This is a genomic window from Methylobacterium sp. P3_A11 (genome assembly GCF_056403155.1).
The window spans coordinates 1-55821 of record NZ_JBFUGA010000020.1; the positions used below are offsets into that span (position 1 = coordinate 1).

52 protein-coding genes (1 of these 52 only partly in view) are annotated in these 55821 nt (G+C 67.7%); 25 read left to right on the forward strand and 27 right to left on the reverse strand.

Annotation, left to right across the window (positions count from 1 at the left end):
- A partial coding sequence (locus AC1DXK_RS08945; protein ID WP_477297484.1) for a DUF4145 domain-containing protein occupies positions 1-519 on the forward strand: 519 nt, incomplete at its 5' end.
- Positions 520-630: 111 nt separating this feature from the next.
- Positions 631-2055, forward strand: a complete 1425-nt coding sequence (locus tag AC1DXK_RS08950) for a hypothetical protein (RefSeq protein WP_477297486.1) — start codon at positions 631-633, stop codon at positions 2053-2055.
- A 328-nt stretch (positions 2056-2383) separates the two neighbouring features.
- On the opposite strand, the gene AC1DXK_RS08955 is transcribed toward AC1DXK_RS08950, so the two are convergent.
- From AC1DXK_RS08955 to AC1DXK_RS08965, 3 genes are all read right to left on the reverse strand, one after another.
- Entirely contained in the window at positions 2384-2710 is a 327-nt protein-coding gene (locus tag AC1DXK_RS08955; protein ID WP_457104605.1) for a DUF6894 family protein, read from the reverse strand.
- Between the two features lie 216 nt (positions 2711-2926).
- Positions 2927-3982: an HD-GYP domain-containing protein gene (locus AC1DXK_RS08960; RefSeq protein ID WP_457104606.1), complete on the reverse strand. Its 1056-nt coding sequence runs from the start codon at positions 3980-3982 to the stop codon at positions 2927-2929.
- Between the two features lie 22 nt (positions 3983-4004).
- Positions 4005-4556, reverse strand: coding sequence for a protein phosphatase CheZ (locus AC1DXK_RS08965; protein WP_477297488.1), 552 nt, complete (start codon positions 4554-4556; stop codon positions 4005-4007).
- 338 nt (positions 4557-4894) lie between these two features.
- Between AC1DXK_RS08965 and AC1DXK_RS08970 the strand changes: the two genes are divergently transcribed.
- From AC1DXK_RS08970 to AC1DXK_RS08980, 3 genes are read left to right on the forward strand one after another with little or no spacing between them, the layout of a single operon-like run.
- A complete protein-coding gene (locus tag AC1DXK_RS08970; RefSeq protein ID WP_457104608.1) occupies positions 4895-5581 on the forward strand; it encodes a TadE/TadG family type IV pilus assembly protein in 687 nt (228 codons plus the stop codon).
- The gene (locus AC1DXK_RS08975; protein WP_457104609.1) at positions 5581-6195 is read left to right on the forward strand and encodes a TadE/TadG family type IV pilus assembly protein; all 615 of its coding nucleotides are present in this window, start codon (positions 5581-5583) and stop codon (positions 6193-6195) included. Before AC1DXK_RS08970 ends, AC1DXK_RS08975 begins: the two co-directional genes overlap by 1 nt.
- Before the next feature lie 17 nt (positions 6196-6212).
- On the forward strand, positions 6213-7526 hold the full coding sequence (locus AC1DXK_RS08980; RefSeq protein WP_457104610.1) for a TadE/TadG family type IV pilus assembly protein: 1314 nt from the start codon (positions 6213-6215) through the stop codon (positions 7524-7526).
- Between the two features lie 272 nt (positions 7527-7798).
- Here the strand turns inward: AC1DXK_RS08980 and AC1DXK_RS08985 are convergent, their stop codons facing one another.
- From AC1DXK_RS08985 to AC1DXK_RS09000, 4 genes are read right to left on the reverse strand one after another with little or no spacing between them, the layout of a single operon-like run.
- Entirely contained in the window at positions 7799-8956 is a 1158-nt protein-coding gene (locus AC1DXK_RS08985) for an MFS transporter (protein WP_457104611.1), read from the reverse strand.
- A gap of 49 nt (positions 8957-9005) precedes the next feature.
- Positions 9006-10301, reverse strand: coding sequence for an arsenic transporter (locus AC1DXK_RS08990; RefSeq protein WP_457104612.1), 1296 nt, complete (start codon positions 10299-10301; stop codon positions 9006-9008).
- 34 nt (positions 10302-10335) lie between these two features.
- Entirely contained in the window at positions 10336-10773 is a 438-nt protein-coding gene (arsC, locus tag AC1DXK_RS08995) for an arsenate reductase (glutaredoxin) (protein WP_457104613.1), read from the reverse strand.
- The gene (locus tag AC1DXK_RS09000) at positions 10766-11125 is read right to left on the reverse strand and encodes an ArsR/SmtB family transcription factor (RefSeq protein ID WP_457104614.1); all 360 of its coding nucleotides are present in this window, start codon (positions 11123-11125) and stop codon (positions 10766-10768) included. The genes arsC and AC1DXK_RS09000 overlap by 8 nt, the downstream gene beginning before the upstream one ends.
- 50 nt (positions 11126-11175) lie before the next feature.
- Between AC1DXK_RS09000 and arsH the strand changes: the two genes are divergently transcribed.
- Entirely contained in the window at positions 11176-11928 is a 753-nt protein-coding gene (arsH, locus tag AC1DXK_RS09005) for an arsenical resistance protein ArsH (protein ID WP_457104615.1), read from the forward strand.
- A gap of 11 nt (positions 11929-11939) precedes the next feature.
- Here the strand turns inward: arsH and AC1DXK_RS09010 are convergent, their stop codons facing one another.
- Entirely contained in the window at positions 11940-12260 is a 321-nt protein-coding gene (locus AC1DXK_RS09010) for a hypothetical protein (RefSeq protein WP_457104616.1), read from the reverse strand.
- Positions 12261-13036: 776 nt separating this feature from the next.
- Here AC1DXK_RS09010 and AC1DXK_RS09015 point away from each other — a divergent pair.
- Entirely contained in the window at positions 13037-15019 is a 1983-nt protein-coding gene (locus AC1DXK_RS09015; RefSeq protein ID WP_457104617.1) for an acyl CoA:acetate/3-ketoacid CoA transferase, read from the forward strand.
- A 55-nt stretch (positions 15020-15074) separates the two neighbouring features.
- Here AC1DXK_RS09015 and AC1DXK_RS09020 read toward each other — a convergent pair whose 3' ends face one another.
- Positions 15075-16484 (reverse strand): class I SAM-dependent methyltransferase, encoded by a 1410-nt coding sequence (locus AC1DXK_RS09020; protein ID WP_477297493.1) that lies wholly within the window; start codon positions 16482-16484, stop codon positions 15075-15077.
- A gap of 562 nt (positions 16485-17046) precedes the next feature.
- Between AC1DXK_RS09020 and mdcB the strand changes: the two genes are divergently transcribed.
- Both mdcB and AC1DXK_RS09030 read left to right on the forward strand, forming a co-directional pair.
- On the forward strand, positions 17047-17889 hold the full coding sequence (gene mdcB, locus AC1DXK_RS09025) for a triphosphoribosyl-dephospho-CoA synthase MdcB (RefSeq protein WP_457104704.1): 843 nt from the start codon (positions 17047-17049) through the stop codon (positions 17887-17889).
- Positions 17890-17978: 89 nt separating this feature from the next.
- Entirely contained in the window at positions 17979-18713 is a 735-nt protein-coding gene (locus AC1DXK_RS09030) for a DUF3750 domain-containing protein (protein ID WP_457104619.1), read from the forward strand.
- A gap of 195 nt (positions 18714-18908) precedes the next feature.
- On the opposite strand, the gene AC1DXK_RS09035 is transcribed toward AC1DXK_RS09030, so the two are convergent.
- Positions 18909-20015 carry a DUF2778 domain-containing protein gene (locus AC1DXK_RS09035; RefSeq protein WP_457104620.1) on the reverse strand — a complete coding sequence of 369 codons (1107 nt, stop codon included), beginning with the start codon at positions 20013-20015 and terminating at the stop codon, positions 18909-18911.
- Between AC1DXK_RS09035 and AC1DXK_RS09040 the strand changes: the two genes are divergently transcribed.
- Positions 20014-20241: a hypothetical protein gene (locus tag AC1DXK_RS09040; protein ID WP_457104621.1), complete on the forward strand. Its 228-nt coding sequence runs from the start codon at positions 20014-20016 to the stop codon at positions 20239-20241. The genes AC1DXK_RS09035 and AC1DXK_RS09040 overlap by 2 nt on opposite strands.
- 4 nt (positions 20242-20245) lie before the next feature.
- Here the strand turns inward: AC1DXK_RS09040 and AC1DXK_RS09045 are convergent, their stop codons facing one another.
- Complete coding sequence (locus AC1DXK_RS09045; RefSeq protein WP_457104622.1) at positions 20246-21040, reverse strand: lytic murein transglycosylase; 795 nt, start codon at positions 21038-21040, stop codon at positions 20246-20248.
- Positions 21041-21749: 709 nt separating this feature from the next.
- On the opposite strand from AC1DXK_RS09045, the gene AC1DXK_RS09050 reads away from it, so the two are divergent.
- Entirely contained in the window at positions 21750-22436 is a 687-nt protein-coding gene (locus AC1DXK_RS09050) for a class I SAM-dependent methyltransferase (RefSeq protein ID WP_477297496.1), read from the forward strand.
- 51 nt (positions 22437-22487) lie between these two features.
- On the forward strand, positions 22488-23099 hold the full coding sequence (locus AC1DXK_RS09055) for a hypothetical protein (RefSeq protein ID WP_457104624.1): 612 nt from the start codon (positions 22488-22490) through the stop codon (positions 23097-23099).
- Between the two features lie 38 nt (positions 23100-23137).
- Here AC1DXK_RS09055 and AC1DXK_RS09060 read toward each other — a convergent pair whose 3' ends face one another.
- Entirely contained in the window at positions 23138-24826 is a 1689-nt protein-coding gene (locus AC1DXK_RS09060) for an aminotransferase class III-fold pyridoxal phosphate-dependent enzyme (protein WP_457104625.1), read from the reverse strand.
- Between the two features lie 32 nt (positions 24827-24858).
- On the opposite strand from AC1DXK_RS09060, the gene asd reads away from it, so the two are divergent.
- From asd to AC1DXK_RS09075, 3 genes are all read left to right on the forward strand, one after another.
- On the forward strand, positions 24859-25770 hold the full coding sequence (asd, locus tag AC1DXK_RS09065; RefSeq protein ID WP_457104626.1) for an archaetidylserine decarboxylase: 912 nt from the start codon (positions 24859-24861) through the stop codon (positions 25768-25770).
- Between the two features lie 364 nt (positions 25771-26134).
- A complete protein-coding gene (mgtA, locus tag AC1DXK_RS09070; RefSeq protein ID WP_457104627.1) occupies positions 26135-28789 on the forward strand; it encodes a magnesium-translocating P-type ATPase in 2655 nt (884 codons plus the stop codon).
- Positions 28790-28809: 20 nt separating this feature from the next.
- Entirely contained in the window at positions 28810-30387 is a 1578-nt protein-coding gene (locus AC1DXK_RS09075; protein WP_457104628.1) for a bifunctional aminoglycoside phosphotransferase/ATP-binding protein, read from the forward strand.
- Positions 30388-30392: 5 nt separating this feature from the next.
- Here the strand turns inward: AC1DXK_RS09075 and AC1DXK_RS09080 are convergent, their stop codons facing one another.
- Positions 30393-31790 (reverse strand): bifunctional enoyl-CoA hydratase/phosphate acetyltransferase, encoded by a 1398-nt coding sequence (locus AC1DXK_RS09080; protein WP_457104629.1) that lies wholly within the window; start codon positions 31788-31790, stop codon positions 30393-30395.
- A gap of 12 nt (positions 31791-31802) precedes the next feature.
- Complete coding sequence (locus AC1DXK_RS09085; protein ID WP_457104630.1) at positions 31803-33659, reverse strand: PHA/PHB synthase family protein; 1857 nt, start codon at positions 33657-33659, stop codon at positions 31803-31805.
- 278 nt (positions 33660-33937) lie between these two features.
- On the opposite strand from AC1DXK_RS09085, the gene AC1DXK_RS09090 reads away from it, so the two are divergent.
- From AC1DXK_RS09090 to AC1DXK_RS09100, 3 genes are all read left to right on the forward strand, one after another.
- Positions 33938-34750 carry a universal stress protein gene (locus AC1DXK_RS09090; RefSeq protein ID WP_457104631.1) on the forward strand — a complete coding sequence of 271 codons (813 nt, stop codon included), beginning with the start codon at positions 33938-33940 and terminating at the stop codon, positions 34748-34750.
- The gene (locus AC1DXK_RS09095; RefSeq protein ID WP_457104632.1) at positions 34750-35076 is read left to right on the forward strand and encodes a c-type cytochrome; all 327 of its coding nucleotides are present in this window, start codon (positions 34750-34752) and stop codon (positions 35074-35076) included. Before AC1DXK_RS09090 ends, AC1DXK_RS09095 begins: the two co-directional genes overlap by 1 nt.
- Positions 35077-35141: 65 nt before the next feature.
- Entirely contained in the window at positions 35142-35453 is a 312-nt protein-coding gene (locus AC1DXK_RS09100; RefSeq protein WP_477297501.1) for a BLUF domain-containing protein, read from the forward strand.
- 364 nt (positions 35454-35817) lie between these two features.
- Here the strand turns inward: AC1DXK_RS09100 and AC1DXK_RS09105 are convergent, their stop codons facing one another.
- The 7 genes from AC1DXK_RS09105 to AC1DXK_RS09135 form a co-directional block, all read right to left on the reverse strand.
- Complete coding sequence (locus AC1DXK_RS09105; protein WP_457104633.1) at positions 35818-36678, reverse strand: universal stress protein; 861 nt, start codon at positions 36676-36678, stop codon at positions 35818-35820.
- Between the two features lie 206 nt (positions 36679-36884).
- The gene (locus AC1DXK_RS09110; RefSeq protein ID WP_457104634.1) at positions 36885-37406 is read right to left on the reverse strand and encodes a hypothetical protein; all 522 of its coding nucleotides are present in this window, start codon (positions 37404-37406) and stop codon (positions 36885-36887) included.
- Positions 37407-37610: 204 nt separating this feature from the next.
- Positions 37611-38006, reverse strand: a complete 396-nt coding sequence (locus AC1DXK_RS09115) for a response regulator transcription factor (RefSeq protein WP_457104635.1) — start codon at positions 38004-38006, stop codon at positions 37611-37613.
- 470 nt (positions 38007-38476) lie between these two features.
- A complete protein-coding gene (locus AC1DXK_RS09120) occupies positions 38477-39517 on the reverse strand; it encodes an ABC transporter ATP-binding protein (protein ID WP_457104636.1) in 1041 nt (346 codons plus the stop codon).
- 432 nt (positions 39518-39949) lie between these two features.
- Positions 39950-40279, reverse strand: coding sequence for a hypothetical protein (locus AC1DXK_RS09125; protein ID WP_457104637.1), 330 nt, complete (start codon positions 40277-40279; stop codon positions 39950-39952).
- Positions 40280-40591: 312 nt separating this feature from the next.
- Complete coding sequence (locus AC1DXK_RS09130; RefSeq protein ID WP_457104638.1) at positions 40592-41038, reverse strand: host attachment protein; 447 nt, start codon at positions 41036-41038, stop codon at positions 40592-40594.
- A 21-nt stretch (positions 41039-41059) separates the two neighbouring features.
- Positions 41060-41869, reverse strand: coding sequence for a universal stress protein (locus AC1DXK_RS09135; protein ID WP_477297505.1), 810 nt, complete (start codon positions 41867-41869; stop codon positions 41060-41062).
- Between the two features lie 599 nt (positions 41870-42468).
- Here AC1DXK_RS09135 and AC1DXK_RS09140 point away from each other — a divergent pair.
- The 3 genes from AC1DXK_RS09140 to AC1DXK_RS09150 all read left to right on the forward strand — a co-directional run bounded on the left by AC1DXK_RS09140 (position 42469) and on the right by AC1DXK_RS09150 (position 43501).
- Positions 42469-42708 (forward strand): biotin/lipoyl-containing protein, encoded by a 240-nt coding sequence (locus AC1DXK_RS09140; RefSeq protein ID WP_457104640.1) that lies wholly within the window; start codon positions 42469-42471, stop codon positions 42706-42708.
- A gap of 71 nt (positions 42709-42779) precedes the next feature.
- Positions 42780-43154 (forward strand): SPW repeat protein, encoded by a 375-nt coding sequence (locus tag AC1DXK_RS09145; protein WP_457104641.1) that lies wholly within the window; start codon positions 42780-42782, stop codon positions 43152-43154.
- Positions 43151-43501, forward strand: a complete 351-nt coding sequence (locus AC1DXK_RS09150; protein ID WP_457104642.1) for a c-type cytochrome — start codon at positions 43151-43153, stop codon at positions 43499-43501. The genes AC1DXK_RS09145 and AC1DXK_RS09150 overlap by 4 nt, the downstream gene beginning before the upstream one ends.
- A 19-nt stretch (positions 43502-43520) precedes the next feature.
- On the opposite strand, the gene gyrB is transcribed toward AC1DXK_RS09150, so the two are convergent.
- The 5 genes from gyrB to AC1DXK_RS09175 form a co-directional block, all read right to left on the reverse strand.
- Entirely contained in the window at positions 43521-45965 is a 2445-nt protein-coding gene (gene gyrB / locus AC1DXK_RS09155) for a DNA topoisomerase (ATP-hydrolyzing) subunit B (RefSeq protein ID WP_457104643.1), read from the reverse strand.
- Positions 45966-46144: 179 nt separating this feature from the next.
- On the reverse strand, positions 46145-47107 hold the full coding sequence (locus AC1DXK_RS09160) for an aldo/keto reductase (RefSeq protein WP_457104644.1): 963 nt from the start codon (positions 47105-47107) through the stop codon (positions 46145-46147).
- Between the two features lie 4 nt (positions 47108-47111).
- The gene (locus AC1DXK_RS09165) at positions 47112-47756 is read right to left on the reverse strand and encodes an MBL fold metallo-hydrolase (protein WP_457104645.1); all 645 of its coding nucleotides are present in this window, start codon (positions 47754-47756) and stop codon (positions 47112-47114) included.
- A gap of 89 nt (positions 47757-47845) precedes the next feature.
- Positions 47846-48229, reverse strand: a complete 384-nt coding sequence (locus tag AC1DXK_RS09170; RefSeq protein WP_457104646.1) for a hypothetical protein — start codon at positions 48227-48229, stop codon at positions 47846-47848.
- A 66-nt stretch (positions 48230-48295) separates the two neighbouring features.
- Positions 48296-49963 (reverse strand): alpha-amylase family protein, encoded by a 1668-nt coding sequence (locus AC1DXK_RS09175; protein ID WP_457104647.1) that lies wholly within the window; start codon positions 49961-49963, stop codon positions 48296-48298.
- A gap of 155 nt (positions 49964-50118) precedes the next feature.
- Between AC1DXK_RS09175 and AC1DXK_RS09180 the strand changes: the two genes are divergently transcribed.
- Positions 50119-53154, forward strand: coding sequence for a penicillin-binding protein 1A (locus AC1DXK_RS09180; protein WP_457104648.1), 3036 nt, complete (start codon positions 50119-50121; stop codon positions 53152-53154).
- Positions 53155-53182: 28 nt separating this feature from the next.
- Complete coding sequence (locus AC1DXK_RS09185; RefSeq protein WP_457104649.1) at positions 53183-54244, forward strand: hypothetical protein; 1062 nt, start codon at positions 53183-53185, stop codon at positions 54242-54244.
- A 19-nt stretch (positions 54245-54263) separates the two neighbouring features.
- Here AC1DXK_RS09185 and AC1DXK_RS09190 read toward each other — a convergent pair whose 3' ends face one another.
- On the reverse strand, positions 54264-54482 hold the full coding sequence (locus AC1DXK_RS09190; RefSeq protein WP_457104650.1) for a hypothetical protein: 219 nt from the start codon (positions 54480-54482) through the stop codon (positions 54264-54266).
- Positions 54483-54752: 270 nt separating this feature from the next.
- Between AC1DXK_RS09190 and AC1DXK_RS09195 the strand changes: the two genes are divergently transcribed.
- Together AC1DXK_RS09195 and AC1DXK_RS09200 are read left to right on the forward strand one after the other, a co-directional pair.
- The gene (locus AC1DXK_RS09195; protein ID WP_457104651.1) at positions 54753-55001 is read left to right on the forward strand and encodes a hypothetical protein; all 249 of its coding nucleotides are present in this window, start codon (positions 54753-54755) and stop codon (positions 54999-55001) included.
- Positions 55002-55199: 198 nt separating this feature from the next.
- Positions 55200-55821, forward strand: partial view of a hypothetical protein gene (locus AC1DXK_RS09200; RefSeq protein ID WP_477297510.1) — the 5' portion only. It continues 5 nt past the right edge of the window; 622 of the gene's 627 nt are visible here — the first part of the coding sequence; its start codon is at positions 55200-55202; its stop codon lies beyond the right edge, outside the window.

Sequence of the window (55821 nt, forward strand, 5' to 3'; positions counted from 1 at the left end):
ACTCCAATCAATGACACTCCAATCAATGACTATATTAATGTGCTTGGATATGTATCTGTTAAGGACATAATGCTTATCAGTCCGCCGGATCATCTTCCTGAGAACATACAAGCGATGTTTCGGGAAGGTGCGGCTTGTCGAGCAATCAAATGCTATAACGCCGCTGCTGCCATGTTTAGGCTGTGCCTTGATGCAACAACAAAAGAGTTGTTGCCGCCCATGTCGGATCAGGACGAGAAGGGTTTGAAACACGCCCGGAAGTTTCTCCACGCAAGATTAGAATGGCTGTTCGATCATCATAGGCTGCCAAGTAGCCTGAAAGACTTGGCCGAGTGTGTCCGCGAAGACGGCAATGACGGAGTTCATGATGGTAGTCTTATTGCGCAAGACGTTGACGACATCTGCGATTTCGTCGTGGAGATACTTGAGGCAGTATACACGGCTCCGAAGCGTTTAGAACTGGCGAAGGAACGGAGAGTGATACGGCGAGGTCAGGGATCGCAATTGCCTGACGAGTGAACATCCTCGGATAACTGTTATACCAATTAAGTGGTATCAATTGAAGCCCTAATTGCACCAACTAAGATAGACCGTGAAGCACGTCCGACCTATAACACTGGAAGTGTTCAAATGAGAAGATTTGAGGAAACCATATTTCACGAAGTTAATACAACCCCGTTCTCGTTAATGGACTCACCAGATCCCGGCGCAGTCGTCAAGTCATTTAAGTTAATGAGGCAAGATAACTACGACATCGTCCTTGAAGTGCGGTCGAAAGGCTACTCGCATTCAGAAATAGGACGAAGCCATCGTGCCGGGACGATAGCGGTCTCACAGGATATCATAAGACTCAGCTTGGAAGGGTATGCCGACTGTGTATTGCGCAACGTCATCCATCTCGGCCGACACGGAAGTGTTCAGCGGCAACACGAAGACGAGACGTTAGATAGATACTCATCTTATTCGGTTGAGATCAAATTCATTTTGGCCGATAAAACAAGGTATGTCGTCGAGTGGATAGATAACTTGGCTGACTATTTCATGTTCAACGAAAATCTCAATTACGAGGAACAGGAAAGTGTTGTTAATTCGTTGGTAAGTGGCAATTATCGATTGGATATGAAGCTAGGCGCGTCAGGATCTGGTGGATCGACGGCCCTTCATCTCAATATTGATGACATCAGTTTGTTCGTCGTTCCATCAATGTCTCGAGAGGATGGAAAGAAAAGACGAGGCATGATCGTCTACGACGGCGCATTCGATCTCGCTGTTAGAGATAAGATTCGAAATTGTCTGTCGTTTGCCCTAGGGCTGCCGGTCGTCATGAGGGGTTACACTGAATATGACGAAGACTGGCGTGCAACATTTATGAAGTCGATTGATCCAAATACCATTAGCGGAGCTGTCTTCGCTCTGCACCCGCAGCATCCATATCCCATTAATGAGCGACGCTACAAAAATATCATTGATACCGAGCGTGTGAATCATACGGTTCGGAGCCTATTTGCTCTGTATGACGACATCAAATTCAATGAGATATGTTGGACCTATTGGCATGCAAAGTGCTCACCGGCACACACTACTGCTGCAAGCTTCGGCGCGGTGTTGCAACAAATTCAGCGGAATGCGAAAGAATTGTTTCCGTCTATGAATTCTCGTCTCATTGGCGTTACTAATTGGGAGAAACTTAAGAGGAATTTACTTCGGCAGATCGATGGCATTGATGTCGGCGAGGCGGAGATGCGTATATTGAAGAACAAGATATCGAACTTGAATCAAACACCCTCGGATCTGATGTTTAACCGGTTTGTGGGGCTTCTAGGTCTTCAACTTGGCGATCCTGAACATGCCGCTTGGCGCGAAAGGAACAAGTCGGCGCACGGGGTATTGAGCCAAGACTATGTTTCAACCATACTGAACGGCAAGATCTTGGCGATCATGTGTAATAGGATGATAGCTGCCATAACAAAGTGCAGTGACGGTTACGTCGATTATTACAATTTCGAGTTCCCAGATCGTCCATTGGGCGAGTCGATACCGGCGCGGCAGCAGTGAGGACGCCTGTATGTCGGGCCGAAATAGGGGCACTGCACGTCATGGCCTGAGAGTTTTACAAAAACGAGCTAATTAACTGGCCAATGTAGCCAAGGTTTACGCCGTCCAGTCTCGTAAGTTATTGAAAACATTGTTATAACAAGGGCATCATAATCCTTGTGTCGGGGGTTCAAATCCCTCCCTCGCTACCATCGAATTCACCCGCCCAGTCCATGACTCGGCGGGTTTTTCATTGCGCCGCGCAGTTCGGGCGGCGCGCGACCGGCTGATGCCGGTTCGGTGAGATCGAGCGAGCTGCGGTCGGCCGCGATTACCGGACCACCTCGTGTCACCCGACCGGGCCTGCATCCAGCGACATCCGGAATCGCAGCCGCACCACCCCGGAATCGTCGCGAACGGCGGCGACGAAATCCTGCCGTCCGGGTCCGTCGGACAGACTCTGGGCAATCCGCATCATGATCTTCACCGCCTGGGACCGGGCCGATGCCAGATCAGGCAAGTCGTATCCCTCCCGGTCGCGGACGATGTCGGTTCCGTCGTGCAGATCGATGAGGAAGCGAGGCATGAGGCGGCGGCTCGGCGAGGCGGGTCCAACATCAACGCTACGCAGTTCCCGCGCCGGAATGCGTACTCCTTTTTCGGTACCGCGCGGCATCCGAGGGGGCGCTGCGTGGCGGTCACGGGCCAAGGGGGAGTGACGCCCTGCCGCGCCGTGACGCGAAGACCCTTCGTCACCGCAACTCGATCACGCGACCAACGCGGTCGCCGACACCGCGGATTCAGATCACCGCCGGACCGCGGAGGCTTCGGAGCCGCGTCGACGGATTGCGCATCCACGGCGGTTCAAACGCCGAGATCCGCTCCCCGGCCATCACACATGAGAGGAGAATGCGGCTACGACCGGTCTGAAGGCGCCGACGATCGCGGGGTCGAGCCGGCCCGCCATGCCCTCCAGAATCGCATAGGCCGCCTCGCTGTCCATGGGCGGCTTGTAGGGCCTCTGCTCGATCAGGGCCGCGTGAATGTCACAGACGGTGACGAGGCGGACGAGGTCGGGAATGTCGGGTGCCCTCAGTCGGTCCGGATAGCCGGAGCCATCGAGCATCTCGTGGTGGGAGCGGACGACGCGCAGCATCTGCGGCTCGAAGCCCTGATCGACGAGCATGCTGTGCCCCTTTTCCGGGTGTAGGCGCATCACCGCCAACTCGGTCTCGTCGAGCCGGCCGGGCTTGTTGAGGATCGCCGCCGGAATATGGATCTTGCCGACGTCGTGCAGAAGCGCCGCCTTGGTCAGGCGGTGACGCTCCTGCTCCCCGAGGCCGAGGCTCGCCGCGAAGGCCGCCGCCAGCCCGGCGACGAGGAGGCAGTGCTGGTGCGTGGCATCGTCGAACTGGCGCACCGCCCGGACCCAGTCCCTGATACCGGTATCCCGGATGGCGTCGTCGATGGCCTGGGTGCCGTTGTCGATGACCCCGGGCGTGATCGGCTGATCCGGGACGAAGACCGAGGCGTAGAAGCCGCGGACTTCGGCGGCCGTCCGCACGGCGCAGCTGGGCAACGGCGCTTCATCGGCCGGCGCCGGCGTGCGAGACATCCCGAGCGCGCTCCGCAGCAGATCCGTGTCGAACGGCGCGCTGAATGTGTGCGTCGCACCGAGCATCACCCCGAGCATCCGGGTCCGTGGGCTGTCGGTGTGCAGCAGGACGACCAGGGGGGCACCGCGGCGGTTCTGCAGCAGGAAACCGCGCAGGCGCCCGACGGTCGCGGCGCCGAGATCGAGGACGTCGGTGATCAGAACCGTCGCGGCGCCGGCCGACGCATCCGCGGCGAAAAGGTCGTGGATCTCGCAGGGTCGGTCACCGGAGAGGTCTTCCGCGAGGCGCCTGCTGCGCGCGGGATCGTCCGTGATCAGAAGTATCCGGCCCATCGACGCTTCTTCCGGGTCGCGCCTAGGGAAACATCGCGTCGACCGTATCCTGCGAGACGGTGGCCTCGCCCGGCAGGACAGGACCGTTCAAGAGGGCCGCCTCTCCGCTACGCTTGTGGGAACCGAGCTTCGCCGGCATGGGAGCCTCGCCGGGGCCGGACCAGAGGCGCAGCATCTCGCCGACCCGTTCCTCCACCAGCACGATGATTTTGACCACCTTGGAGATCCGCTGGCCGGTGAGATCCTGGAAGTTGCAGGCCTCGAAGATGGTCTGCATCTCGGCCTGGATCGCCTCCGCATCGGTCCGGGTGGCGGCGTCGTCGGACCGCTTGACGATTCCGCGAGCGAGGGACTCCACCGTCTCGGAAGCTGTCAGGATTGCGTTGGTGGCCTCTTCGGTGCCTTGCACCACCGCGTGAAGTTCGTCGCGGACGCGACAGGTTTCCTGTTCCTGCCGGAGATCGGCGATCTCCTCGCGGGTCCGGGCGATCGCCTCCGAAATCGAGACGAGCTGGCGCCGCAGGAGCCCGACACCCTCTTCAATGGAGACAGCTTGAGGCAGAGCGCGGGCCATGAAATGGATCGCCATTCCGTTTATTTCAGCAGAGGAAAATATCAGTAATGTATTAATCTGCGCTTAATGGGGCTTATCTCTCGAGGATTCGTCGACCATCTCCGTCCGGACTCTCAGAGACTCCGCTTCCTCGACGGCCTCTCGCCCTCAGTTTGCGCGATGTCGATCAATTGGCTTGGCCAACAGAAAGCGTTCGATTTTTTGGGCGCTGTCGCGGCCGTCGCGCCGACCCACAGCGCCGTCCGGGTGCAATTCAACCAATAATTGATGTTAAAGATTGTATTTCAATCCTACATGCGAGTCGAACGCGACGGACAGTCAACTTTGACTCGCCGTGCATGAAGAAAAGTAAGTTTTTGATGCTCTCCTGCATCGCGGAGCGCACAGATTTGAGCTGGAATGTGAGAACGGCACTTCGACCGGTGGTTGGCTGGCTCGACGCCCGCCACCATGCTGCGCGCCTCGCGCAGGCGCGCGACGGTGCGACGGCCGTGGAGTTCGCTTTGGTGGCGCTCCCGTTCTTTGCACTGGTCGGCGCGAGCCTCGAGAACGGGATCGTTTTCTGGGAGCAGGAAATCCTGCAGCAGGCCGTCGCCGACGCGAGCCGTCAGATTTACACAGGCTCTTTCCAGACCGCGAATGCCGGGACCACCGATCCTGCGACGTTGATGTCCCGTTTCCGGACGGCCATCTGCACGCAATCGAACGGCACGCCGCGCGTGACGATCTTCAACTGCGCCAACGTGCGCGTCAGCGTCACGCAGGCCGGCAGTTATGCCACCGCGACCACGGTCTCGCCGGTGGCGACCGATGCCAGCGGCACCAGCAACTGGAACGCCAATTTCGCCAGTTATTCCTGCGCCGGCGCCTCCGCCATCGTGGTGGTGCAGGCCGCCGTGGACATCCCGGTTTTCTTCCCGCTGCTCGGTGCGGCCACGCCGAGCCTGCCGAACCGGCGCCGGGTGATCCAGGCCGCGACGGTGTTCAAGGTGGAGCCCTACACCACCCAGTCCGTGTGCTCCTGATGGGTGAATGGCGGGGAGCCCTGGCGCGCTACCGACGCGACGAACGCGGGATCGCCGCGGTCGAGTTCGCCTTCGTGTTGCCGCTGCTCATCGTCCTCTACTTCGCCACCGCGGAACTTACCCGCATGGTCGACGCGAACCGCAAGCTGACGCTGTTCGCGCGGACGCTGAGCGATCTCTCGGGGCGCGCGGACAATCCGAATCCCTCCGCCGACAGCATGGCGACCATTGCCGGCGCCGCGACCGCAATCCTCCGTCCGCTGGATGCGTCGGGTCTTCAGATCGTCGTCAACGCCATGGGGGTCGAGTCGATCTCGGGCACGCTCTACGGGGGTGTCTGCTCTAGCTGGCCCCAGAATGCGGCGAAGCGTCCGGCGCAGCAGCTCAACGGAACCAACGGCCTCCCCCCGACGCCGGCAGTCTATCAGTACGACGGCGCACGCTACATCCTGGCCGAAGTCACGATGACCTACACGCCGATCATCGGCAGCGCCCTGTACAAGTGGATCTTCGGCACCCGCGGACTGACCTTCACACGGCAGGTCCCGTGGTCCGAGCGCACCGCGAGCGAAATCATCATGCCAGGCGGCGTGGCCTGCCCGGTCTTCAACTAGCGACCCAGGGGCGACAGGTGTCCGTTTTCCCAGACCGGGCCACCCGGTATCTCAGGCAGCTCACCCGGGCGTACGGGCAGGCCCGGTCCGGTCAGGTCGCGCTCACCTTCGCCCTGGTCACGATGCCGATCCTGTTCGCCACGGCGGCGGCCGTGGATTACGGCCGCCGCAATGCCGCGAAGGCGCAGCTCGACGCAGCCCTCGATGGCGCCGTCCTGGCCGTCATCTCGCAGAAGACGAACACGATTTCGACGACCAACCTCCAGAACATGGAGGCCCAGTTCCGAACCGAGGCCGCCAAGGTCCCGGGCGTCACGGTGACCTCGTTCTCGCCGGGATCGCCGGTGACCAATTCGACCACCCTCAGCGTGACGGCCAGCTACACGGCGACGGTGAAGACGACGCTCGCGTCGATGATGAGAATTCCCGCGATGAATATCAACGGAATTTCGTCAAGCGTCCGCAATATGTTTCAGTATATCAACTTTTATCTTCTGCTCGACAATTCGCCATCCATGGGGCTCGCGGCAACCGACACGGATGTCGCCAATATGAAGATCGCGACCGGCGGCTGCGCCTTCGCGTGCCACCAGCACACCTTCGATAGCAAGGGGAATATCACGGGCGACAGTCAGAGTGATTTCTACCATGTCGCGTTGAAGAACAACATCAAGCTCCGCATTCAGGTGTTGCGTGATGCCGTGTCGGCGCTCGTCGATCAGGCGAATGCGAGCATGTCGCTACCGCAGCAATTCCAGATGGAAATGTGGACCTTCAACGACTCGACCACACAGACCCGTCTTCAAGCGATGACGCCGACACTGAGCCAGATCAAAACTGCCGCTCCGAACATCGACATCGCATATGCATACTACAATCAGTCGGACAACCAGACAGATTTCGAGCGTGCCATCACGAAGATGAACAGCACGATCCCCGCCAGCGGGAACGGTATCACCGCAGCGACGCCGATCCGTTTCCTGTTTCTCGTAACCGATGGTGTCGAGGATACCGCGGGGAGCGTCACGAACCAAAGCGCCGGCTTCCAGTATCAGAGCAACCGATTCATCGGGCCGTTCAGCCCGTCGACGTGCAATGCGTTGAAGAGCAATAACGTCCGGATCGGGATTATTTATACGCAATACCTGCCGATCTACGACAACAGCTTCTACAACAGCTATGTCCGACCGTACGAGTCGAAGATCGGGCCCGCTCTGCAGTCTTGCGCGTCCGACGGCCTCTACTTCCCCGTGGCCTCGGGCGGCGACATCACCGCTGCCATGCTCAAGCTGTTCTCGACGGCGGTCGCGTCCGTCCGTCTCAGCAACTGATCGGTTCCCGGGCGCGGACGGCGAAGTTCAAAATAACGCTGTCTCTCGGTACGAGCGGTGCCATTCGCATTGCCACGACCGGGATTGCCGCTCCTCCAGAATGGAGCCTGCCACCTCGCCGTCGTCTCGAAAAACCGCGTGGCCGTGCCAACCCAGGACTCCGCCGTGGCGGTGAAGCCGGGTTCCCGATGCTGAGAACGTCGATCTACGACATTACGGCGGCGATGTTCACCACTCCGCGCCGCGCGGAGATCGCTGCCGGTCCCGCGCCGTTACCGCGTGCGCCAGAGGGCAGCGATCAGGCACAGGGCAGCCAGTGCCAGGGCGAACAGCAGCCACCACAGGGTTCCCGGACCGGCCTGGGTGAGCACCACCGCCCCGACCGGGGGCGCCAGAGCCTGGGCGACCAGGGCCGGCCGGGCGAGGCGGCCGATGATCAGCGGGTAGCGAAGGGGGCCGAACAGGGCGAGCGGCACCGTGCCCCGCGCGATCGAGTAGATCCCGTTACCCCCGGCATAAAGCACCAGCCAGAGCGCGACGCCCGGTAATCCCAGTGCCAGCAGCCATAATCCGAGGGCGATCAGGCTGAAGGCCGCCGTCAGGGTCCAGAGCGGGTGATGCCGCCCCTTCAGGGCCATTTCTGCGATGCGCGCGCTCACCTGCGCGGGTCCGATCAGCGCCCCATACGAGACCGACGCGGCGAGGGATACGCCCCGCGCCTGAAGCAGGGTGAGCAGATGGACCGAGACCTGGGACATGATCGCCCCGCCGAGGATCAGGACCCCGGCAAACACCAGGAACGCCCGCCGCTCCCGCACCGACAGGCGGCCGGCGCAGGAGGGCTGCCGCTCGTCGACCGGCGGCAGCGCCGGCGCGGGCGGGATCATCAGCAGCACCAGCGGAAGCGTCACGACGATGTGCAGGCCCGCATAGGTGAGGCACGCGCCCCGCCAGCCGACATGTGCCACGAGGAAGGCCGATAACGGCCAGCAAACGGTGCTGGCGAACCCGCCCCAGAGGGTCAGGGTCGTGATCGCCGGCCGGGCCGTCGCTCCATAAAGGCGGCCGAGGGTCGCGAATGCCGGATCGTACAACCCGCACCCCATGCCGGCCCCGAGGATCAGCCAGCCGGCAAGGTAGACCGGCAGGGACGGCGACAGGGCGAGCATCGTTAACCCGGCGGCCAGCAGCACGGCCGCCAGGGCCAGAATCGGCCGCCCGCCGCGCCGGTGGATCGCTGCGCCGACATGGGGCGAGGCGAGCGCCGCAACCAGGAGGCCGAACGCCAGTCCGCCCACCACCCAGGCGAGGGGCCATCCGGTGCTCTCGGCGATCGGTCCGGCCATCACCGCCGGCAGGTAGAACGAGGAGCCCCAGGCGAGGATCTCGACCACCCCGAGGGCGGCGATCACCGGCCAGCGGCGGGTCACGGGTGGCGCGGCGGATCCGGGGTGATCTTCGATGGCGGCCACGAGGAGCCTAGCGCGGGCCGAGCAGCGGCAGCCAGGTCGCCAACGCCAGCAAGGTTGTCAGGAGCACGGGCGGGGTGATGATCAGGCCGACCTTCATGTACTGGCCCCAGGTGATCGTCTGGCCTTTGCCCGCCAGGACGTGAAGCCAGAGCAGGGTGGCGAGGCTGCCGATGGGCGTGAATTTCGGTCCGAGGTCGCAGCCGATGACGTTGGCGTAGACCATGAGCTCGCGGGTCAACGGTGACAGGTCGGGGGCCTGCTGGATGGCGAGTGCCCCGATCAGCACGCTGGGCATGTTGTTCATGATCGACGACAGGAAGGCTGCGGCGAAGCCCGTGCCGACGGTGGCGATCCAAGGACCGTGGCCCGCGAGCCACGTTAGGCCCTGCGCCAGCGCGACGGTCAGGCCGGCATTCCGCAGCCCGTAGACCACCAGGTACATGCCGAGGCTGAACAGGACGATCTGCCAGGGAGCGCCGGCCAGCACCTTGCGAACGGGGATGACGCGGCTCCGTTTCGCCAGGGCCAGAAGGACCGCCGCACCCGCGCAGGTGACGATCGACACCGGCACGGCGAACGGTGCGGTGACGAGATACGCGAGCAGGAGAAGCAGCAGCAGCGGGAATGCCGCGCGGAAGACCCGTGGATCGCGGATCGCGCCGGCGGGGCTCTCCAGGGCCTCCGATGGGTAGGTCGCCGGGATGTCACGGCGGAAATACGCTCCCAGCACGACGAGCGTCGCCGCCAGGGAGACGAGGTTCACCGGCACCATGACCGCCGCGTATCTGCCGAACGTCACGTCGAAGAAGTTGGCCGAGACGATGTTGACCAGATTGGAGATGACCAGCGGCAGGGATGTCGAGTCCGCCACGAATCCGCAGGCGACGATGAAGGCCAGCGCGGCCGGCGGTTTGAAATCGAGCCGCAGCAGGATCGACAGCACGATCGGCGTGAGCAGCAAAGCCGCGCCGTCATTGGCGAACACCGCCGCGATCATCGCACCCAGGAGCACGATCAGCGGGAAGAGCCGTCGGCCGCGGCCCCTGCCCCATCGGGCGACGTGAAGCGCCGCCCAGTGGAAGAATCCGGCCTCGTCGAGGAGTAGCGAGATGATGATGAGGGCGACGAAGGTGAAGGTCGCGTCCCAGACGATGTGCCAGACGACCGGGATGTCGCCGAGCTGGATTACGCCGGCGGTGAGGGCCGCAGCCGCACCCGCCAGGGCGCTCCACCCGATGCCCAGACCCTTCGGCTGCCAGATGACGAAGACGAGGGTGACCAGGAAAATGGCGAGCGCGAGCATCCGGGCGTCTTGATCTCGTCGTTTGTCGTCACGCTCAGGCGGTCGCGACCCGGCGGCCCAGCACGTCCACCACCCGTTCCCCATCCTCCTTCACGAACTCGCCCTGCTGGGGCGGCAACAGGTCCAGAACCAGCTCGGAGGGCCGGCACAGGCGCACGCCCCGGGGCGTCACGACCAGGGGGCGGTTGAGCAGGACCGGATGCGCCGCGATCGCCTCGAACAGCTGCGTGTCCGTCAGGGTCGGGTCGCCGAGGTTCAGTTCGGCATAGGGCGTGCCCTTCTCCCGGAGCACGTCGCGTAGCGACAGGCCGGCGCGGGCGAGGAGCCGTTCCAGAAGCGCCCGCACCGGCGGGGTCTTCAGGTACTCGATGACGTGGGGCTCGATGCCGGCGTTGCGGATCATCGCCAGGGTGTTGCGGGACGTTCCGCAATCCGGGTTGTGGTAGATCACGACATCGAACGGATCAGACATGGGCGGTGTCTCCGGATGGGCAGAGGCTCGTGGCCAGGGTTTCGGCCGTGGGCGCGCAAACCTCCGGTCGTCCCTGGCAGCAATCGCGCATCAGGAAGGCGACAAGAGCCGAAAGCGTCGGATACGCGGCGCTGTAGATGATCGAGCGGCCGTCGCGGCGCGAACTGACCAGTCTCGCGCGACTCAGCTCCTTGAGGTGATGCGAGACGGTCGCAGCGGAGACTCCGACGACGTCAGCGAGGGAGCCGGAGGCCATCCCCTCCGGACCGGCGGTCACGAGCGCCCGCACGAGCCGCAGGCGGTGCTCCTGTGCGAGGGCCGCGAAGGCCGCCAGGGCTTGCGCGTCGTCCATTTCCATTTCAATCTTCAAATGACGATTTGAACGTAAGGGAAGGTCTCGTCTTGAGCAAGAGCCCGTCTCCAGCCCCGTCGGCCCGTGACGGGTTGCCGAACGTGAGCGCGGCCCATTTCGTGGCACCGACCCGTGTGCCCCTGCCGGCGGCCCAATTCCGGCATGCCCCCCGGTTCCTCGTTCTGTACGGGTCGCTCCGCGAGCGCTCGTTCAGCCGCTTCCTGGGCCACGAGGCTGCCCGCCTCCTCGAAGCCATGGGCGGCGAGGTCCGCATCTACGACGCCGACGGGCTGCCCCTGCCCGACGACACGACCGCAGACCACCCGAAAGTCCAGGAACTCCGCGGCCTGTCGGCGTGGTCGGAAGGTCAGGTCTGGGTGTCGCCCGAGCGGCACGGCACCCTGACCGGGGTGATGAAGAGCCAGATCGATTGGCTGCCTCTGTCCGAAGGGAGCCTGCGACCGACCCAGGGCCGGACCCTCGCGGTGATGCAGGTCTCGGGCGGCTCCCAGAGTTTCAATGCCGTGAATGCCCTGCGCGTGCTCGGCCGGTGGATGCGGATGATCACCATCCCGAACCAGTCTTCCGTGCCGATGGCCTACCGGGAGTTCGACGACGCAGGCAGGATGAAGCCGGGTCCGCTCTACGACAGGGTCGTGGATGTATGCGAGGAGCTCATGAAGTTCACGCTGCTGACCCGCGAGCGTTCCGATGACCTCGTCGATCGCTACAGCGAACGGAAAGAGCGCGATCCGGATCGGCTGCAGGCGGTGGCAGCGGATATCGGTTTCGCGAAGCGGTAGCCGTTCGGCCCCTACTGGAAGCGGCGCATTTCCGGAGCCAGTGACCGCCCCGCATCGAGCAGGGCGCGAACCTTCCGGGTTGCGTGCAGGAGAATATCCGGCCGCGCGTCGTCGTAGGAGGTCTCATCGACGAAGCTCTGCAGGGCCTCCGTGAGGCGGTCCTCGATCTCGTCCATCAGCGCCAGCCCGCCCGGACCTTCCCGCCGGAGATGCGCATCGGCCAGTGCCAGATACGCCGCGCTCGCCAGCAGGAAGGCGATCCCGTTCGCTTCCTGGGCGGCGTCGCAACTCCCGTCGCCACCATTCGTGCCGTCTGCGACGTCGTCGTCCATCGGCCTATGTACTCCCCATCCGCTGCCCCCGCTCTGCGGCGCGCGCAGCGCGAAGCAAAGTAGAGAAAAAGGGGTCGGTCCCGTGACCATTCGGGCATCCGGGTACGCTTTCGCGTCGTCAGCCGCCCGGATCGGCTTGGTCTTGAGCAGCGCGCCGGTCGCGCATCCTGCGGAGAGCGCGACGCCATGCGGACACCACTGCCTCCCGCCTCCGGGCGTCACCATCCCGGCTCCGATCGAGGGGCCGAGCGTCGCTGTCCGCGGTTGCGCGTCGGGCGTTGGGATCTTGGTTCATCGTTGCCTCCCTGTCGTGTCGAGACAGACAGACACCCGATCCGCTGACGCCGCGGTGAGCCCGCACACCTGGGCTGCGAAAAGCGCGTGCGGTCGGACACAAGCGGTCGCTTGGCTCCCGTGGAGGCGTTGCGGGCACGGGTCGGCCGTCGGAGAGCGCAGTCGCGGCGCGTAACGCTCTGCGGGCGCCGCGCCGTGTCTCGATCGGTTCGACCATTCGCGACCGAGCAATTTTTCTGATCGTGGACCGAAGAGTTTTTCAGCAGCGCGGTCCTACTTTTTCAGAGTATTGTCAGCAGCCGGCATCAGCCTCGTGCAATGCCGCAAATATTGATGCGGTGCAATATCGATTGTATGCAAAACTCAGCTGATCCCAGGGGCCGACATGTCCCGGCATCGACGGGGCGGCGCATGGCAAAGTCGGAGGCGGCGGGCGTGAAGGCCGGCCGCACGTCCCAATGCCGGGGAGGATCACAGGCTCCATGAGGAAGAACAAGGTCATCTCGGCGGAGGAGGCGATCGCGCTGATCCGTGAGAACGACGTGGTGACCACCACGGGGTTCGTCCAGAGCTGCATCCCGGAGGCCCTGCACGCCGCCCTCGAGAAGCGGTACGTCGAGACCGGATCGCCGCGTGGACTGACCCTGATCATGACGGCTGGCGCCGGGGACAGCAAAGGGCTCGGGACAGGCCGTCTGCATCACGACGGCCTGCTCACGCGGGTCATCGCCGCCAATTTCGGCCGTATGCCGAAGGTCGCCAAGGCGGCACAGGACAACCTGATCCGCGGATACAACCTTCCGCAGGGCGTCATTTCGCAGCTCTACCGGGCCTGCGCCGCCGGCCAGCCCGGGCTGTTCTCGAAGGTTGGCCTGAAGACCTACGTCGATCCGCGCCACGGCGGCGCGAAGGTCAACGAACTGACCACGGAGGACATCGTCAAGCTCGTCGAGGTCGATGGCGAGGAATGGCTCTTCTACACCGCCACCAAGATCGACGTGGCCTTCATCCGCGCCACCTCGGCCGATCCCTCGGGGAACCTCTCCTACGAGAAGGAGGCGCTGACCCTGGACTGTCTCGCGCAGGCCATGGCGGCCCGCAACAACGGCGGCATCGTCATCGCCCAGGTCGAGCGCATCGTCGATGACGGCTATCTCTTGCCGAAGGACGTGCGCGTGCCCGGCATCCTGGTGGACTGTGTCGTGGTCGCCGAGCCCGAGATGCACCGCATGAATTACGGCGTGATGCACGATGCGGCGCTTGCAGGGGAGATCCGGGTGCCGGTGACCGGCATCAAGCGGATGGCCCTCAACGAGCGCAAGATCATCGCCCGCCGCGCCGCCTTCGAGTTGCCGCCGAACGGCGTCGTCAATCTCGGCGTCGGCGCGCCGGAGGGCATCTCGTCTGTCGCCAACGAGGAGAAGATCACCCCCTACATCACCCTCACCACCGAGGCCGGGGCGGTCGGCGGCGTGCTGGCGTCCGGCTCGAGCTTCGGCGCTGCGACCAACGCCGATTGCATCATCGACCAGAACCAGATGTTCGACTTCTACGACGGCGGCGGTCTCGACATGACCTGCCTCGGCATGGCGGAATGCGATGCCGCCGGCAACGTCAACACCTCGAAGTTCGGCGGCAAGCTGAACGGCTGCGGCGGCTTCATCAACATTTCGCAGAATGCCCGCACGGTGGTGTTCGCCGGGACCTTCACGGCCGGCGGCCTCGAGATCGCGGTCAACGACGGTCAGATGCGGATCGTCACCGAGGGCAGAGCCCGCAAGTTCGTCGGCGCGGTGCAGCAGAACACCTTTTCAGGTCCCTACGCCGTCGAGCGCTCGCAGCCGGTCCTCTACGTCACCGAGCGCTGCGTGTTCCAGCTGACCGCGGACGGCCTGGAACTCATCGAGGTTGCGCCGGGGATCGACATCGAGCGCGACATCCTCGCCCACATGGATTTCGCGCCCGTCGTGCGCAATCCGGTGCCGATGGATTCCCGCATCTTCCGCGAAGAGCCGATGGAGCTGATCTCGGATCTGCTCAACCTCGATCTCAAGTCGCGCGTGAGCTACGATGGAGAGCGAAACATCCTCTTCATCAACCTCGAAGGCTGGTACTGCCGGGTGAAGGGCGACATGGACGAGCTGCGCATGACCATCGTCGAGGCGTGCCGGAAGGCGGGTCAGCGGGTCAATGCCGTGATCAACCACGACGGCTTCCGGCTCAACGAGAACTTGGTCGACGATTACGCCGGCATGGTCCAGTACGTGCAGGCGAATTACTACGCGACCACGACTCGCTACGCGACCAGCGCGTTCCTGCGCCTGAAGATGGAGGAAGCGCTCAACAGGCGCGGTGTGGCGCCGCACGTCTTCGAGCGGAAGGAGGAGGCGCAGGCCTTCGTCAGCAGCACCGAGGACAGGAAGGCGCGCAAGCGCATCTCGCCGGCGGTCGCCTCGGCGGCCTGAAGACGGGGCTCTTGCGGCGCCGCCAACCCGGGCGTGGTACGGGGTGCTGGCCGCCTCAGCAGTCAGGCAAGCCGAGGATCCGGCGCGACTCCTCGGCCAGGATCGCGTGACGGACCGATTCCGGGCCGCCATTCGGCGTGTCTTCGGCGGCCTGCGTGACGAGCGTCCTGAACCGTTTCCGATCCAGTCCGCGGCCGCGCAGGCTTTGGAGGGCGGCGTCCAGCACCGCCTTGACGGCGTGGGCGCGCTGGCGCTCGCGCTCGAGTTCGTCGGCAAGCTGTCGATCCCCGAGTTGGTCCGCGTCTCGTAATCCCTTCGAGAGAGGCTTTGCCACGGCGGAGAAACCCGCCTCCTCCGAGTGCACGCTTGGCTCTTTGCCCTCTGTGAGCACCTTCGTTCCCTCTTCCAGCAGGATCTGATGCTGGACCGCTGCCGAGGGGTGCGCCGGGACATTCCGGCTCGCCGCTCCGATCAGGCTCTTGAATCTGTCGCGATCCAAGCCGAAGCGGCCGATGCTCGATCGGAGGGCGCGAAGGACGGCGCGGAGGGCGTCGGTCCGATAGGCCGCCTCCAGGATCTGGTCCCGCAATCCGGCCGCCGAGGCCAATTGGAGAAACGCATCGTCCGGCAATTGCCGCTTTTGATCCGCCAGCTCGACGATCACCCGATGCATGAGGGTCGACCGCCGGCTGCGGGTCTGGTCCGGCGGAAGGCGCCGGGCTCCCTTGCGGAGCCAGACGAAGAATTCCGTCGCTTCCATTTCGAGGGAATCTTCGACGCGCAGGTCGAGATAGCCGAGCTGTGACAGCTCGAGGATCATGAGAGAGAAGCTCGACGGCACGAACACCCAGGCATGCGCATCGACGTAATCGGGCGCCTGCGCGGCAGCACGCCATTGCGCCTCGTCGGTGAGCGGGTTCACCGGAATCGCCGGGCGCCTGTCGGCACCCGACCAAGCTCCGGCGGATCCATCCTTGAGCGCCATGTTCAGGCCGTAGTCGATCTGCGTGCGAAGCGAGTGACGGTCCCGCTTCTCCAGGAAGGCCGCGATGGCGTCGGCCGTACCGGTAAGGCTGCGGAAGACGTCGAAACATTTGCGCTTGTCGGGCACCGCCAGGATCACGACGCCGTCCGGTCGCAACAGGGTTTCGGCGGCACGCAGGAACGAGACGATGTCGGGCGTGTGCTCGATGACGTGGCTGGCAATGAACGCATCGAAACTGCCGTGCCGGTCCACCGGAACGGCATCGGCGATCGACCCGCCCGTCCAGACGCAATCGACCGCCTCGATCCGGTCGATCGTCTGGTCATGGTACTTCCTGATCAGCTCTTCGCGGGGGGCGTGATCGATGACGAAGGTCTTCCAGCCGTCACGCTTGGGTGCAAGCGGACTGAAGCTCGGGCCGATCTCGACGATACGGGCGTCCTTGGACAGCGACCGGAGAAGTTGCTGCGCTCGGTTCATTCCATCTCGACTCCATGCACGTGCTTCGCGAATGCGATCACTGTCGGAACGAAGTGAAGTATTTAAAACTTTCAGTCGTCAAATTTGTAAATAAAAGCCGATCAATAATAAGTTCAAGCGGCGTCCGCCGGGCCGCCTGATCTGCGATTGCGCGAATGCCCGATCGTTCCCGAAGACGTTCGGATCCCGAAGCCAGGGTCCGCCTATTTCATGCACGAGTACGCGCCGTCGTTTGCGGCCGCAGCAATCGGCCTCCCCACGCGTCGGGATATCCGGGCGTGTTCAATCAAACTCAAATATGGTCTCCCTGAGGTGTCCGAGCATCGATAGGCCGATCGAAGTCGCGGCGCGCCCAACGATGCGCCATGGCGCCTGCCGCTGACGCCCCTCATCCCCGTTCGCGACGCCCCAGCCTGCCCCCGCCCACGCGGCACTGCTCCGGCACCTGTGGATCCGCAGCCGCCGTCCAGTATACGTCGGCCCCTCGACGCTGTCCCGGCATCGCCGGCCAAACCCAAGGCGAGGCCCCATCCTGCGCGACGATCCGATTTCCACTGCGTCGATTGCCGGGTCGGGCGGCGCCGAGACCTCCTGGGCCGAGCGTGTTGCGGATCTCGCCCACGCGGCGCTCATCGACGAACTGGAAACCTGGCCCAAGCCCGGTCTCGTCAGTCCGGTCGATTCTGGCAGTCACGATGACATGGACGCGGAGTCGCTCCGCCGCAGCGCGGCGGCGATCCGGCCGTTCTTCGCCGACCTGGTCGCGGCCGGCGGCCGGCGAGCGGAGATGGCGGAACTCCGCGCCATCGGAGTTCGGGCCGAGGCCGCGATGATGCGGGCGACCGACGGCGTGAACGCGCATCGCGGCGCCATCTTCTCCCTCGGCCTGATCTGCGCGGCTGCCGGCGTCCCCGGTGCTGGATGTGCCACCGCCGAGGCGCAGGCCGAACGCGTCGGCCAACTCTGGGGCGCGGCCATTGCCCAATCCCCGGCCTCGCCGGTGAGCCATGGCGGTCGCGCGGCGCGCCGGTTCGGTGTCGGGGGGGCCAGCGCCGAAGCGGCGGCCGGCTTCCCGACGATCCGCACGGTCGGACTGCCGGCGCTGCGGTATGGCCGCGCCTGTCTGCCTGAGGATCCCGAGGCGGCACGCGTGCATTGCTTCTTCGCTCTCCTGGCGGTCGTCGACGATACCAACCTCCTCCACCGCGGCGGGGCGCAAGGTCTCATCGGCGCGCGGGGGGAAGCGGCGTCGTTTCTCGAGTCCGGTGGGATCGCCGGGCCGGGCTGGCGGGACCGCGCGGCCGCGATCCATCACGCCTTCGTGGCCGCGCGCCTCAGTCCGGGCGGATGTGCCGATCTCCTCGCCGCAACGCTGCTTCTCGACGCGCTCGCCGTCGCGAGTTGAGGCCTGGGGGCCGGTCGGTTCGGCCGCATTCTCCTCGGCATACCGCATGCTTACATCCGGACCGTCTCCCCTCCGGATCTGGCCCACCCGTGACCCTGTTCAGGATCGCTGTCGTCGCGTTCGCCGTGCTGTTCCTTGTGCCGGTGGCGATTTCCGCTCTGCTCTACGCGACGCGCGCGCGCGGCGACTGGCGTCTCGCGGACCGCTCCAGCGTCGGTCTGCTGCCGCCGGCGGATGCCCATCCCGGGGCCGTGATGCGCGTCTTCTCGGCGCGGACCGTGAGTTGGCGCGGCATCGTGGCCACGCATAGCTGGATCGTCATCAAGGATCGCGACGCGCGCGCCTACAACCGGTTCGACTACACCGCTTGGGGCCAGCCGATCTGGGTCGACCGCTTCGTCCCGGACGGGCGGTGGTTCGGTAATGCGCCGACGATCGTGTTCGCGGCGGACGGGCCGGAGGCGGAAGCCATGCTCCCGCGGATCCGAGAGGCTGTGGCCGGGTACCGCTATGGTCGACCGGGCGACTATGTCGTCTGGCCCGGTCCGAACTCCAACACCTTCGTGGCCGCTGTCATGGCGGCGGTTCCGGAGATCCGGGCCAGCCTCCCGACGACAGCGATCGGCAAGGATTTTCCCTACGATGGCCGCTGGGTCGGCCGGACACCCTCGCGCACCGGCATCCGGTTCAATCTCGGTGGCTACGCCGGGCTCACGCTCGGCTGGGTCGAGGGCATCGAGCTGAACCTTCTCGGTGGCGTCGCGGGGATCGATCTGCGTCGACCGGCGATCAAGCTCCCGGCGCTCGGCCGCGTCGGACTCTGAGCGTCCCGGCGTGACCGGCAGCGCGCGATGCCAGTCACTTTGGCATCATGTGCAGGCCAGGGCACGAGGTCGTGGACAGGCTCCTTCGCCGTCGCGATGCTGCTGTTCAGCCCGGTGCTGCCAGTCAAGACCGGCTTCAGAACGGCCCGATCGATCTGCGACGTGCTGCTGCCTGTCGTCGCAAGCGGGACGGCGTCAGCCGCCGTTGCGGGCCATCCGGGTGGTCACGGTGCCGGCGGCAAGGCTCGGCAACGGGTCCTGGGTACCGCTCACGACCACGAGGCGCTGGACTTCGCCGCGGAGGTAGGCCTGAAGGAACCGGTCGTAGTCGCGGAACGATACGCAGCCGTTCGAATCACCCCGCGGACCCAGCATGTAGGTGTGCGCCAGTAGGCCGACGCGGCCGTAGACCGCCTCGTTGCCGCCGACCGGCGTGAGCCGGATCGCCCGGACGCCGTGGAACGGCTGCTCACGCTCGGTGAGGTCATAGGTGCCGGGCGGCGTCGGCCCGCGCATCCGCACGTTGACGAGGCGGGGATCGTCCAGGCCTTCGCCGAGGCCGGAATGCGCCTCCAGGCGCTCGCCGTTCGGCAGCGTCACGCTCTTGGCGGCGATGTTGTAGACGGCGATCCCGGCCGTGGCACTCGGCTCCCGGGCCGGCGCGAGCGGCGGTGAGATGCGCCGCTGCGGCGCCACGTCGGCGGGTCTGCTCTCCAGCGCCGTGTAGGCCAGGGCCGGCGCGTGCTCGATGCCGAAGAGCTTTTCCAGGAACGAGCGCTCGTCAGGCTTCGGCAGGGTCTGGGCCGCAGGCGGCACCTCGCGCCGCGCCATGCGCCGCTCCGACCGACGGCCAAGGCCGGCGCCAGCGGAGTTCCGGAATTCGGGCGGGCGCGGCATGGGCAGCGGGACGACCATCGGGACCCGCGGCGGCTCGGCGATCTGCGCGCCGGGCTCGGAATTGGTTTCCGGGGCGGCTTCGGGCGTGAGGGCGGGCGGTTCGATCTGGTTCCAGGCCCACCGCGACAGGGATCCACCGATCACCTCGGGCGCGGGTTCGCGATCCGGGATCCCGGTGGCGCTGGCCTCGGTGGCGGGCGCCTCGGCCGGCACCTCCGCGATCGGCGCCGGGGCCGGCATGTCCGGCCGGGCGATCACGGTCCCGGGGGACGGGATGCGATGCAGGGTGACAGCGCCGACGGCGGCCAGCCCGATGGCGCCGCTCATCACGATGAAGGGCGCCACCCAGGCGCGCCGCGCAGTGCGGATGTTGAGGCCGTCCGGCGATACGGATTCGACAGCCATGCGGATGCCCATGCTCCTCGTCTCGGAACGGGGCACGCCGACCGCCGGCCTCCGGATCATCAGGAGGAATCGCGACGGGCGGACCGGCCTCGCTCAAACGGAAACAGCGGGGTCGGGCCGGCTTTTCTGGGGCGATGCGATGGTCGATCTTGGACCGATCGAGACCATTTTTGGGCGGATCGCCATCGATCGATTGCAGTCTTCGTCGGCCAATCGATGCCGATGAGCGACTAATCGTTGTCGATCTGGCGTCCGAGCAGCGCGATTGCCTTCTCGTAAACCGGGGCGGCATTCCAGCCCTGGATCGCCGCGAAGTTAGGCTCGCCGGGCTGGTAGCCCGCGCCGGCGCGCCAGCCATGAGCCTTCAGGAAGTTGGCCGTGGACGACAGGGCGGCCCCGACGTTGTTGAGATCGCCGGTGCCGTAGGCGAGCACGTTCTTCGGCAGGAACTGCGTGTGGCCGACCTCGCCATGCGCCGCGCCACGGGTGTTCGCGGTCAGCAGACCGCGGTCGACGAGGGTCAGGGCCGCGTATAGCTGATCCGTGAAGTATTCGGAGCGGCGGCAATCGTAGGCGAGCGTGGCCACCGCGGACAGCGTGTTGACGTTGCCGCGCACGGCGCCGAACCCGGTCTCCATGCCCCAGATCGCCAGGAGCGGACCCGGCGGCACGCCGTAGCGCTGCTCGATCGACTCGAACAGGGCCGCGTTCTGCCGCTTCAAAGCGCGTCCCCGCGAGACGATGGTCGGGCCGCCGCGCTTGGCAAGGAACTGGTCCAGCGACAGCTTGAAGCTGTGCTGCCCCCGGTCCGCCGAGATGGTGGCGGTGGAGTAGGCGGTGGTCTGCAGCGCCGCGAGGCTGGTCGCACTGGCCCGGCCGCGCGCCTCCTCGGCGAACTGACGCTTCCACGCCTCGAAACCGCCTGCCGTGTTCCCGCATTGCGCGGCCTGCGCCTGCCCGGCGCTGAGGGCGATTCCGGCGATGGCCGCCACCGCGAAGGTCTGACGCAGCAAATTCTCGATCACGCGAAATACTCCTCCGGCGCGTCCTCGCGCCCTGTCCCGCTGGGGATACCGGGTCACAACTCGTCGATATCAGGGCGAGAAGATGTCGAAGCAGCGACCTTCAGGCTTCTCGCCCTCACAACATCGCGCATTCGCGGATCCACGACGAGACCGCAAGGGCATCGGGATGCGGGCATCGTGAACGGGGCATGATCGACCGGGTGCATGGCGCCGGCTGCGTGGTGTGGCAGCAAAGCAAAACCTGCACCCCTGATCGCGCGTCTCACCATCTTCCCAGAAGTTCTGCGCTGCAAATTGATGATTTGCCAACGAAACGAATACATCGATCGGGATGCAATGGACTTGTCACAACCTTGTCAAACGATCGACATAGCTTTGCCGGCGGAAAGATTTGTCCGGAGAGGCGGCGTGGGGTCGATGATGGTCCAGGCGGCTTGGTGCGCCCCGAGATCCCGCCTCTCGCACGCCCGCCTGTTTTGATCGGCCCGCGGCGCCCCACGATGCCAGCGATCGCACCGGCCGTCCCCCGGCCATCGCGGGTGGCGCGGGCAGGCCGGTCCCTGGAGACGGCCTCGGCCGGGCCGGGCCGCGACGGCCTCCCCTTCTCGCGGGACCCGGCCTGATCCGGGACGCCCGACCGAGACCCGCAGCCGGCGGCAGGAAGAATCCGCCGGCCTTCCGACCTTGCCGACAACGAGACAGGACACCCATGGCCATCGGAATGCACGACACCGGTCCGTCGCGCGCGGGCGCTCTCAGCGCCGATCTCGACCGCGACGGCGTCGCCAGGGCCTACGGCCGCTGGGCGCCGGTCTACGACCTCGTCTTCGGGCCGGTCTTTGCGCAGGGCCGGACCCTGGCGGCCGCGGCAGCGGAACGGATCGGCGRTCGGATCCTGGAGGTCGGCGTCGGCACCGGACTGTCCCTTCCGGCGTATCGACGCGCCCACAGCGTCGTCGGGATCGACATCTCGGCACCCATGCTGGAGAAGGCGCGCCAGCGCGTGGCGCGGATGCGCCTGCCCAACGTCGAGCGCCTCGCCGTCATGGATGCCGAGCACCTCGACTTCGCCGACGCCTCCTTCGACGTGGTCGTTGCCCAATACGTCGTCACGGCGGTCCCCAATCCAGAGACGGCCCTCGACGAATTTGCTCGCGTGCTGCGCCCCGGCGGCGAGATCGTCATCACGACGCGGATCGGTGCCGAGGCGGGCCTGCGTCGCACCGTGGAGCACGCCCTCGCGCCGGTGACGAGCCGCCTCGGCTGGCGGACAGAATTCGCCTGGAATCGCTATGCCGCCTGGGCCGCGGGGGCTCCCGTGGAGATCGTCGAGCGCCGGGCGCTGCCGCCCCTCGGCCACTTCTCCCTCCTGCGCCTGCGCAAGCGCGACGCCTGAGCGCGGATCACCGTCGACCAGCCCACAACCTTTCGATCGGGGAAGCACACCATGGCGAGCTTTCTGGAGGCGCTGCGCTTACAGCGCTGGGACGACCACCGGTACTATCACCACAACCGCGTCAATCAGAGTTTGCATGTTGTCAGCGCCATCAGCTTCCTGGTGGCCTACGCGCTGGCGTTCAAGGACCCGGCCACGGCGGCCCTGATCGGCTGGCTCGTGGCGATGACCTCCCGTCAGGCGGGCCACCTGTTCTTCGAGCCCAAGGGCTACGACCACGTCAACGACGCCACGCACGAGCACAAGGAAGAGATCAAGGTCGGCTACAACCTCCAGAGGAAGGTCGTGCTCCTGGCGATCTGGGCGCTGTCACCCCTGCCGCTCTACTTCGACCCGAGCCTGTTCGGGTTGATCTCGCCCCATCAGACGACCGCGGACCTGATCCGCAATGTCGGCTGGATCTGGCTGTGGCTGGCGCTCGCGGGCCTGCTGTTCCGGATGATCCAACTTTTCTTGCAGCGTGACCTGCAGACCGGCCTCGTCTGGGTCACCAAGATCCTCACGGATCCGTTCCACGACATCAAGCTCTACCACAGGGCGCCCCTGGCCCTCCTGCACGGCGAGCTGGTCGAGGAGCAGGAGCCGCACGAGCGGGGCGCCTGAGACCCGGGCCACGCGTGCCGGGCCGCCCTCCGCCCGGCTCAGCCCTGCTCAGGCGCGTGCAGGCCCAGGCGCGCGCCGAGCTTTCCGAGCCGGATGGCGGCGACCTCCCGCAGGATAGACCGGCGGATCGCCCTGTCGCTCGGCGCCCCTGCCTCCCACCAGCCGTCCGCCTGCATCGCCCGCGCCGCCGCCACGAAGCGTGCCGCTACGGCCTCGAAGGCCGCGTCGTCGTAGGCGAGGTTGAAGATCAGGCGTCCGGTCCCGACCCACGACAGAGCCAGCCCCTCCGCGCGCAGGTAGAATTGCAGCATCCAGTTGTAGCGCGACGGCTTGGTGTACAGGACCGTCCAGACCGTCGACATGGCGGCGACCCGCACCGGCAGGCCGGCCTCCGCCAGGAGAACGTTCAGGCGCCGCGCGCGTCCGTCCCAGGTCGCGTCGAGGCCGGCGTAGAGGGCGGTGACCGCTGGGCTGTCGAGCCGGTCCAGGAACGCGGCCATCGCGCCCATCACGTAGGGGTGGGCGTTGAAGGTCCCGCGGGCGAAGCAGATGTCGACCGGGCGGTCCTCGCGATAACGCCGCATCAGGTCGGCGCGTCCGCACAGGACGCCGACGGGCAGGCCGCCGCCGAGCGTTTTGCCGTAGGTGACCATGTCGGCGCGCAGGCCGAAATACGCCTGCGCCCCGCCCCGGGCGAGGCGGAAGCCGAGGAACACCTCGTCCAGGATCAGCACGATGCCGCGGGCGCTGCACACCGCCCGCAACGCCTGCAGCCAGCGGGTGTAGGCCGCACGGTCGAAGCTCGCCCTGCGGCCACTGTCGACCAGGGCGGAATCGGCCGGCGCCCCGGCATTGGGGTGCATCGCCTGAAGTGGGTTGACCAGCACGCAGGCGACGTCCCGGCGGTTCGCCAGGACCCTCAGGGTCCGTTCGGACATGTCGGCGAGGGTCAGCGTGTCGCGGGTGGGCACGGGATTGCCGATGCCGGGCTGAACCTCGCCCCACCAGCCGTGATAGGCGCCGCAGAGCCGGACGATCCGGCGGCGGCCGGTGTGGTAGCGGGCCAGCCGCACCGCCTGCATGACCGCCTCGGTGCCGGACATGTGGAACGAGACCTCGTCGAGGCCCGAGATCGCCCTGAGCCGGGTGACGTTGCCGGTGACGACCGGGTGCAGTGGCCCGAGCACCGGGCCGAGGGCCGAGACCCGCGCGCTCCCTTCCTCCAGGCAGGCGCGGTAGAAATCCACGCCGAACAGGTTCACCCCGTAGGAGCCGGCGAGGTCGTAGAAGACGTTGCCATCGAGATCCGTGATCGTCACGCCCTCTGCGGAGGCCGCGAAGGCGCCGGTGCCCAGATGCGCACGCACGTGCCGGGCGTACTGGAACGGCACCCGGTAGAGCCCGGTGAACTGGAGGTCCGAGAGCCCGTCGCGAACCGCCTCGGTCTCGGCCCGGGTCCGCGGGAAGCGCGTCCGGAACAGATCGGACAAGCGCGCGAATCCCGCCTCCCGCCGGAGGGCCACCGCCTCGTCCGGACCATCGGCGCGGAAGAACGCGTGCTCGGAATAGGCGTAGTGCGGGATCAGCCCGGCGACACGCCGCGCCATTCGGGCGTGGCCGGTCAGCGAGCGGTGTTTCGCCCGCGACAGTTGCAGGCGCTCCGCGGCCAGCGGCAGGGCGAGCGCTGCGGCGGCGGTGGCGGACAGGGTGATGAGGAGCGCGGACATCGTCCCGCGCCCTATCGGAGGCGGTTTGCGGCATGATGACGGTGTCCCGATCCCGGCTGCGGACTGTTCTGGCGCGGGTCGGCGCTCAGGAGAATCTCAACTTCCTGCTGACGAACCGACTGCCGCGCCGCCTCGCCACCCGGTTCATGGGCAGGTTCAGCCGGATCGAGCAGCCGCTGGTGCGCGACCTCTCGATCGCGACATGGCGGCTGTTCTGCGACGTCGACCTCCGCGACGCGCAGGTGACTCGCTTCCCCAGCCTGCACGCCGCCTTCGTCCGTGCCCTGTGCCCCGGCGCTCGGCCGATCGCGAGCGATCCCGCACTCCTCACGAGCCCCAGCGACGCCATCCTGGGCGCCCATGGCCGGATCGAGGCCGGGCGCCTGTTCCAGATCAAGGGCCTGTCCTACCGGCTCGGCGATCTCCTGGGCGGGGACGAGGAACTGGCGCATGATCACGAGGGAGGCTGCTACGCTACCCTGCGGCTGACCGCCGGGATGTATCACCGCTTCCACGCGCCCCATGACCTGCAGGTCGAATCGGTCCGGCACATCTGGGGCGACACCTGGAACGTGAACCCGATCGCGCTCAAGCGCGTAGAGGCGCTGTTCTGCCGCAACGAGCGCGCGGTCCTTCGGCTGCGTCTGGCGGCGGGCCACCATGCGGTCACCCTGGTGCCAGTGGCCGCGATCCTGGTGGCGGGCCTGCGTCTCGGCTTCCTGCCCGAGGGGGGTGCCCTGCGCGCGACCGGCGGCCGGACGCTGCCCTGCCGGGCGCGCCTCGCCAAGGGCGACGAGATGGGCTGGTTCGAGCATGGCTCGACCATCCTGGTTCTGGCGCCGGCGGGTTTCGCGCTCTGCCCGTCTCTCCACGAGGGCGCGCGCCTGCGCGTCGGCGAGCCCCTGATGCGCCTGCCCGATCCGTCCGGCTCGCCGATATTCTGACGGCGCGTGTCCCGGGCGGCTGCAACGCGGCCGGGAATACGATGACGCCGGCGCCTCTTTCCTCGGGCTTGCATCGAGAGGCCGCCGGTGATCGCCGCACCCCCCGTCGAACCGGAGTCCGAGCCTTCCAGCGTACCGTCCTGCGACGGCCCTCGGATGCGCGCCAAGCCCTGGGCCGAAATCCGGGTCCGGCTTTGACCCGGCCGATCTGAAGGGGGGCCGACGCCCTTGAGGTGGATCAAGGTGCCGGGGCTCGTCGCCGCACCAGAATGAACGGGGCGGCGAGGGCCGAACGGGTCGCGCTGGACCTTCGATGTCCTCGATCCCGCTGGCACCTGCCCGAGACCGACGACCGAGGCTCCCGATGATTGTCGCCCCCGCCGGCTCAGAGCCTGCCAAGTCGCCGGTGCCGCGCCACGGTTGGCGACCCGGTACGGGCCGGCGACGCGATCAGCCCCTCGTACCCAGGGCCGCGGATTTCTGGACCCGGACCCCGGCCGCCCTCGCATCGACGCTCGCCTGTGACCTCGGCGGCCTGTCATCCGACGAGGCCGCCCGCCGCCTCGCGCGCTACGGGACCAATGCCGACGCTCCGGCCGCCCTCGACAGCAGCCTGCGCGCCATCCTCCGGCGCCTTCTCGAGCCCCTTGCGCTGATCCTTCTGGTGGCGGCCTTGGTTTCAGGCCTATCCGGCGACTGGATCGGCGGCGCGATCATCGCGGTCATCCTGGCGCTGTCGATCGGGCTCGACACCGTACAGGAGGGGCACGCCCTCAAGGCCGCGGACGCCCTGCGCCGCTCGGTAGCCCTCAAGGCGGAGGTACGCCGGGACGGCGCCTTCACGACGATCCCGGTCGAAGGCGTGGTGCCGGGCGATCTCGTCCGGGTCCGGGCCGGCGACATCGTCCCAGCGGACGCCCTGATCGTCGAGAGCAACGCCTTCACGGCGGCGGAGGCGGCGCTCACCGGCGAGCCGTATCCCGTCGAGAAGGCGCCCGGCCTCGTCACGGCCACCGACCCCGCGGAAGCCTCCAACGCGCTGTTCCGCGGCGCGGTGGCACAGACCGGGGAAGCCGTCGCACTGGTCGCCGCCACCGGCCGGGCCACGATGTTCGGCGCCGCCGCCGCATCCCTCGAGGAGACCCAGAATGCGTCGCCGTTTCAGCGGGATCTGCGTGAGTTCGGTCTGGTGGTCGCCCGTCTGACGATCGCCCTCGTCATCGCCGTGCTGGCGCTGCGGGTGGCCTTCGGCCGGCCCCTCCTCGATTCGCTGCTGTTCGCCGTCGCGCTGGCGGTGGGACTCACCCCCGAACTCCTGCCGATGATCACAACGGTGACGCTGGCGCGGGGGGCGATGCGCATGGCCCAGCGGAAGGTCATCGTGAAGCGGCTCGCCGCGATCCACGACCTTGGCGCGATGACGATCCTGTGCACCGACAAGACCGGCACCCTGACCGCTGCGGAAATCGCGCTCAGCCGCAGTCTCGATGGAGCCGGCCACGACGATCCGCGGGCAGCCCGGCTCGCAGCCATCGCGGCCGATCTCGGCGGAGACCGCGGCTCCCTCGACGCCGCCCTCATCCGCGCAGTCCCAGAGGCGGCCGCCGGCTGGCATCTCGCTGGCCGGCGCGCCTTCGATTTCGCCCGGCGCACCGGCACCGTTCTGGCGGATGGCCCCGAAGGGCCGCTCCTGATCGTGAAGGGAGCACCGGAGGCGGTACTGGCTCTGTGCACGCGCCGACGCGATGGCGAAGGGTGCGTGACCATGACGGAGGCGGCGCGCGCGGAGGCGCTCGACCGCGTCCGTGCACTCGCCTGCGACGGCATGCGCAGCATCGCGGTGGCTTCACGCGACGGCTCGGTCGGCGCTGCGGCCATGGAGGAGACCGATCTGGTCCTGGAGGGCTTCAGTGCCTTCGCGGATCCGCCCAAGGCGACCGCGGCCGCGGCGGTGGCCCGCCTCGCGGCGGCGGGCGTACGCGTGAAGATCCTGTCCGGCGACGATCCGATCGTGGTGCACCGCCTCGCGGGCCTCGTCGGACTCGCCGATCAGACGACGCTGTCCGGGTCCGAACTCGCGGCGCTGAGTGACGAGGCCCTGGCCGTGCGCGTGCGCGCGGTCGACGCGTTCGGACGCCTCACGCCCGATCAGAAGGTGCGGGTGGTCCGCGCCCTGAAGGCCGACGGCGCGGTCGTGGGCTTCCTGGGCGACGGCATCAACGACGCCCCGGCCCTGCGGCAGGCCGATATCGGCCTGTCGGTGGAGGGCGCCACCGGCGTCGCGCAGGCGGCGGCCGACATGATCCTGCTGGCTCCCGATCTGGAAGTCGTGGCCGACGGCGTCGCGGAGGGGCGACGGACCTTCGCCAACATCCTGAAATACGTCCGCATGGGCGCGAGTTCGAACTTCGGCAACATGCTGTCCATGGCCGCCGCCTCGGTGGCCCTGCCGTTCCTGCCGATGCTCCCGACGCAGATCCTGCTCAACAACCTGCTCTACGACCTGTCCGAGGTCGGTATCCCCTTCGACGGGGTCAGGCCCGAGGCCACTGCCGAACCGCAGCTCTGGGACATGGGTCGCCTCGTCCGCTTCGCCTCGGTGATGGGACCATTGTCCTCCGTGTTCGATCTCCTGACTTTCGGATTGCTGCTGATTGTCTTCGGGGCCACGCCGGAGATTTTCCGTACGGCCTGGTTTCTCGAATCGATGGCAACGCAGATCCTCGTGATCTTCGTCATCCGCACGAGCAGTCGGCCTTGGCGCGATCGACCGGGCACCGCCCTCGCGGTCTCGTCGCTCGCCGCCCTCACGGTCGCCCTCGCGCTGCCGTTCACGCCGATGGGCGCCTGGTTCGGCTTCGTGCCGCCCCCTGCCCCGGTCCTCCTGGCGATCCTGGCGATCACGGTCACCTATCTGGCGCTGGCCGAACTGGTGAAGCCCTTCGTTCTCGGCACCCACGGCGCGTCCGGGCCGGGCTGGGTCCCGGTGCGGTGGCGGCACCGGTCCAGCCCGGCCTGATGTCGCAACGGACCGATCCGATGCCGCCCGAGGACCAGAACCCGATCGCGACGTTCCTGAGGCAGGCGCTGGCGGGTTCGGGGGCGGTCGAGACCATCTCGACCCACATCTCCCACCTCTTCCTGGCGGGCGATCGCGTGTTCAAGTTGAAGCGCGCCGTTCGCTTCCCCTATCTCGATTTCACGAGTCCGGAGCGGCGCCTCGCCGCCTGTGCGGCGGAAGTGGCGCTCAACCGCCGCACCGCGCCCACGCTCTACGTCGGAGCACGCCGGATCACCCGCGAACCGGACGGGGCGCTGGTCTTCGACGGGTCCGGGGACCTCGTGGATGCCGTCGTCGAGATGCGCCGCTTCCCCGACGCGGACCTGCTCGACGCGATGGCGCAGGATGGGCGTCTCAGGCCGAGCCACATTGACGATCTCGCGCAGGCGCTGGCGGCCTTCCACGCCGAGGCGGAGATCTGCCGCCCATGCGGCGGGGCCGACGCCATGGCGGCCGTGATCGACATGAACGATTCCGCGCTGCGGGCGACCGGTCTGGTCCCGGCCGAGGCGGCGCAGGGTCTCGCGGCGCGGTTCAAGGCCATCCTGGCGCGCCATGCCCCGCTGCTCGATGTCCGCCGCGCCGCCGGAAAGGTCCGCCGCTGCCACGGCGATCTCACCCTACGCAACATCTGCCTGTTCGAGGGCAAGCCGATGCCGTTCGACGGTGTCGAGTTCAGCGACACCATCGCGACGACCGACGTCCTCTACGACCTCGCCTTCCTGCTGATGGATCTCTGGCACCGCGAACGCCCCGACCTCGCGAACCTGCTGCTCAACCGTTACCTCGACGCGGCGGACGAGACCGATGGGATCGGCCTGCTGCCGTTCCTGATGGCCATCCGTGCCGTGATCCGCGCCCATGTGACGGCAGCCCAGTCGGAGGGTGCGGGGGGAGCGGAGGCCGCGGAAGCGCGGGCCTATCTCGACCTCGCGACGGATCTGCTCGCGGACGCTTCCCCCACCCTGCTGGCCGTGGGTGGCTTCAGCGGGTCGGGCAAATCCAGCGTCGCTGCGGCGGCCGCGCCCTGGATCGGGCCGGCCCCGGGCGCCCGCGTCCTGTCGAGCGACCGCATCCGCAAGCGTCTGCACGGGGTCGGCGCCCTCACCCGTCTGCCTGACTCCGCCTACGGCCCCGCCACGTCGGACCGGGTCTACGCGACCTTGCGCCACGAGGCCGGCCGCATCCTGGCTGCGGGCCACGGCGCCGTGGCGGACGCGGTGTTCGATCGTCCCGAGGAACGGGCGCGGATCGAGGCCGTCGCCCGGGACCGCGGCGCACCGTTCTACGGCTTCTGGCTGGAGGCGCCCGCCGCGACCCTCGCGCATCGTCTCGCCGTGCGCGAAGGTGATCCCTCAGACGCGACGGTTGCGGTCCTGGCCGCGCAGATCAGGCGGGGTTGCGGTCCGCTCGCGTCATGGCGCCGCCTCGCGGCCGACCGGCCGCTGGCGGTCCTGCGTGCGGAGATCCTGTCCTTCTGCAGGCCCCTCTGCGTGACGGCGAAGCCGACCTCAGCGGTCAGGCCGACGCCGGTCCGCCAGGAACCGTTCGACTGACCGCCTCACGGCGTCCCAGTGCGGTGCGCGAAGAGTTGCGCGAGGGCGCAGGAGGCCAACCGCGCCGCCGTGCTGTCGGAGCGGCTCGTCAGGATGACCGAGACGCGCGCGCCGAGCAGGAGACCCGCGGCGTCGGCGCCCGCGAGATGAATCAGCTGCTTGGCGAGCATGTTGCCCGACACGAGGTCCGGCACCACAAGGATGTCGGCATCGCCCGCGACCGGCGATACGAGGGCCTTGGCGTCAGCGGCGGCGCGGGAGATGGCGGTGTCGAAGGCCAGCGGCCCGTCGACCAGGCCGCCCGCGATCTGCCCGCGCTCGGCCATCTTGCAGAGGGCCGCCGCGTCGAGGGTCGAGCCGAGTTTGGTCGAGACCGTCTCGACGGCGGAGAGGATCGCGACCTTGGGCTGCGCGATGCCGAGCGCCCGGACGAGGTCGACGGCGTTCTGCACGATGTCGCGCTTCTGCTCCAGGCTCGGCGCGATGTTGACGGCGGCATCCGTCAGGAACAGCGGCTTGGGGTAGGTCGGCACGTCGAGAGCGTAGACGTGGCTCATGCGCCGCTCGGTCCGCAGGCCTGTCGCCCGGGACATGGCGGCCGCCAGGATCTCGTCGGTGTGGAGCGCCCCCTTCATCAAGGCTGCCACTTGCCCCGCGCGGGCGAGGGAAACCGCCTTCTCCGCCGCGGCGTGGCTGTGGGGCGCCTCGACGATCTCGATGCCGTTCAGGTCGACACCCGCCGCCTGCGCCGCGGACTCGATCTTCGGCCGCGGCCCCACGAGAACCGGCACGATCAGCCCGGCCTCCCGCGCGGCGCGCAGACCTTCGAGGGAGGCCACATCGCAGGGATGGACGACGGCCGTCCGTGCCGGGGCGAAGCGGCGCGCCGCCTCGATCAGGCGAGCCCAGTGCAGGCCCCGCTCGTGCAGGTGGACCTCCGGCAGCAGGACGCGCGGCCGACGCACCTTCTCGATGGGCGCCAGCACCTCGGCTTCGCCGGTGATGACCGCTTCGCCCTGCCCGTTCAGGCAGACGCAATCGAGGCGGACCCGGTGATCGGAGGCATCCTTCTCGCGCACGGTGACGCGCGCCGTCACGGTGTCGCCGATCCGGACCGGGCGCAGGAACTTCAGGGATTGCCCGAGATAGACCGTCCCAGGTCCCGGCAACTCCGTGCCGAGCACGGCGGAGATCAGGGATCCGCCCCAGAAGCCGTGTGCGATTAACCCGTGGAAACGGTCCGTCGCGGCATAGTCCCGGTCGAGATGGGCGGGGTTCACGTCGCCAGATGCCAGGGCGAGCAGGCTGATGTCCTGTGCCCGCAGGGTGCGGGCGAGACTGGCGGTGTCGCCCACCGCGATCTCTGAGAAGGTGCGGTTCTCGATGAAGCGGAGCGGTTCCATCGGGCCGTCCCCTCAGGCCTCCAGCACGTAGGCGCCGGGGGCATCCCCGAGCACCCCGTAGCCCGAGGCCGGCGCGCCCATCGCCGGCGGCGAGACGAGTGGACCCGACCGCTCGGCCAGCCACGCGGCCCAGGCCGGCCACCAGGAGCCAATGGCCTGCGGCGTCTGCGCGATCCAGGTGTCGGGATCCCGGTAACGCTCGCTCGCCCCCGTGGTCCGGATCCGGTAACGGCCGTGCGGCCGGCCGGGCGGCGCGACGATCCCGGCATTGTGTCCGCCGCTGGCGAGGACGAAGGTCACGTCGGTATCGGCGAGGGGGTGGATCTTGAACACCGATCGCCAGGGTGCGACGTGGTCGCGCTCGGTACCCACCGCGAAGATCGGGGCGCGGATGTCGGTGACCGAGACCGGCCGTCCCGCCGCCTCGAAACGCCCCTCCGCGAGATCGTTGCCGAGGAACAGGTTCCGCAGATATTCGGCGTGCATGCGCGCCGGCAGGCGGGTCGCGTCAGCGTTCCAGGCCATCAGGTCGGTCATCGTCTGCCGCCGTCCCAGGAGATAATCGCGGACGAGCCGGGACCAGATCAGGTCGTTCGAACGCAGGAGCTGAAAGGCGCCGGCCATCTGCCGGGCATCGAGGGTGCCCTGACTCCGCATCAGACTTTCCAGGAAGCTGATCTGGCTCTCGCCGATGAACAGCGTCAGCTCTCCGGCTTCGGTGAAGTCGAGCTGCGCGGCGAAGAGGCTGAGCGAAGCGAGGCGGGCGTCGCCGTCCCGGCTCATCGCGGCGGCCGCGATGGCGAGCAGCGTGCCGCCCAGGCAATACCCGGCCGCGTGGATCGGGTGGCCGGGAACGATGGCCGAGACGGCATCGAGGGCCGCCATCACGCCGAGCCGGCGATAATCGTCGAAGGAGACGTCCCGGTCCTCCGGACCGGGGTTGCGCCAGGAGATCATGAAGACGGTGTGGCCCCGGGCCGTGAGGTACCGGACCAGGGAGTTTTCGGGCGACAGGTCGAGGATGTAGAATTTCATGATCCAGGCCGGCACGATCAGCACCGGTTCCGGCCTGACCGCAGCCACGCTCGGCGCATACTGGATCAGCTCGATCAGCCGGTTGCGGAACACGACCTTGCCGGGCGAGACCGCCACCGCGCTGCCGACCGGGAAGGCGTCGGCACCCACCGGCCGCAGAGCTTGGGCCATGCGCACCGCGTCCTCGGCGGCGTTGAGCAGGCCCGTCACGAGGTTTCCGCCGCCGGTCCGCAAGGTCTCGCCCAGCACGACCGGGTTGGTCCAGAACAGGTTCGCGGGCGAGGCGGCATCCAGAAACTGACGCGCCACGAAGGCGACGAGGTTCTCGTGGGCGCGCGAAACGCCGGGCACGCCGGTCGTGGCGTTGTGCCACCATTGCTGGGTCAGCAGGAACGACTGGCAGGCGAGGCTGAACGGCCAGACCTGCCAGGCCGGATCGTCGAAGCGGTGATCTTGGGGCAGCGGATCGATGCACGGCGCCGCGTGGCCCTGCAGCACGGCGCTCCGGGCCGCGAACTGCGCGAGCCGCATCTGCTTCCGCAGGAGCTTCATGACGAGCGTCGCCTGCTTGCCCGGCGAGAAGGCCGCGTGGATCGCCCAGTCGAACCATGCCTCGGCCAGGGCCGCGGGCGAAAGGCCGGCTGTCATCCGGGCGACGGAGGCATGCACGCTCTGATCGATCGCACGCCGGACCGGCGCGAGATCGTCCTCCTCCTCGGGGGGATCGGACCGGGTGGCCGGGCCGCGGACCTCTGCGGCCGGGAGCAACCGCAACCCGGGCCGCGGCGGCTCGACGGCAACCCCGGCCGGGTCTCTCACTTCCGCGTCCAGCATGCACGATCTCCGGCAACGCCGTGCAGGTTACGGTGCGCGCTTTCCCGTGCCGGTGATCCAGATCAAGGAACCGTCCGAAAGCGCGATCGCCGTGCGGAGCCATCAGCGGCCGCAACGGCATACGCGGGTCGCGCGCGGTAACACCGGTCGGATGCGGTCGGACCCGCGCCCCTGGGCGACCGGGAGCGCTCCGCCTCCGCGTTGCGCTGGATCAAGGCGACGGAGCCTCACCGGGACGAGCATCGCTCCAACGGTCTCGACGGATCCCGGAGGCGGCCTTGGACTACGCGAATATCCTCGTTTCCGCCGATCTCGGCGAAGCCGCTCCGGACCGGATCAGGCTCGCCGCCGGACTCGCGCGACGCTTCGAGGCGACCTTGACGGGTGCGGCCGCCCACGAGGTCCCGGCCCCCATCCTGGTCCGCGACGTCTACGACGCCATCGAGCGGGAGGGACGGAACAAGGAGCAGATCCAGGCCATCCTCGATCAGGTGCACGCGTCCTTCGAGCGCTGCGCCGGCACCGGGATCCGCACCGACTGGCATTCGTGCTTCGCCGATTCCGTGACGCATCTCGTCGAGATGGCGCGCGCCGCGGACCTCGTGGTCGTCAGCCGACAGGGACCGGGCGACGAGGATCCGGGACCCCTGGGCGTATCCCCCGGACCCGTCGTGATGGAGGCCGGCCGGCCCGTCCTCGTCGTACCGCCACGGACCGCACACCTCGCGGCCGCCCGCATCGTCGTCGCCTGGAAGGATGGTCCGGAGGCCCGGCGTGCAGTGTTGGCCGCGCTGCCCTTTCTGCGCAAGGCGGACCAGGTCTGGGTCGCGACGGTCGGCGCGCACGCGCAGCAGGAGGGTGCAGAGGACGTGGCCGGCCACCTCGCCCGGCATGGCGCCCATGCCACCGCGCATCTGCTCCATACGGCAGACGACGACGGATCGGAGATCCTGCGCTTTGCCCTTCTTCAGGACGCGGATCTGATCGTCATGGGGGCCTACGGCCATTCCCGCGTGCGCGAATGGCTGTTCGGCGGCGTCACGCGCGACATCTTCGACCGCACACCCATCGCAAGCCTCATGAGTCACTGATGTTCACCAGGAACATCCTCATCGGCACGACTGCCGCGCTGTGCGGGCTCGCCATGCCCGCCACAGCGCAGGATGCCTCTCCGGCGCGCGGCCGTGCCATCGCGCGCGCGGTCTGCGCACGCTGTCACGCCGTCCAAGCGCACGGCGCGAGCCCGATGCGCGCGGCGCCCCCCTTCCGCACCCTCGCCGCGCGCTTCCCCATCGACGACCTCGCCGATGTCCTGATCGAAGGCGTGGCGCGGCGCCACCCCGCGATGCCCGACTTCCGGCTCGCGCCGGGTGACGCTGCCAACCTCACGGCCTACCTGAAGGCGCTGCGGCCATGATCGGCGGTCAGGTCGCGGCCGCCGGTGTCGCCACGATAGGACGGGCGACCGCGCGGAGGTGGAACATGGACGGTTCGCTGCTCTACGTCAGCCGCCGGACGTGTTCCGATGACGACGTTCGCAACATCGTCGAGACGTCCCTGTCGTGGAACGCACGCCTTCACATCACGGGTGCGCTCGTCGCGTCGCGGAATCGTTTCGCGCAGATCCTCGAAGGATCCCGCGCCGGTGTGGACGAACCGATGGAGGGCATCCGCCGCGACCCGCGGGGATTGACATGTTGTCGTACGAGAACGTCGCGCAGCGCCGGTTTCCCGAGCGGACGCTGGCCTCTTCCGGCGCGTCCAACGACGTCGACGGTGTGGTCGGATCGTTGACCGATCGATCAGCTCCTCGACCGCATCCGGCCGATGTGCGCCGCCTGATCCGTGCCATCGCGGAAGTCGCGCGGGCGCGGCTCTGATCGGTTGTGGTCACGAGGCGCGGCGTCCCCCGCTCGGGCCTGTCGTTCCACGCAGGTGCGGCCGGCCGCCAAGGTGCGCAACCGCGTTGTGTTCAGCGGGTCCGCAAGGTCGGACCGGTTCGCGGTACGGCGCAGGGCCGGGCGCGCCGCCACGATCGGCCGCCCCCGCAGCTGGGGTAAACGACGTCCGCCGCTACGGCAGGCGGCCCCTGCGCGTCAGGCTGACGGTCGCGACCGTCCGGCAGGAGCTGAGTCCGGGCATCGTGAGCGTCTGTCGCTCAGTGGGACAGGAACAGCGGCACCGGGCTGCTCCGCAGGAGCGCGCGGGTGACGCCACCGAACAGGAACTCCCGCGCCCGTGAATGCCGGTAGGCCCCCATGACGATCAGGTCGGCCTGGAAGAGGCCGGCCTGGGCGCGCAGCCGGTCCGCGACGCCTCCCGAATCGGGCAGGTCGTTGACGGTCACGTTCACGCCGTGCCGCGCGAGGTGGGGAGCGAACTCGGCGCCCGGCACCGAGGCCTCGATCTCCGACTCGTCGCCCACGACTACGATTTCGACGGTTTCGGCCGCGCGCAGAATCGGCATGGCATCGTTGGCGGCGCGTGCGGCCTGGGCGCTGCCATCCCAGGCGACGATAACCTTCCGCGCCTCGAAAGGGCCATGTCCGGTCGGCACGGCGATGACCGGGCGGCCGCTCAGCAACAGCGCCTTCTCGATCATCTCGTGGTCGATGTCGAACGATTGCGGTCCGGCATCCAGGACGACCAGGTCGTGCAGGCGTGCCCGGAGGGCCAACCGGCTGACGAGGTCGGGGTAAGACAAGCTTCCCGCCTCCGTCGTGCAGATCACGCCCGCCTGTTTCGCGTCCCCGGCGGTGCGATCCGCGAGGCCGCGTGCCAACGCGTCGAGACGGTGGTCGATCCTCGCGAAACCCTCGTCGTCGAAGTCGCCGAGCCAAGCATCATCGCCCGTGAAGCGCCATGAAGCCGACTGGACCGTCAGGTGCGCGCCTGCGGCCTTGGCAAGCGTCAGGCCATAGCCGAGCGCGGACGACGGCTCCGTGTGCTCGCCTTCGATGGCGACGCCGACGAGGACATCGCGGATGGCCCCCAATGGCGATGGGGCTAGCTGGGACATGGGTCGTCTCCCGTCTGGACCGGTCCCATGGTCGTGGCCATCCGAGGGGACAGCCTTGATCCATCTCAAGGGAGGCCCCGGGCGACCGCCGGCGGCTGAGACGACGCGATCGCAGGGTGCGCTCGCGATCGCGTACCCCTGCGCGCGATCCAGCCAAGGCCTGGCCGGACGCGCAGAGCCTGGCGCTCAGATGATTCGAAGCGCGCTCACGAGAGGGCGCGGGTGGGAACGCGAGGCGCACCGCATCCGCTTGTCGTCGTCATGGCGCAGCGATCGACCATGCCGGTCAGCGTCGCGATGCCGGTGGCGAGGGCAACACCGGCCCAGTTCGAATCGAAGCGCGGCAGCCACACCCTGGCGGCAAGCCTGCGGCGGTGGAGGCCCGCATCCGGCATCCGGCCATTCGCGTCACCCCTCACGTCTGCGCGGGACCCGGCCGCCGTCTCGGTTGCCCGACGTAGCACGCGGCGGACGTGGCGGCGGATCGAGGACTCGCAATCGGGTTGGCCACCGTTTGGCGAGGGTGCGGAAGAGGGGTTCAGGACCGGCACCGGTATATCCTCTTCGTCATTGCGGGCTGCGGACGCTCCGATGGGCGTGGGTGAAAGTGCAGTGTCGCCGAGCCGGACCATGATGCAGCACCCTCTTGAAGGTGCTGCGTCCTGACCGAGCCTCGCGACCGCCTCGACCTTGGCGCCGCGTTGGCCCAGAACCTTGACGTGGATCAAACGCGGCGGTCGACGCTGGTCCGGTGTCGGCGCGAAAAGCGCAGGACCGCTCGCGACAGATCAAGGCGCGCGTGCGACGACCCGATCAGGCTGGATGTTCAGCCGGAATGGGGTAAGCGCACGCAGTCCCCTCAGCGTGCGCCTGGGGCCGCTCCGCGTGAGCCGCCGCGCCCACGAGTCCCGCGGCGGGCTGGCCGAGGACCGTCAGGCACCGTATTGCGGAACACGGGTTGTCCGACCGCCTTTGCAGGCGAGCATGCCCAGGACGACCTCCCACGCCAGAGGCTTCTCGACCAGCGGCACGCCGGCCGCGCGGGCGCGCGCACGGATGCCGGGGTCGGGATGACCGGTGATCAGAACGACGGGGACGCGGACATCGAGTTGGCGCAGCCGGCCGAGCACCTCAAGGCCATCCATCCCCGGCATGACGTGGTCGAGGAGCACGAAAGCCGGCTCCGGCCCGGGAAACGCCGCCAGCAGTTCTCGACCGCCCGAGAAGGTCTCGACGCAGTGCCCCTCGCTCTCGAGGAGAAAGCGGGTGGAGTGCAAGACGGCGTGGTCGTCGTCCACCACGTAAATGGTCGGCTCGCTCGGTGACATGATGCAGGCCTGGAAACGTTGGTTTGGATCCTCCGACCCTTGAACATCGCCAGGTATGCTCCGGGCCGCCTTGACCTATCTCAACCGACGCTCGCCCGTCGGGAAACCGTGATCGCGCGCGTGGCGCCGACGACGATGCGGGCCTCGACGGGGGTGGCGTGTACCGCCGCCGGGTTCCGGATGACGGCCGGACCGCGGACGCTCTGTTGCCAGCCGGCGAACGCGGTGGCCTGAGGCCGATCGGGGCAGCGGCGTCGCTTTTATCGTCTTCCGCTGGCCCGATGCTGGCGCCAGCGCGTGCCATCGGCCGGCGCACGATGGGCGCGTCTCGAAGTGGCCGGCAGAACCCGGCAAGACACGCATACGCTCGGGCGGTGATGTACGTTCATTCGACAGGGCCGGCGGCATCGGCAACCGTATGCAGGCGGCGACGCCTCAGCCCAAGACGTCTCGCAGTTCGGTCCGGTGCTTCACGATCCGAGCGCCGGATCGGCGACCTCCGCAACGGGACTTCGTCTCGGGTGTCTCCGGGACAGCGTGTCGAGGGCCTGCCGGAGCAGGGCATACTTGGCCTGGGTGACGCGTAGCTCACGGAACCAGTCAATCAGACCCTTCCACGGGTCGTTGAGCTGTTTCAGACCGGCGACGACGGCGACGACGGTGCCGAGTTCCGTCGCGCCCTTCACGACGAGGTAGCCGCCGACGCCGAGGGTCAGTCCGATGCCGAGGTGATGCATCAGGTTCATCAGGAAATTCATCGAGAACTTCAGCTGAAAGATGCCCATGTTGAGCTGGAACACCCGGTCGATGCGCGCGGCCTGAAGCCTGGACGGCTTGAGATGGTGGTTGCCGATGATGCCGCCGCTGATGCGGCGCAAGGCGCCGGTCCTGGTGACGACGCGCTGGTTGATGGCCCGCTGCATCAGCGGCACGAAGATCATCTGAGGCGTGAAGACGGCGAGCGCCAGGAGCGCCATCAGCGGGTTGAGGTACAGCATGTACGCGAAGGTCCCGGCGACGATGCCGCCCTGCAGCACCGGTTCCGACACGCTGATCCCGACGAACGCGCCGACCGGCTCCGCCTCCGCCAGGATGAGCGAGACTTCGACGCCTTCGACTTCGGCACGATGTTCCGGGGCGAGGTATCCGAAATCCCCGAGCAGCATCTTGCGGAGGCGGCGGACGGCGCTCTCGCTGACATAGCTGCGGTAGACGTTGAGCCCGAGCTTCAGGGCGCCCATCGCCAGGGCGGCAACGATATACAGCATCGCGAGCGCGGCGATGGACCGGACGCTCCCGCCAGGAAAGGCCGCGTTGACGATCCGCCGCTGCAACTCGAGGGGCGCAAGATCGGCGACGAAGAGCACCATCGCGATCAGCACCAAGGTGGGCTGATGGGATCGGCTCGCATCGGTGATGAACGCCGCGAGTGTCGGCGGCGTCGTAATCCGATCGGGCATCAGCCCGATGCTGGATGCACCGGGCGCCGGGATCGCGGACGCGGACGTCATGAAGCCTCCATGACGCCGTCTATGTCCCCATCCGGCAACGGCCGGCATTGCTCCTGATCAACCGGGCCTGGGCCGTCCCTCGCCGATGGATGCGACGGCGTTGCGGTGACTGCGTGAACCAGTAACGGGCGCCCCCGGCGAGATCTTCAGCCCCGCTTAGTGGGGAAACACCGACCTTGTCGTCATGGGCGGCTAACTCCTCGTGGGCGATCACGGTCACAGCCGGCTGCGGGACTGGATCTGCGGTGGTGCGGCCCGGGATATGCCGCAGACCGCGCCCGTCTGCTGCCTGATAGTCCACTGAGGCGGGTCATGGTCGTGCACGCCGGAGGACCGTGTGCCTCGACGAGGCGTGGGCCACAGGGCCGGTGCAGCGATAGCCGGGAGAACTGCGTCTCGGCCCGCGGGCACGAATGCCCGGTCCAAGCCCGCTCAATCCGCCCGACCGCCGTCGAGAATGTGCAGGGCCTGGATCCGCCCCGTTTCGACGTACGGATGGTCCAGGCTGTCGAGCAGGTCCGCGATGATGTCGTCCAGTTCGGACGCCGCTGTGCCGTAGAGCTGGAATGCGCATTGCCGGCATGCGCGCTCACCCGAATCGATGGATCCGCCCATCGCGGCGATCTCGTCCCACCCTCTTTGGCGCAGGGCCAACGCGAGTTGGCGATACTGTGCCAGGATGTCGGCGCCAACCTTGGCAGCTGTGGCCTGGATCGCCGCTTCGCCCGCATCTGCGATGGATGGGATGTCTTTGCCTACCATCGTCATTCTCCAGGATGGATCCGAGCCGATTGCCGCCGCGCCCGCTGCCGGCCATCCGACGCGCGCCGATGGATCGGGCGGGAAGGAAGCGAATGGCGGGACACCGTCAGCGCACCAAGCCTGGGTCCTCGCCATATTCGAACGCCCTGTCTGACGAGCATGACCGACGACGTCGGGCCGCCGGGAGGCGAGGCGCCGGCTCGTGCCCCGGGAGGGCCGGAGCAAGTACCGGACGGAGCCAAGGAATCGCGCGTCGGCGCGGGCGCGACATTGACGTGGGTCAACAGCTCGAAGGGGCGCGTGCGACACGACTCAGGCCGCCCGAAGATGCCGCTGGATCTCGCTGACCGTATGCTTGGTGAGATCTTGGTCGATCTCCGCGATGACCGAGCGCCGGAGCCGTTCCGGCAGAGCGATTCGCAACTCCGCGAGCGTCCGTTGCGGTGCGACGACGACCAGGGCGGGGACCGGTTCGAGACGGTCCAATGCCTGCGCCACCTCATCGGTGAATCGGCGTTCGGCCAACTCGTGCCAGTCCGTCTGCTCGATGGCGCTCCGACGGTCGCCGAGCCTGACCCGGGGCGGCTTGTCCGTACCCTGGTCGCGCGTCGGGGGGTTCGGCGGCGCCTCGAAGACCCGTCGGACCTGTAGGTCCAGTTGCAACGGGTGACCTTCGTTGAGAAGCACCAGGACTTTGCGGCCGTCGGCCACGATGACGTAGCCGCCGTGTGGGATCATGAGGTTGCGCTTGCCGGCCATGTGATCCTCCCTGCCTGCCACTCAGTGGCTCATCAGGCAGCAAACTGGGGTTCGGGCGAGCAGGGTGCGGGTGACACCCCCGAAGGCCCACTCGCGCAGGCGACCATGGCCGTAGCCACCCGTGACGATGAGGTCGGCGCCGTGCTCGGCGGCCGCGTCGACGAGCGCCGCCGCGGCCGAGGTGCCATGCGCTTCCGTCCGTACTGGGGTGCTGCGGACGTCATGGGCCTGGAGGAACGCGACGACGTCCCGCGTCTCGGCGGAGCCCCCTCCCTCGTCGATGGCCACCACCACCGTCTGGATCGCTCGCTTCAGGAACGGCAGGGCATCCCGGACGGCGCGGCGCGCCTCGCGCGTATTCTTCCAGCCGATCGCCACCCGTTTCGCGTCGAGACGGCTGACCTTGGGCGGGACCACCAGCACCGGTCGACCGACGCGCATCAGGACATCCCCCGGGTCGACCGAGAGGCGCGAGTTTCCGTCACCCTCCCGACCGAGGACGACGAGGTCGGCGACGGCGACTTGCGACGTCAGAAAGGCCAGCGGGAAGTCGAGGTTCGAGCGCCATTCGGTCCGGCTGCGCCCGCCGGTCGCCTCCCGGAACGTCGCCTGGGCGCGTCTGAGATCGTCCAGGACGCTCTCCTGGATCGCCGGGATGCCGTACGCGCCTCCCGGCGTCGGGCCGACAGGGGCGCCCCCATAATCCGGCATCTCTGCCGCAATGCCGATCAGGCCGGCGTGAAAATCGTCAGCGAGATACGCGGCGAGGTGGATGCGATCGCGTGCAGACTCACCGAGGTCGACCGCGACCATGATGTTCGCGATGGTCATGGCAGCACTCCGATAGGCAGGGGCGGGCTATGAGGACTGCGGCGGTCCGGCTGCCCGCCGTCGGGTCAGCGTCAGTCAGCCGGTCCGCACCTCCACCGGCACTGCGACTGCGGGCACAGTCGCGGACCGGTCCAACGCCTGGATGGCACGCTGCGTCCGACAGATCCGTTCGATCCCACGCGGCGGTTCCCGGCTGCGGCGCCGATCTGAGCCGCATCGACGCTCGGCACGAATGCAAGGTCGGCGATGACGATCCGGTGGGTCAGCGTGTGGTTCATCGCGGTGCCGCTCGAAGGCGTCCCGTTCAAATCGGGTCGGGGCCGACGCTAGATCCGGCCAGCGGTTCGACATTGATCCAGCGCAAAGGCGCCGGCTGCCCGGTCTGCCGCGTCGGGTTCACGGGCGTTGGCCGTCCGCCGGCCGATGACGGGCATCCGGGCAAGGCGTGTGGCCCCGGTCCCGGCAGGATTACCCACGGGTGCGCCAACGGCCAGACACCGGACGGACGCGGCGCCGCGCACCGGCGCCATGCCTTGAGCCAGATCAAGGCGCCCTGACGCTCGTCGGCGTTCTTTTCCGATCTGCGAAGGGAGGCAACCATGGCTGACGTTCACGTGGCCGAGCAGCTCTGGTCCACGGGCATGCTGCCCGAGGGCATTCTTGAGCGGTGGCTGGTCGAAGACGGGGCTCTGGTCCGGACCGGCGACGCGGTGGCCGCCGTCCGAATCGGCGAGGCCCTCCACGACATCGTCTCGCCAGCGGGAGGCCGCCTTATGGTCCTGGCTGCGCCCCGCGACGTCGTCGATCCCGGATGCATCATCGCCGAGGTCCACGCCTGACGGCCAGATTGCGGCGGCACGCGCGATCCGGTCGCGGCGCAGAGCCGGACCGGGCAGACGGGAGGCAGATCATGGACCGAACAGACACGACCGTCGCTCGGCCGCCGACCTGGCGGACGGACGAGATCCTCCTCGGCATCCTTCAGCACACGGCCGGGATCGCGCTGGTCCTGACCGCCTGGGTGTTGGTCTTCACCGACCAGACGCGCGCGGCCGCCTCGGCCCTCCTGCCGGGCTTGCTGATCGTGGCGCTCTACGGCGCCAACCAGATCCATTTCCGGGCCGTGCTCGAACGGACAGTGTTGCTCGTTGGGGCATGGACCCTCGTCGCGCCGTGGGTGCTCGGATTCGCCGCGAACGACGGCGCAACCTGGGCGCACGTGGTTCTCGGCGGCGTGGCCATCGGATCCGCGGCGACGTGGCTGCGGATCGCGGGGCGGCCATGATGTTGCCGTCCCGCAGTGCCCGCGCGGCTGTCGTCGCCGGGCTCCTGGCCGCCGGGATCGGACCCGTGACCCGCGTTCACGCGGAGGACCGTCATGTCGGAGGCCGGACCGTGGCCGAGCAGCTCTGCAGCCAGTGCCATGTCATCGGCCGCGAGCCGCAAGCGGGCGAGTTCGCCGGGCCGGCCTTTCTCCGGGTCGCCAACATGACCTCGACGACTGCTTTGTCCCTGGACGTGTTCCTGCAGAGTCACCATCAGCGCATGCCGAGCCTGCGGCTCGACCGGCACGAGATGGATGCCGTCATCGACTACATCCTCAGTCTCAAGACCGTGCCGCCGAGCGACTGAGGAAGCGCCCCGCTCGGGTTTACACGTCGAGATTGGCGACGCTGAGCGCGTTTTCCTGGATGAATTCGCGCCGCGGCTCCACGACGTCGCCCATCAGCTTGACGAACAAGTCGTCCGCGTCGGTGACATCCTTGACCTTGACCTGCAACAACGAGCGCACGTCCCGGTCGAGGGTCGTCTCCCAGAGCTGCTGCGCGGTCATCTCGCCGAGGCCCTTGTAGCGCTGGAGCTGCAGGCCCTTCCGGCCGAAGGCCATCACCGCCTCGAACAACGCCACCGGCCCGTGGAGCACGGTCTCGTCGGATTTGCGCATGAGCGTGGCGGGCTCGCCGTAGATTTCCCGGAAGGCGTCGGCCCGCTCGGACAGGCGACGCGCCTCCTGCGAGGCGATCAGCCCGGCGTCCAGGTTCGCGACCTGACGGACTCCGCGCAGCGTCCGGCTCAGGCGGTAACCGCCCTCGAACGCTTCGCCCGACCACCCCTGCTCGATCTCGTCCGCGATGGCGTCGAGGCGGCGTGCGGTCGAGTCGGCCAGCACCTCGGCCTCACCCGGCCGGGAGGCCGCTTCGGCGTCCAGAGCCCCGGCCAGCACCGCCTGCTCGACGACGGCGCGATCGTAGCGGGTATGGAGACCCTGCAGGATGCTCCGGAAAGTCCGCGCCTCCTCGACCAGGCTCTTGAGCTGCGCTCCGGCGAATTCGGCCCCCGTGGAGAGGCGCAGGATCGCCCCGTCCGTGCCCTGGTCGATCAGGTAATCCTCGAGGGCGCGTTCGTCCTTAAGGTAGATCGCCCGGCGGCCGCGCTCGGCTTTGTAGAGCGGGGGCTGAGCGATGTAGAGATGGCCGCGATCAATGAGTTCCGGCATCTGCCTGAAGAAGAAGGTCAGCAACAGCGTTCGGATGTGCGAGCCGTCCACGTCCGCGTCGGTCATGATGATGATGCGGTGGTAGCGCAGCTTCTCCGGATTGAAGCCCTCGCGGTCCGTGGACGACCGTCCGATCCCGGCACCGAGGGCGGTGATCAGCGTGCCGATCTCCGCGGAGGACAGCATCCGGTCGGCGCGGACGCGCTCGACGTTCAGGATCTTGCCGCGCAGCGGCAGCACCGCCTGGAAGGCGCGGTCGCGGCCCTGCTTGGCCGAACCACCGGCGGAGTCGCCCTCCACCAGCAGGATCTCGCATTTGCTCGGATCGCGCTCCTGGCAGTCGGCGAGCTTGCCGGGCAGTGAGGCGATGTCGAGGGCGCCCTTGCGGGTGACGGTCTCGCGCGCCTTGCGGGCTGCCTCGCGGGCCGAGGCTGCCAGCACGACCTTGGCCATCACGGAGCGGGCCTGGCTCGGATTCTCTTCGAGCCAGGTCGACAGGCCCTCGCTGAGGACGTTCTCCACCGCCGGCCGCACCTCGGAGGAGACGAGCTTGTCCTTCGTCTGCGACGAGAATTTCGGATCGGGCACCTGCACGGAAATCACCGCCGTCAGGCCTTCCCGGCAATCCTCGCCGGTGAGCGACACCTTCTCCCTCTTGGAGACGCCGGAGGAATCCGCGTAGCCGGTGATCTGGCGGGTCAGGGCGGCGCGGAAGCCCGCCATGTGGGTGCCGCCGTCCCGCTGCGGGATGTTGTTCGTGAAGGGCAGGACCGTCTCGTTGAACGAGTCGTTCCACCAGAACGCCACTTCGACGCGGATGCCGTCGCGCTCCGCGCGGACCACCACCGGGCTCGTGATGCCGTCGATCGGTTTGCGCGAACGATCGAGGTAGCGGACGAATGCCTCGATGCCGCCCTCGTAGTACAGTTCCTCGCGCTTCTTCTCGGCGTGGCGCGCGTCGGTTAGGACGATGCGCACGCCGGAATTAAGGAAGGCAAGCTCGCGCAGGCGCTTCTCCAGCGTCCCGTAGTCGAACTCGATCATCGTGAAGGTGTCGGTCGACGGGAGGAAGGTGACTTCCGTCCCGCGGCGGCCGTTGCCGGGTGCGACGACTTCGAGGGGTGCCACGGCGTCGCCGTGGCGGAACTCCATCGCGTGCTCCTTGTCATTGCGCCAGATGCGCAACTTGAGGAACGACGACAGGGCGTTCACCACCGAGACGCCGACGCCGTGCAGGCCGCCGGACACCTTGTAGGAGTTCTGGTCGAACTTTCCGCCGGCGTGCAGCTGGGTCATGATGACCTCGGCCGCCGACACGCCCTCCTCCTTGTGTATGTCCACGGGAATGCCGCGCCCGTTATCCGAGACGGTGCAGGAGCCGTCGGCGTTGAGGGTGACGGTCACGAGGTCGGCGTGACCCGCCAGGGCCTCATCGATGGCGTTGTCCACGACCTCGTACACCATGTGGTGGAGGCCGGAGCCGTCGTCGGTATCGCCGATATACATGCCGGGCCGCTTGCGGACGGCGTCGAGGCCCTTCAACACGCGGATCGATTCCGCGCCGTAATCGGCGTGCTCGCTCTGGGGGGTGTCGGACATGAACTTCCTCGGGCAGGCGGGCCTTGACGCGACGGAGCGACTCGCGCCGTCGGGCGCCCACGCCTGCGCTCTCGCCTGATCCGCCTGATATAAGGGTTCCGCGTTGAGATTGCACGATTTTACGGGCTTGCGGCGTGCCCATCCCAACGCATTTGTGACGCCCGCCGCTTAACGCTGCGTTAGCCTTCGAGCCCGCCGGCGCTCGCCTCATCGAGACGGGCGACCGCGTCCCGCGGAAGGGTCAGGCGGACGGCGCCGAGCAGCTCGTCGAGCTGCGCCACCGAGGTCGCGCTCGCGATAGGTGCGGTGATGCCGGGACGGGCGATGATCCAGGCGAGCGCCACCTGCGCGGGATTCGCGCCCTGCGCCTGAGCGATCGAATCCAGTACGTCCAGCAGCGCGAGACCGCGCGGATTGAGGTACTTGGCGACGCGATTCTCGCGGGCGCGACCCGCAGCATCCCCGGCCGAGCGGTATTTGCCGGTGAGGAATCCGGCCGCGAGGGAGAAGTAGCCGATCACCCCGATCTGCTCGGCCCGGCAGAGGGGTTCCAGCTCAGCCTCGTAACCCCGCTCGGCGAGGCTGTAATCCGGCTGGAGGCATTCGTACCGCGGCAGGCCCGCGGCGGCTGCGGTCCGAAGCGCCTCCGTGAGCCGCGCGGCGGTGTAGTTGGAGGCGCCGATGGTGCGCACCTTGCCGGCAGCGATCAGGCGCTCGTGAGCCCGGAGAGTCTCCTCCAGGGGTACCTCGGAATCGTCGAGATGCGACTGGTACAGGTCGATCCGGTCGGTCCCGAGACGCCGCAGCGACGCCTCGCAAGCCCGCTCGATATGGCCCGCGGACAGGCCCTTTCCGGCCTCGCCCATGTCCATGCCGACCTTGGTCGCCAGCACGATCCGCTCCCGCATGCCGGGGCGGCTGGCAAGCCAGCGTCCGATCACCGTTTCGGATTCTCCGCCGACGTGGCCGGGCGCCCAGCGCGAATAGACGTCGGCGGTGTCGATGAAGTCGAAGCCACTGTCCACGAACCGATCGAGGATCGCGAAGGAGGTTGCCTCGTCGGCGGTCCATCCGAAGACGTTGCCGCCGAGACAGAACGGCGCGACCGTGAGGTCGGAGCGGCCGATTCGGCGCTTGTCCATGGTGTCAGTCCTGCAGGAAGGGGTTGGAGACGCGTTCCTCGCCGAGCGTGCTGGTCGGACCATGGCCCGGGATGAAGGCGATGTCGTCGCCAAGCGGCAGGACCTTCTCCTTGATCGCGCGGATCAGTTGGTCGTGGTTGCCACCGGGCAGATCGGTGCGTCCGACCGAGCCCTTGAACACCACGTCGCCGACGAGCGCGAACCGCGCGTCGCGGCTCACGAACACGACGCTGCCCGGGGAGTGGCCGGGACAGTGCAGAATGTCGAAGCCGAGGGCGCCCACCGTCACCGCGTCGCCCTCCTCGAGCCAGCGGTCCGGCGTCACGGGCCGGGCGGCACCGAGGCCGTAATTCGCCGCCGTCTCGGGCAGGGAATCGAGGAGGAACTTGTCGGCTCGGTGCGGACCTTCGACCGGCACGCCCAGGCGCTCGCGCAACTCGTCGGCGCCGGCGGCATGGTCGACATGGCCGTGGGTCAGCAGGATCTTCTCGACCGTGACGCCCTGCTCGCGGATGGCCGCCTCGATCCGGTCGAGGTCGCCGCCGGGATCGACCACCGCGCCGACCTTGGTGGCGTCGTCCCAGATCAGGGTGCAGTTCTGCTGGAAGGGCGTGACCGGGATGATCCCGGCGCGTGGCGTACCTGGCATGTCGTCCCGCATGTTGGCAGCGCCGCTCCGGACGCCCTCCGCCTGAGTTTAGCGCAGAACGTGGGTAGGCGGCACCCTGCGCTGCGCACTCAGGCCGTGTCGCCCCGGGGGCGGCGCAGGCCGTCGTGAAGCGCCAGCATGTCGGCCATGCCGAGCGCCCGAGAGCTCCAGCGGGTTTCCGCGGCGTTGACCTGCGTGAACCGATCATGGGACCGTCCACCATAGGCCCCGAACAGAGTCCAGCCCGCCTCGACGGCACCGTCGCCGCGCGCCGTCTCATCCGGCCGGTCGATCCGGTAGGACGGCGTCGGCGATCGGCCGGTCACGCCGATCCGCACCCAGGCGTCGCCGTAATGCTTCTGGCACATCCGCATCGTGACCAGCACTTGGCGCAGGTAGTCCTCGCCGTCGGCGAGATCTGGCAGGATGTCGGCGATCGTCGCGTCAGGAGGATAATGCTTCGTTCGCGCCATGTTACACCTTGCTCAGGCGTGTCCTATCGTCTTGAACCGCCGAGAGCGAGCCGGACTCCGGTTTCCTCACGCCGGCCGCCGCTTCAGCAGCGCGTCGAGACCGCCGACCCGGAACCAGTGATACCCGTAGCCCTCTAGGAACAGGCAGTGCCGGCCGTCCTCGCCAACCTTGCTGCGGGCGCCGGTGAGCAGGTCGACGAGAATGTCGTGTCCGGGATCCTCCGCGCCCGACGCCATGGCGACCTCGACGGGCTCCGGTGCGAGATTGTGGACACAGAGCACGGCGTTGCCCCGCCAGTCGTAGCGGAGCGCCAGCACCGACGGACTGCCGGTCTCCATCGCGATGACGTCGCCCCAGCCGATCTCCGGCGCCTCCTTGCGCTGCCGGATGATGCTCTGCATCCAGTTGAGCAGGGAGCCCTCCTCGTGGCGCTGGTCGGCCACGTTCACGTGGGCGTAGCCGTAGGGGCCGTGATCGATCACCGGCAGGACCGTGCGGGCAGCGGTGGAGAAGCCGCCCTGATGCTCGCTGGTCCATTGCATCGGCGTGCGGGCGCAGTCCCGCTCCTTCAGCGACAGCTCGTCGCCCATGCCGATCTCGTCGCCGTAGCGCAGCACCGGCGTCCCTGGCAGGGTGAACATCAGCGAATAGGCGAGGCGGATGCGGCGGGGGTCGCCGGCCAGCATCGGCGCGAAGCGGCGGCGGATGCCGCGGTCGTAGAGCTCCATGCCCTTCTCGGGGCCGAACGCCTCGAAGACGGCCTGTCGCTGCTTTCCCGTCAGGCGTCCCAGATCCAGTTCGTCGTGATTCCGCAGGAAGATGCCCCACTGACAGGAAAGCGGGCGCGGCTTCGTCCGCTCGATCGCCTTGACCAGCGGCCGCGCGTCATGGGCCGCCAGGGCGTAGAAGGTCGCCTGATTGACCTGGAAGTTGAACATCATGTGCATGCGGTCGGCATCGTCGCCGAAATAGTCGAGGTCCTGGTTCGGCAGGATGTTGGCTTCGGCCAGGATGATGGCGTCGCCCTGGCGCCATTGCAGGAACTCGCGCAGGTCGCGCAGCATCTCGAACTGCTCGCGCGGCTTGCCGCCGACATCGGCCCCCTTCTCGGCGATGACGAACGGAACAGCGTCCATGCGGAAGCCGGAGACGCCGAGCTGGATCCAGAAGCCCATGATCTTCAGGATCTCGGCCAGAACCTCGGGATTGGCGGTGTTGAGATCCGGCTGGAAGTTGAAGAAGCGGTGGAAGTACCAGGCCTTCGCCTGCGTATCGTAGGTCCAGGTGGATTTCTGCACGCCGGGGAAGACCATGCCCTCATCGGCGGTGGCCGGCCGTTCCTTCGACCAGACGTACCAGTCGCGATGGGGCGAATCCGGGTCGGACCGGGCCGACTGGAACCACGGATGCTGATCCGAGGTGTGGTTGACCACGAGGTCGATCAGGACGCGCAACCCCCGCTGCTTGGCCGCGTGGGTGAAGGCGACGAAATCGCCCAGCGAGCCGTAATCCGGATCGACGCCATAATAGTCGGCGATGTCGTAGCCGCCGTCCTTCTTGGGCGAGGGCTGGAACGGCATCAGCCAGATCGCTGTGGCACCCAGCCCCTGGATGTAGTCGAGCCGACGCTCGAGCCCGGCGAAGTCACCGATGCCGTCGCCGTTGGCATCCATGAAGGTGCCCACCGACAGGCAGTAGATGACGGCGTTCTTGTACCAAAGGTCGTTGATCATCGCTGCCCCGGCCGCGTCGCGCCTCACGAACGTGGGACGCGGTCAAAGCGTTGCCGTGCGCGGCGTCCTTAAATCAGCCGCGTTGTGCACGCCCTGTCCGTGCGCGTGCCCGGAAGGCCCGCGCACGCCCCGTCGCGTCCACGAACCTGGCCCGTATGAACGCCATCCTGATCAAGCTGTTCGCGACCGCCCTGACCCTGAGCCAGGTCACGACCCGGCCGGACGCGGTCCGGACGCAGTTCGATCCTGCGACCGACGGACCCGAGGTGATCCGGCTGTTGCGGGACGGCTGCGCCCACATGCGCAAGGCGTTCGACATCGAGGACATCAACCTCGACGAGCTCATCACCACCGCCATGGAGGACCCCTCGACGGTCGCAGGGCCGGCGGCGCCGAAGATCCTGCACGGGCTCGACCTGAACGAGCTGAACACGAGCTACAAGCAGTTCTGTAAGGGCGAGAATCCGGCGAACTCGCCCTTCGACGCCAGGGCGGTGATCGAGTTCTACGACAACGCCACCAAGGATCTGCCGAGCGCGGAGGCCCTGCGCGACAAGACGCTGCCGGGCATGACCCGGATCCTCGACGGCGCCGGCAAGCCCTTCGCCGAAGCCTCCGAGCCGAACGGCCGCCGCATCGTGGTGCCGATCACGACGGTTCCGACCCTCGTGCAGAAGGCGTTCATCGCCGCCGAGGATAAGCGCTTCGAGAGCCATCACGGCATCGACGAGCGCGGGGTGATCCGCGCCTTCATCGGCAACCTCGCCTCCCCGGGGCGGCCGGCCGGCGGCTCGACCATCACCCAGCAGGTCGTCAAGAACCTCTCGGTGGGCGACGACGTCACCTACGAGCGCAAGATCCGCGAGATGATCGTGGCCTCGCGCCTGGAGCGGATCCTCACCAAGCCGCAGATCCTCGGGCTCTACCTCAACGGCATCTATCTCGGCCGCGGTGCCTACGGGATCGAGATGGCGGCGCAGAGCTATTTCGGGAAGCCGGTCGGGCAGCTTACCCTGCCGGAGGCGGCGCTACTCGCCGGCATGCCCAAGGGGCCGAACTTTTACAGTCCCGACAAGTACCCCGATCGGGCGCGGGAGCGGCGCGCCTACGTGCTCGCCCGTCTCAAGGAGGAGGGAACGATCACCGAGGCCGAGATGAACGCGGCCATCAAGGCCGATCTCGGGCTCAAGCCGATCGAGACCGCCCGGCGGGATTCGGGCTTCTACGTGGTGGATTTCCTCAGCCGGGAGGCGCGCACCTTCGCGGGCGTCGATTCGCTGACATCCGGCTCGCTGACCGTCCGGTCGACGATCAATGCCGGATTGCAGCGCGCCGTTGAGGAGGCGCTCCAGGACGGGCTCGCCAACTACGAGCGCGCCACCGGGCGACAGACCTTCACCGGGCCGGAACTCAACCTCGCCGACAGCGTCCGCCGGATCCAGGCCGCCAGTCCGGCGCCCGAGGGCTCGCCCCAGGCGGCGCCGGGCGTGACCGGCGCGCACACCGATGCCGGCCGGCCCGACCCGAAGGCGCGCCGCGCCGAGAAGGCGGTGGCCGCGCCCCAGAAGAAGCCGGCCTGGCTGCTGGCGCTGGAGAGCGCCCGCCCGGTTCTCTACGATGTCCGCTGGCCGATGGCGGTTGTCATCGAGACCGGCCGCGGCGGTCTGAAGGTCGGCCTGTCCGACGGCCGGATCGCCAGCCTTGATCCCGGCATCGCCCGCGGCCGGCTGCAACTCTACGACGTTGTCCGCGTGAAGCTGACCGCCGGCAAGGGCAGCCCGCGCGCGCAGATCCGCGTCCGGCCCACCGTTCAGGGTGCCGCCGTCGTGATCGAGAACCAGACCGGCCGGATCCTCGCGATGTCCGGCGGCTTCTCGTACCCGTTAAGCCAGCTGAACCGGGTCACCCAGACGGTGCGCCAGCCGGGCTCGACCCTGAAGCCGCTGACCTATCTCGCCGCGCTCAATGCCGGCCTGCAGCCGAACACGCTGGTGATGGATTCCGCCGTCACCCTGCCGCCGATCGGCGGGTCGGGCGATTCCTGGTCGCCGAAGAATTACGAAGGGGGCGGCTCGGGTCCGACCACCCTGCGGCGCGGCCTGGAATTCTCCAAGAACCTCGTCACCGCGCGCCTGCTCCAGGGCGGAATCGCCCCCAAGGCGCCGGCCAGCCTGAAGCGGGTCTGCGACATCGCCCTGGAGGCGCAGATCTACGCCGAGTGCGAGCCCTATTACCCCTTCGTGCTGGGCGCCCAGCCAGTTCGGATGCTCGACCTCGCGGGCTTCTACGCGTCGGTGGCCAACGAGGGCGCCCGTCCGGCACCCTACGCCCTGGAATCCGTCGAGCGGGACGGGAAGGCGCTCTACACGCACGCAGCCAAGGAGCCGGTGCGGCTCGCCTCCGCCGACCGAGTGTCCTTCTACCAGCTCAAGACGATGCTGCAGGGCGTGACCCAGCACGGCACGGCGGCGGCGCTGTCGAAGGTCTCGGCCTACGTGGCCGGCAAGACCGGCACCTCGGAAAACGAGAACGACGCCTGGTTCGCCGGCCTCACCAACGAGGTCTCGGTGGTGGTCTGGGTCGGCTACGACAATGCCGACGGAAGCCGCAAGACCCTCGGCCGCGGGCAGACCGGYGGCCATGTCTCGGTGCCGATCGCCTCGGCCATCCTGCAGGCGGCCTGGGCCAACGGCATCGCCAAGACGCCGCTGCGAGGCCCCTCCCCCGAGACGCGCCCGTTCATCGCGGACCTGCCGATCGATCCACGCAGCGGCGTGCGGGTCGCGGGTGGCGGCTATCTCGAGCATTTCCGCACGAGCGGCGACGGGAGGATGGCCGACACGCAATACCGCTTGGTGCCGCGCGAGACGCTCTACGCCATGCGGCCCGACGCCGAGGATGGCGATCTCGCCGGTGCCGAGGACGGCGCCAACGTGGCGGGCGACTACTACGGCAACATGACCGGCGAACGGTCGCGGGGCGATCTTCTGGATCCGTTCGGCGAGCGACCGTCGCCGCGCAGCCGCCGTGCACAGGGCGACGTGGATCCCCCCGCCCAAGACCCGTACAGGGATCCCTACAGGCCTTGGCCTGGCCAGACGGCCCGCTCGCCGTTCGGCGGGGACGACGAGGCGCGCCGGCCGCGGCGCCGCGATCCGGACTACCTGTTCGGCGAAGACCCCGGTTACTGACCGCCCTACTCCAAGGATGAGAGTCCCGTTGCGAACGCAGCTCCCTGCCGCCCTCGCGGCCGCCCTCACGGTCGCCCTTCCGGCGCTCCCGGTCCGCGCCCAGACGCCCGCCGCCAACACCGCGCCGGCACCGGGATCCGAGCGGATCAAGGAGGTGCCCTCGGTCGGGGCCGTCGATCCGTCGACGATCAAGCCGGGGCAGATCCTGTTCACGGACCATCGCGACAACCCGTCGGTGCCGGAGAACGGGCTGATCCCCTATCTCGACTGGCTGAAGGCGCGCCCGGCCGAGGCCGCGGCGCTTGCTCCCTACCCTGGCTACAAGGAGCCGGACTACACGGTCACGGTGAACGGCGTGACCAAGCCCCGGCACGAGACCCTCAAGGTCTACGTGGCCGAGGGGCGCTTCGTGGTCCCGCGGCCGCCCGAGGCGATCGACCTCCAGGCCTTCGCCAACCTCGCCTTCGTCCAGAAGATGGATCCGGCGATCAAGCACCGCGCCATCGCGGCCGCCGAAGTGACACCCAACAAGGATCCGGCCGCCGCCTTCGCCAAGCGTCCGGACCGCCCCTGGTGCGAGGGTGCTGGGGCCTGCATCGAGTCGCGCTACGACCTCGAGGGCAAGCTGCCGCTCGGCGTGAAGCTCGCCAACAAGCTGGAAGACGGCTCGGCCAAGAAGATCGCCGAGTTCGTGTCGTTCCAGAGCGAGTTGCGCGTGCTCGGTCCGGACCAGGGCGCGCCGCTTCAGGCACTCACCAAGATCGATACGTCGGTCACCGGCGGCCTCGAGCAGACGATCTTCTGGGTCAACCAGATCCTCCGGTTCGGCAAGTTCCTGGCCGTGTTCCAGCCGATGCCGAACGATCCCACCAAGACGGTGGTCAGCACCTACATGGCGCTCGCCATCAAGGGAGACGTCCTCGACCGGAAGGCCGAGTATGCCCGCGTGCCGGTCCTGAAGAACCTGCTGCCCGCGCAGGTGCTGATGGGCAATTCCAGCTTCAACACCGGCAACTCCATCAGCGCCGGCCTGCCGGTCTACGCCCGCAACCGGATCGCCGCCTTCGCGGATGCGCTCGCCAAGCGCTGACCCGCGCCGGCTTTCGCCCTCACATCCCGCGGTTGCCGATCGTCGGCAGCGTCGGCTGGGTGTAGGCGCGGTTCACGTCCCGACGGGTCTGGGTGCCGTTGGTGTTGCTGGAGGCCCGATAATTGTCGAGGTTGAAGCTCTCGCTGAGTCCGCTGCGGGAGTCCGGCCCCTCGCTGGTGGAGCAGGCGCACAGGCCGCCGATGGCCAGCGCGGAGAGGGCGAGAAGGATCAAGCGCATCGTGAATCCTGAAGCGTAGCAAGGCCGAGCCTCGACCCGGCATCGACCGGACTAAGCCCGAAACGTGAGGTCTCGCGGCATGGTCAGGGCGGAGGCGCGTCCGTCAAGGTCGCGCGCAACGTGTAAATCCGTTCTGCCGCCTCCGATGCGCAGCGGCCACGGAAAATCCACCACACCCCCCGTTTCCGGCGGATACGGGCGGCCAATCGTGTTGAGTGCGGTCCCTCCCCCCTGGCGAAACCAAGCCGTTTCGGGCGAAAACCCTCCGCAATGAGCAATGTCGTGCCCTTCCGTCCCCGCTCGACCGTCACGCGCCTCGCCCGCTGCGAGGTCGTGGCCGTAGCCGGCGATCTCCTCGCCCTGCTGGAGCAGCTCGAGGATGTCAGCGCCCGCGCCGCCGCGATGGGACGCCCCGCGCTCGAAGTCGAGCGCACGGTTCAGCATCTCTTGGATGCCGTAAGCGCCGTGGAACGGGCTCTCGATTGCATCGGTGAGGGCGAGCAATCGGCTCCGGGCTGAGGTTCGCCACACGACCGTGAGCGTGCGCCGATCCCGGCCCACCTCAACCCATCGACTCGCCGATTATCACACCGCCACGGAAACTGGCGTTCTCGCCCCACAGGCCGTCGCGCGTCCGGAACCCTCCAGTACGCCTTGCGGTTGAGGGATGGACGCTCGTAGCGGGCGTCGCTTCCGGAGGATGCCATGAGGCTTCGCGTGCGCAGATTGCTGGCCGTCACGGTCTTCGGCGGCCTTCTCGCGGGCACCGCGTTCCAGGCTCAGGCGGCCGAGGTGGGTTTTCTCGAGATGCTGTTCGGTGTCCGGCCGGCGCCACAGGCTCAGCCGGCACCGACGCAGGCCGCGCCCGTCGCGGCCTCCGTCTTCGGCCGACGACGCGCGACCCCTCGGCTCGGCGCCGCCCGCCGGCGCTTCCAGACCCGCTACGCCGCGCTGCCGTTGAAGATCCGCGTCAAGGAACGCGATATCAGCGAGCGCCAGACGCCCATCGACATGAAGGCCGGCGCGACGGCGGCGCTCCTCAAGGACGAGACGCTGCGTCCCGGCGATATCGTGGTGCTGAATACCGGCGCCCGGGTCTTCACCGGAAATCCCGACAAGCGCCACGCGATCCGGGATTTCGAGCCGGTCCAGAATTCGCACTACGTTAGCCGGGGCACCCGCAAGGTGCTGGCCGGTCTCTTCACCCCGGTAGGCGCCCTGCCCGCGCAGGAAGCGCGCCGCATGGTGGCGCGCGCCGCGAAACCGGTGCCCGAGATCGCGACACCGATCCCGACGGAGAAGACGGCCATGCGGGTGATCAACCCGTGGCAGGGCGCTC

Coding starts and splice junctions, on each gene's coding strand:
- AC1DXK_RS09080 (WP_457104629.1), bottom strand. CDS start 31,790: ATGGAACCGCTCCGCTTCATCGAGAACCGCACCTTCTCAGAGATCGCG.
- arsC (WP_457104613.1), bottom strand. CDS start 10,773: ATGTCTGATCCGTTCGATGTCGTGATCTACCACAACCCGGATTGCGGA.
- AC1DXK_RS09085 (WP_457104630.1), bottom strand. CDS start 33,659: ATGCTGGACGCGGAAGTGAGAGACCCGGCCGGGGTTGCCGTCGAGCCG.
- AC1DXK_RS09035 (WP_457104620.1), bottom strand. CDS start 20,015: ATGGCTGTCGAATCCGTATCGCCGGACGGCCTCAACATCCGCACTGCG.
- AC1DXK_RS09150 (WP_457104642.1), top strand. CDS start 43,151: ATGATGTTGCCGTCCCGCAGTGCCCGCGCGGCTGTCGTCGCCGGGCTC.
- AC1DXK_RS09010 (WP_457104616.1), bottom strand. CDS start 12,260: ATGGACGACGACGTCGCAGACGGCACGAATGGTGGCGACGGGAGTTGC.
- AC1DXK_RS08960 (WP_457104606.1), bottom strand. CDS start 3,982: ATGGGCCGGATACTTCTGATCACGGACGATCCCGCGCGCAGCAGGCGC.
- mgtA (WP_457104627.1), top strand. CDS start 26,135: ATGATTGTCGCCCCCGCCGGCTCAGAGCCTGCCAAGTCGCCGGTGCCG.
- AC1DXK_RS08950 (WP_477297486.1), top strand. CDS start 631: ATGAGAAGATTTGAGGAAACCATATTTCACGAAGTTAATACAACCCCG.
- AC1DXK_RS09040 (WP_457104621.1), top strand. CDS start 20,014: ATGCGGATGCCCATGCTCCTCGTCTCGGAACGGGGCACGCCGACCGCC.
- AC1DXK_RS08975 (WP_457104609.1), top strand. CDS start 5,581: ATGGGTGAATGGCGGGGAGCCCTGGCGCGCTACCGACGCGACGAACGC.
- AC1DXK_RS09095 (WP_457104632.1), top strand. CDS start 34,750: ATGTTCACCAGGAACATCCTCATCGGCACGACTGCCGCGCTGTGCGGG.
- AC1DXK_RS09125 (WP_457104637.1), bottom strand. CDS start 40,279: ATGGTAGGCAAAGACATCCCATCCATCGCAGATGCGGGCGAAGCGGCG.
- AC1DXK_RS09135 (WP_477297505.1), bottom strand. CDS start 41,869: ATGACCATCGCGAACATCATGGTCGCGGTCGACCTCGGTGAGTCTGCA.
- AC1DXK_RS09160 (WP_457104644.1), bottom strand. CDS start 47,107: ATGGACAAGCGCCGAATCGGCCGCTCCGACCTCACGGTCGCGCCGTTC.
- AC1DXK_RS09015 (WP_457104617.1), top strand. CDS start 13,037: ATGAGGAAGAACAAGGTCATCTCGGCGGAGGAGGCGATCGCGCTGATC.
- AC1DXK_RS09075 (WP_457104628.1), top strand. CDS start 28,810: ATGCCGCCCGAGGACCAGAACCCGATCGCGACGTTCCTGAGGCAGGCG.
- AC1DXK_RS09000 (WP_457104614.1), bottom strand. CDS start 11,125: ATGGACGACGCGCAAGCCCTGGCGGCCTTCGCGGCCCTCGCACAGGAG.
- AC1DXK_RS09190 (WP_457104650.1), bottom strand. CDS start 54,482: ATGCGCTTGATCCTTCTCGCCCTCTCCGCGCTGGCCATCGGCGGCCTG.
- AC1DXK_RS08990 (WP_457104612.1), bottom strand. CDS start 10,301: ATGCTCGCGCTCGCCATTTTCCTGGTCACCCTCGTCTTCGTCATCTGG.
- AC1DXK_RS09105 (WP_457104633.1), bottom strand. CDS start 36,678: ATGTCCCAGCTAGCCCCATCGCCATTGGGGGCCATCCGCGATGTCCTC.
- AC1DXK_RS09130 (WP_457104638.1), bottom strand. CDS start 41,038: ATGGCCGGCAAGCGCAACCTCATGATCCCACACGGCGGCTACGTCATC.
- gyrB (WP_457104643.1), bottom strand. CDS start 45,965: ATGTCCGACACCCCCCAGAGCGAGCACGCCGATTACGGCGCGGAATCG.
- AC1DXK_RS09055 (WP_457104624.1), top strand. CDS start 22,488: ATGGCGAGCTTTCTGGAGGCGCTGCGCTTACAGCGCTGGGACGACCAC.
- AC1DXK_RS08965 (WP_477297488.1), bottom strand. CDS start 4,556: ATGGCCCGCGCTCTGCCTCAAGCTGTCTCCATTGAAGAGGGTGTCGGG.
- AC1DXK_RS09175 (WP_457104647.1), bottom strand. CDS start 49,963: ATGATCAACGACCTTTGGTACAAGAACGCCGTCATCTACTGCCTGTCG.
- AC1DXK_RS09170 (WP_457104646.1), bottom strand. CDS start 48,229: ATGGCGCGAACGAAGCATTATCCTCCTGACGCGACGATCGCCGACATC.
- AC1DXK_RS08970 (WP_457104608.1), top strand. CDS start 4,895: ATGAAGAAAAGTAAGTTTTTGATGCTCTCCTGCATCGCGGAGCGCACA.
- AC1DXK_RS09115 (WP_457104635.1), bottom strand. CDS start 38,006: ATGTCACCGAGCGAGCCGACCATTTACGTGGTGGACGACGACCACGCC.
- AC1DXK_RS09060 (WP_457104625.1), bottom strand. CDS start 24,826: ATGTCCGCGCTCCTCATCACCCTGTCCGCCACCGCCGCCGCAGCGCTC.
- AC1DXK_RS09140 (WP_457104640.1), top strand. CDS start 42,469: ATGGCTGACGTTCACGTGGCCGAGCAGCTCTGGTCCACGGGCATGCTG.
- AC1DXK_RS08955 (WP_457104605.1), bottom strand. CDS start 2,710: ATGCCGCGCGGTACCGAAAAAGGAGTACGCATTCCGGCGCGGGAACTG.
- AC1DXK_RS09165 (WP_457104645.1), bottom strand. CDS start 47,756: ATGCCAGGTACGCCACGCGCCGGGATCATCCCGGTCACGCCCTTCCAG.
- AC1DXK_RS09100 (WP_477297501.1), top strand. CDS start 35,142: ATGGACGGTTCGCTGCTCTACGTCAGCCGCCGGACGTGTTCCGATGAC.
- AC1DXK_RS09145 (WP_457104641.1), top strand. CDS start 42,780: ATGGACCGAACAGACACGACCGTCGCTCGGCCGCCGACCTGGCGGACG.
- AC1DXK_RS09120 (WP_457104636.1), bottom strand. CDS start 39,517: ATGACGTCCGCGTCCGCGATCCCGGCGCCCGGTGCATCCAGCATCGGG.
- AC1DXK_RS09195 (WP_457104651.1), top strand. CDS start 54,753: ATGAGCAATGTCGTGCCCTTCCGTCCCCGCTCGACCGTCACGCGCCTC.
- asd (WP_457104626.1), top strand. CDS start 24,859: ATGATGACGGTGTCCCGATCCCGGCTGCGGACTGTTCTGGCGCGGGTC.
- AC1DXK_RS09020 (WP_477297493.1), bottom strand. CDS start 16,484: ATGAACCGAGCGCAGCAACTTCTCCGGTCGCTGTCCAAGGACGCCCGT.